The 57671-nt window shown below is 41.0% G+C and carries 61 protein-coding genes and 1 riboswitch (2 of these 62 cut by a window edge); of the genes, 46 read left to right on the top strand and 15 right to left on the bottom strand.

What is annotated here, in order from left to right:
• The 3 genes from AC3WLU_RS01870 to AC3WLU_RS01880 form a co-directional block, all read left to right on the top strand.
• Positions 1 to 114 carry the 3' portion of a hypothetical protein gene (locus AC3WLU_RS01870; RefSeq protein WP_153246165.1) on the top strand. It extends 27 nt beyond the left edge of the window, so 114 of the gene's 141 nt are visible here — the last part of the coding sequence; its start codon lies beyond the left edge, outside the window; the stop codon is at positions 112 to 114.
• On the top strand, positions 115 to 1716 hold the full coding sequence (locus tag AC3WLU_RS01875) for a sodium:solute symporter family protein (RefSeq protein ID WP_440438392.1): 1602 nt from the start codon (positions 115 to 117) through the stop codon (positions 1714 to 1716). It begins immediately after the preceding gene.
• 227 nt (positions 1717 to 1943) lie between these two features.
• Positions 1944 to 2144: a hypothetical protein gene (locus AC3WLU_RS01880; RefSeq protein WP_492596705.1), complete on the top strand. Its 201-nt coding sequence runs from the start codon at positions 1944 to 1946 to the stop codon at positions 2142 to 2144.
• A 49-nt stretch (positions 2145 to 2193) separates the two neighbouring features.
• On the opposite strand, the gene AC3WLU_RS01885 is transcribed toward AC3WLU_RS01880, so the two are convergent.
• Both AC3WLU_RS01885 and AC3WLU_RS01890 read right to left on the bottom strand, forming a co-directional pair.
• Positions 2194 to 2745, bottom strand: coding sequence for an SMI1/KNR4 family protein (locus tag AC3WLU_RS01885; RefSeq protein WP_369315511.1), 552 nt, complete (start codon positions 2743 to 2745; stop codon positions 2194 to 2196).
• Between the two features lie 519 nt (positions 2746 to 3264).
• Positions 3265 to 3759, bottom strand: a complete 495-nt coding sequence (locus AC3WLU_RS01890; protein ID WP_492596811.1) for a L,D-transpeptidase family protein — start codon at positions 3757 to 3759, stop codon at positions 3265 to 3267.
• Between the two features lie 205 nt (positions 3760 to 3964).
• On the opposite strand from AC3WLU_RS01890, the gene AC3WLU_RS01895 reads away from it, so the two are divergent.
• The 3 genes from AC3WLU_RS01895 to AC3WLU_RS01905 all read left to right on the top strand — a co-directional run bounded on the left by AC3WLU_RS01895 (position 3965) and on the right by AC3WLU_RS01905 (position 5725).
• Entirely contained in the window at positions 3965 to 4303 is a 339-nt protein-coding gene (locus tag AC3WLU_RS01895; protein WP_048687716.1) for a hypothetical protein, read from the top strand.
• A gap of 164 nt (positions 4304 to 4467) precedes the next feature.
• Complete coding sequence (locus AC3WLU_RS01900) at positions 4468 to 5193, top strand: ZIP family metal transporter (protein WP_187049978.1); 726 nt, start codon at positions 4468 to 4470, stop codon at positions 5191 to 5193.
• Positions 5194 to 5353: 160 nt separating this feature from the next.
• Entirely contained in the window at positions 5354 to 5725 is a 372-nt protein-coding gene (locus tag AC3WLU_RS01905; protein ID WP_063575287.1) for a hypothetical protein, read from the top strand.
• A 110-nt stretch (positions 5726 to 5835) separates the two neighbouring features.
• On the opposite strand, the gene AC3WLU_RS01910 is transcribed toward AC3WLU_RS01905, so the two are convergent.
• Both AC3WLU_RS01910 and AC3WLU_RS01915 read right to left on the bottom strand, forming a co-directional pair.
• The gene (locus tag AC3WLU_RS01910) at positions 5836 to 6705 is read right to left on the bottom strand and encodes a 5'-methylthioadenosine/S-adenosylhomocysteine nucleosidase (protein ID WP_492596706.1); all 870 of its coding nucleotides are present in this window, start codon (positions 6703 to 6705) and stop codon (positions 5836 to 5838) included.
• Between the two features lie 178 nt (positions 6706 to 6883).
• Positions 6884 to 6987, bottom strand: a riboswitch (purine riboswitch).
• A gap of 918 nt (positions 6988 to 7905) precedes the next feature.
• The gene (locus AC3WLU_RS01915) at positions 7906 to 8832 is read right to left on the bottom strand and encodes an NAD(P)-dependent alcohol dehydrogenase (protein WP_492596707.1); all 927 of its coding nucleotides are present in this window, start codon (positions 8830 to 8832) and stop codon (positions 7906 to 7908) included.
• A 207-nt stretch (positions 8833 to 9039) separates the two neighbouring features.
• Here AC3WLU_RS01915 and AC3WLU_RS01920 point away from each other — a divergent pair, with 207 nt between their 5' ends.
• From AC3WLU_RS01920 to AC3WLU_RS01935, 4 genes are all read left to right on the top strand, one after another.
• A complete protein-coding gene (locus AC3WLU_RS01920) occupies positions 9040 to 9609 on the top strand; it encodes a dihydrofolate reductase family protein (RefSeq protein ID WP_492596708.1) in 570 nt (189 codons plus the stop codon).
• A gap of 286 nt (positions 9610 to 9895) precedes the next feature.
• Positions 9896 to 10387, top strand: a complete 492-nt coding sequence (locus tag AC3WLU_RS01925) for a DUF6773 family protein (RefSeq protein ID WP_492596709.1) — start codon at positions 9896 to 9898, stop codon at positions 10385 to 10387.
• Positions 10388 to 10415: 28 nt separating this feature from the next.
• Positions 10416 to 10613, top strand: a complete 198-nt coding sequence (locus AC3WLU_RS01930; RefSeq protein ID WP_034309784.1) for a helix-turn-helix transcriptional regulator — start codon at positions 10416 to 10418, stop codon at positions 10611 to 10613.
• Positions 10614 to 10721: 108 nt separating this feature from the next.
• On the top strand, positions 10722 to 10976 hold the full coding sequence (locus AC3WLU_RS01935) for a sigma-G-dependent sporulation-specific acid-soluble spore protein CsgA (protein ID WP_492596710.1): 255 nt from the start codon (positions 10722 to 10724) through the stop codon (positions 10974 to 10976).
• 43 nt (positions 10977 to 11019) lie between these two features.
• Here AC3WLU_RS01935 and AC3WLU_RS01940 read toward each other — a convergent pair whose 3' ends face one another.
• Both AC3WLU_RS01940 and AC3WLU_RS01945 read right to left on the bottom strand, forming a co-directional pair.
• The gene (locus AC3WLU_RS01940) at positions 11020 to 11673 is read right to left on the bottom strand and encodes a hypothetical protein (RefSeq protein ID WP_492596711.1); all 654 of its coding nucleotides are present in this window, start codon (positions 11671 to 11673) and stop codon (positions 11020 to 11022) included.
• A 145-nt stretch (positions 11674 to 11818) separates the two neighbouring features.
• The gene (locus AC3WLU_RS01945) at positions 11819 to 12682 is read right to left on the bottom strand and encodes a LysR family transcriptional regulator (protein WP_492596712.1); all 864 of its coding nucleotides are present in this window, start codon (positions 12680 to 12682) and stop codon (positions 11819 to 11821) included.
• Between the two features lie 129 nt (positions 12683 to 12811).
• On the opposite strand from AC3WLU_RS01945, the gene AC3WLU_RS01950 reads away from it, so the two are divergent.
• The 9 genes from AC3WLU_RS01950 (at position 12812) to AC3WLU_RS01990 (ending at position 19271) form a co-directional block, all read left to right on the top strand.
• Positions 12812 to 13093: a DUF2798 domain-containing protein gene (locus AC3WLU_RS01950; RefSeq protein ID WP_063575294.1), complete on the top strand. Its 282-nt coding sequence runs from the start codon at positions 12812 to 12814 to the stop codon at positions 13091 to 13093.
• 145 nt (positions 13094 to 13238) lie between these two features.
• Complete coding sequence (locus AC3WLU_RS01955) at positions 13239 to 13457, top strand: DUF1659 domain-containing protein (protein WP_492596713.1); 219 nt, start codon at positions 13239 to 13241, stop codon at positions 13455 to 13457.
• Positions 13458 to 13500: 43 nt separating this feature from the next.
• A complete protein-coding gene (locus tag AC3WLU_RS01960) occupies positions 13501 to 13719 on the top strand; it encodes a DUF2922 domain-containing protein (RefSeq protein WP_053536155.1) in 219 nt (72 codons plus the stop codon).
• A gap of 41 nt (positions 13720 to 13760) precedes the next feature.
• On the top strand, positions 13761 to 13916 hold the full coding sequence (locus AC3WLU_RS01965; RefSeq protein WP_034309764.1) for a YvrJ family protein: 156 nt from the start codon (positions 13761 to 13763) through the stop codon (positions 13914 to 13916).
• A gap of 156 nt (positions 13917 to 14072) precedes the next feature.
• Complete coding sequence (locus AC3WLU_RS01970; protein WP_034309762.1) at positions 14073 to 14282, top strand: KGG domain-containing protein; 210 nt, start codon at positions 14073 to 14075, stop codon at positions 14280 to 14282.
• Between the two features lie 164 nt (positions 14283 to 14446).
• Positions 14447 to 14953 carry a KGG domain-containing protein gene (locus AC3WLU_RS01975; protein WP_377435469.1) on the top strand — a complete coding sequence of 169 codons (507 nt, stop codon included), beginning with the start codon at positions 14447 to 14449 and terminating at the stop codon, positions 14951 to 14953.
• A 135-nt stretch (positions 14954 to 15088) separates the two neighbouring features.
• A complete protein-coding gene (locus tag AC3WLU_RS01980) occupies positions 15089 to 16435 on the top strand; it encodes a DUF3238 domain-containing protein (RefSeq protein ID WP_492596714.1) in 1347 nt (448 codons plus the stop codon).
• Positions 16436 to 16895: 460 nt separating this feature from the next.
• Positions 16896 to 18743, top strand: a complete 1848-nt coding sequence (locus AC3WLU_RS01985) for a S8 family peptidase (RefSeq protein ID WP_440438379.1) — start codon at positions 16896 to 16898, stop codon at positions 18741 to 18743.
• A 69-nt stretch (positions 18744 to 18812) separates the two neighbouring features.
• Complete coding sequence (locus AC3WLU_RS01990) at positions 18813 to 19271, top strand: hypothetical protein (protein WP_063594613.1); 459 nt, start codon at positions 18813 to 18815, stop codon at positions 19269 to 19271.
• Between the two features lie 431 nt (positions 19272 to 19702).
• Here the strand turns inward: AC3WLU_RS01990 and AC3WLU_RS01995 are convergent, their stop codons facing one another.
• A complete protein-coding gene (locus tag AC3WLU_RS01995; RefSeq protein ID WP_106026156.1) occupies positions 19703 to 20095 on the bottom strand; it encodes a thiol-disulfide oxidoreductase DCC family protein in 393 nt (130 codons plus the stop codon).
• A gap of 349 nt (positions 20096 to 20444) precedes the next feature.
• Between AC3WLU_RS01995 and AC3WLU_RS02000 the strand changes: the two genes are divergently transcribed.
• The 3 genes from AC3WLU_RS02000 to AC3WLU_RS02010 all read left to right on the top strand — a co-directional run bounded on the left by AC3WLU_RS02000 (position 20445) and on the right by AC3WLU_RS02010 (position 23995).
• The gene (locus tag AC3WLU_RS02000; RefSeq protein WP_440970044.1) at positions 20445 to 21416 is read left to right on the top strand and encodes an acyltransferase family protein; all 972 of its coding nucleotides are present in this window, start codon (positions 20445 to 20447) and stop codon (positions 21414 to 21416) included.
• A gap of 761 nt (positions 21417 to 22177) precedes the next feature.
• Positions 22178 to 23287, top strand: coding sequence for a D-alanyl-D-alanine carboxypeptidase family protein (locus AC3WLU_RS02005; protein ID WP_063575301.1), 1110 nt, complete (start codon positions 22178 to 22180; stop codon positions 23285 to 23287).
• 195 nt (positions 23288 to 23482) lie between these two features.
• Positions 23483 to 23995, top strand: a complete 513-nt coding sequence (locus tag AC3WLU_RS02010; RefSeq protein ID WP_063575302.1) for a DUF3189 family protein — start codon at positions 23483 to 23485, stop codon at positions 23993 to 23995.
• A 205-nt stretch (positions 23996 to 24200) separates the two neighbouring features.
• Here the strand turns inward: AC3WLU_RS02010 and AC3WLU_RS02015 are convergent, their stop codons facing one another.
• The gene (locus AC3WLU_RS02015) at positions 24201 to 24380 is read right to left on the bottom strand and encodes a small acid-soluble spore protein H (protein ID WP_057276935.1); all 180 of its coding nucleotides are present in this window, start codon (positions 24378 to 24380) and stop codon (positions 24201 to 24203) included.
• A 221-nt stretch (positions 24381 to 24601) separates the two neighbouring features.
• On the opposite strand from AC3WLU_RS02015, the gene AC3WLU_RS02020 reads away from it, so the two are divergent.
• The 3 genes from AC3WLU_RS02020 (at position 24602) to AC3WLU_RS02030 (ending at position 26637) form a co-directional block, all read left to right on the top strand.
• Positions 24602 to 25054 carry a GNAT family N-acetyltransferase gene (locus AC3WLU_RS02020; RefSeq protein WP_492596715.1) on the top strand — a complete coding sequence of 151 codons (453 nt, stop codon included), beginning with the start codon at positions 24602 to 24604 and terminating at the stop codon, positions 25052 to 25054.
• 103 nt (positions 25055 to 25157) lie between these two features.
• Complete coding sequence (locus AC3WLU_RS02025) at positions 25158 to 26030, top strand: AraC family transcriptional regulator (protein WP_492596716.1); 873 nt, start codon at positions 25158 to 25160, stop codon at positions 26028 to 26030.
• Positions 26031 to 26184: 154 nt separating this feature from the next.
• On the top strand, positions 26185 to 26637 hold the full coding sequence (locus AC3WLU_RS02030; RefSeq protein ID WP_095679101.1) for an SRPBCC family protein: 453 nt from the start codon (positions 26185 to 26187) through the stop codon (positions 26635 to 26637).
• A 573-nt stretch (positions 26638 to 27210) separates the two neighbouring features.
• Here the strand turns inward: AC3WLU_RS02030 and AC3WLU_RS02035 are convergent.
• On the bottom strand, positions 27211 to 28005 hold the full coding sequence (locus AC3WLU_RS02035; protein ID WP_492596717.1) for a hypothetical protein: 795 nt from the start codon (positions 28003 to 28005) through the stop codon (positions 27211 to 27213).
• Positions 28006 to 28100: 95 nt separating this feature from the next.
• The gene (locus AC3WLU_RS02040) at positions 28101 to 28853 is read right to left on the bottom strand and encodes a hypothetical protein (protein WP_492596718.1); all 753 of its coding nucleotides are present in this window, start codon (positions 28851 to 28853) and stop codon (positions 28101 to 28103) included.
• Positions 28854 to 30115: 1262 nt separating this feature from the next.
• Between AC3WLU_RS02040 and AC3WLU_RS02045 the strand changes: the two genes are divergently transcribed.
• Positions 30116 to 30871 (top strand): exosporium glycoprotein BclB-related protein, encoded by a 756-nt coding sequence (locus tag AC3WLU_RS02045; protein WP_492596719.1) that lies wholly within the window; start codon positions 30116 to 30118, stop codon positions 30869 to 30871.
• A 507-nt stretch (positions 30872 to 31378) separates the two neighbouring features.
• Here AC3WLU_RS02045 and AC3WLU_RS02050 read toward each other — a convergent pair.
• A complete protein-coding gene (locus tag AC3WLU_RS02050) occupies positions 31379 to 31885 on the bottom strand; it encodes a hypothetical protein (RefSeq protein ID WP_492596720.1) in 507 nt (168 codons plus the stop codon).
• A gap of 282 nt (positions 31886 to 32167) precedes the next feature.
• On the opposite strand from AC3WLU_RS02050, the gene AC3WLU_RS02055 reads away from it, so the two are divergent.
• The gene (locus tag AC3WLU_RS02055) at positions 32168 to 32350 is read left to right on the top strand and encodes a YjcZ family sporulation protein (protein ID WP_283929153.1); all 183 of its coding nucleotides are present in this window, start codon (positions 32168 to 32170) and stop codon (positions 32348 to 32350) included.
• A gap of 60 nt (positions 32351 to 32410) precedes the next feature.
• Here AC3WLU_RS02055 and mleCBF read toward each other — a convergent pair whose 3' ends face one another.
• Complete coding sequence (gene mleCBF / locus AC3WLU_RS02060; RefSeq protein ID WP_492596721.1) at positions 32411 to 33253, bottom strand: CBF family alpha/beta fold macrolide esterase; 843 nt, start codon at positions 33251 to 33253, stop codon at positions 32411 to 32413.
• A 289-nt stretch (positions 33254 to 33542) separates the two neighbouring features.
• On the bottom strand, positions 33543 to 34319 hold the full coding sequence (locus AC3WLU_RS02065; protein WP_034309729.1) for a 3-hydroxybutyrate dehydrogenase: 777 nt from the start codon (positions 34317 to 34319) through the stop codon (positions 33543 to 33545).
• A gap of 256 nt (positions 34320 to 34575) precedes the next feature.
• Between AC3WLU_RS02065 and AC3WLU_RS02070 the strand changes: the two genes are divergently transcribed.
• The 7 genes from AC3WLU_RS02070 to AC3WLU_RS02100 all read left to right on the top strand — a co-directional run bounded on the left by AC3WLU_RS02070 (position 34576) and on the right by AC3WLU_RS02100 (position 43201).
• Entirely contained in the window at positions 34576 to 35523 is a 948-nt protein-coding gene (locus AC3WLU_RS02070) for a 3-hydroxyacyl-CoA dehydrogenase family protein (RefSeq protein WP_492596722.1), read from the top strand.
• Positions 35520 to 36695: an acetyl-CoA C-acetyltransferase gene (locus AC3WLU_RS02075; RefSeq protein ID WP_413004747.1), complete on the top strand. Its 1176-nt coding sequence runs from the start codon at positions 35520 to 35522 to the stop codon at positions 36693 to 36695. Before AC3WLU_RS02070 ends, AC3WLU_RS02075 begins: the two co-directional genes overlap by 4 nt.
• A gap of 64 nt (positions 36696 to 36759) precedes the next feature.
• Positions 36760 to 38427, top strand: a complete 1668-nt coding sequence (locus tag AC3WLU_RS02080) for a sigma-54 interaction domain-containing protein (RefSeq protein ID WP_492596723.1) — start codon at positions 36760 to 36762, stop codon at positions 38425 to 38427.
• A gap of 622 nt (positions 38428 to 39049) precedes the next feature.
• Positions 39050 to 40435 carry a GntP family permease gene (locus AC3WLU_RS02085; RefSeq protein ID WP_492596724.1) on the top strand — a complete coding sequence of 462 codons (1386 nt, stop codon included), beginning with the start codon at positions 39050 to 39052 and terminating at the stop codon, positions 40433 to 40435.
• Between the two features lie 32 nt (positions 40436 to 40467).
• Positions 40468 to 41163, top strand: a complete 696-nt coding sequence (locus AC3WLU_RS02090) for a CoA transferase subunit A (protein WP_034309718.1) — start codon at positions 40468 to 40470, stop codon at positions 41161 to 41163.
• A 16-nt stretch (positions 41164 to 41179) separates the two neighbouring features.
• Positions 41180 to 41827 carry a 3-oxoacid CoA-transferase subunit B gene (locus AC3WLU_RS02095; protein WP_057276918.1) on the top strand — a complete coding sequence of 216 codons (648 nt, stop codon included), beginning with the start codon at positions 41180 to 41182 and terminating at the stop codon, positions 41825 to 41827.
• A 477-nt stretch (positions 41828 to 42304) separates the two neighbouring features.
• A complete protein-coding gene (locus AC3WLU_RS02100; protein ID WP_492596725.1) occupies positions 42305 to 43201 on the top strand; it encodes a M15 family metallopeptidase in 897 nt (298 codons plus the stop codon).
• Between the two features lie 81 nt (positions 43202 to 43282).
• On the opposite strand, the gene AC3WLU_RS02105 is transcribed toward AC3WLU_RS02100, so the two are convergent.
• Positions 43283 to 44131 carry an HAD-IIB family hydrolase gene (locus AC3WLU_RS02105; RefSeq protein WP_492596726.1) on the bottom strand — a complete coding sequence of 283 codons (849 nt, stop codon included), beginning with the start codon at positions 44129 to 44131 and terminating at the stop codon, positions 43283 to 43285.
• Positions 44132 to 44269: 138 nt separating this feature from the next.
• On the opposite strand from AC3WLU_RS02105, the gene AC3WLU_RS02110 reads away from it, so the two are divergent.
• Positions 44270 to 45259: a LacI family DNA-binding transcriptional regulator gene (locus tag AC3WLU_RS02110; RefSeq protein WP_492596727.1), complete on the top strand. Its 990-nt coding sequence runs from the start codon at positions 44270 to 44272 to the stop codon at positions 45257 to 45259.
• Positions 45260 to 45477: 218 nt separating this feature from the next.
• Here AC3WLU_RS02110 and AC3WLU_RS02115 read toward each other — a convergent pair whose 3' ends face one another.
• A complete protein-coding gene (locus tag AC3WLU_RS02115; RefSeq protein ID WP_492596728.1) occupies positions 45478 to 45963 on the bottom strand; it encodes a GNAT family N-acetyltransferase in 486 nt (161 codons plus the stop codon).
• 186 nt (positions 45964 to 46149) lie between these two features.
• On the opposite strand from AC3WLU_RS02115, the gene AC3WLU_RS02120 reads away from it, so the two are divergent.
• From AC3WLU_RS02120 to AC3WLU_RS02170, 11 genes are all read left to right on the top strand, one after another.
• On the top strand, positions 46150 to 47631 hold the full coding sequence (locus tag AC3WLU_RS02120) for a sigma-54 interaction domain-containing protein (RefSeq protein WP_231892168.1): 1482 nt from the start codon (positions 46150 to 46152) through the stop codon (positions 47629 to 47631).
• 467 nt (positions 47632 to 48098) lie between these two features.
• Positions 48099 to 49529, top strand: coding sequence for a lysine 2,3-aminomutase (kamA, locus tag AC3WLU_RS02125; protein WP_063577638.1), 1431 nt, complete (start codon positions 48099 to 48101; stop codon positions 49527 to 49529).
• 2 nt (positions 49530 to 49531) lie between these two features.
• On the top strand, positions 49532 to 49798 hold the full coding sequence (locus tag AC3WLU_RS02130; RefSeq protein WP_048688594.1) for a YokU family protein: 267 nt from the start codon (positions 49532 to 49534) through the stop codon (positions 49796 to 49798).
• Between the two features lie 65 nt (positions 49799 to 49863).
• Positions 49864 to 50727 (top strand): putative beta-lysine N-acetyltransferase, encoded by an 864-nt coding sequence (gene ablB, locus AC3WLU_RS02135; protein WP_492596729.1) that lies wholly within the window; start codon positions 49864 to 49866, stop codon positions 50725 to 50727.
• A 12-nt stretch (positions 50728 to 50739) separates the two neighbouring features.
• The gene (locus AC3WLU_RS02140; RefSeq protein ID WP_098187431.1) at positions 50740 to 50979 is read left to right on the top strand and encodes a ferredoxin; all 240 of its coding nucleotides are present in this window, start codon (positions 50740 to 50742) and stop codon (positions 50977 to 50979) included.
• Positions 50980 to 51038: 59 nt separating this feature from the next.
• A complete protein-coding gene (locus tag AC3WLU_RS02145) occupies positions 51039 to 52406 on the top strand; it encodes an aspartate aminotransferase family protein (RefSeq protein WP_492596730.1) in 1368 nt (455 codons plus the stop codon).
• A gap of 10 nt (positions 52407 to 52416) precedes the next feature.
• Complete coding sequence (locus tag AC3WLU_RS02150) at positions 52417 to 53115, top strand: CoA transferase subunit A (RefSeq protein WP_413004761.1); 699 nt, start codon at positions 52417 to 52419, stop codon at positions 53113 to 53115.
• Complete coding sequence (locus tag AC3WLU_RS02155; RefSeq protein WP_492596731.1) at positions 53100 to 53762, top strand: 3-oxoacid CoA-transferase subunit B; 663 nt, start codon at positions 53100 to 53102, stop codon at positions 53760 to 53762. The genes AC3WLU_RS02150 and AC3WLU_RS02155 overlap by 16 nt, the downstream gene beginning before the upstream one ends.
• Before the next feature lie 19 nt (positions 53763 to 53781).
• Positions 53782 to 54963, top strand: a complete 1182-nt coding sequence (locus AC3WLU_RS02160) for a thiolase family protein (protein ID WP_492596732.1) — start codon at positions 53782 to 53784, stop codon at positions 54961 to 54963.
• Positions 54964 to 54974: 11 nt separating this feature from the next.
• A complete protein-coding gene (locus AC3WLU_RS02165) occupies positions 54975 to 56300 on the top strand; it encodes a peptidase (RefSeq protein ID WP_492596733.1) in 1326 nt (441 codons plus the stop codon).
• Positions 56301 to 56415: 115 nt separating this feature from the next.
• Positions 56416 to 57671, top strand: partial view of an amino acid permease gene (locus AC3WLU_RS02170; protein WP_492596734.1) — the 5' portion only. The gene runs 208 nt beyond the window's last position; 1256 of the gene's 1464 nt are visible here — the first part of the coding sequence; it begins with the start codon at positions 56416 to 56418; the stop codon falls past the right edge of the window.

Consider the following 57671-nt stretch of genomic DNA (forward strand, 5'->3'; position numbering starts at 1 on the left):
TATGGGGGTTCCTTAATTGTCATGGGGTGGATCACGAAGGTTTTCCTAGTAAGAATGAAAAGAAATCAAGAAGAAATAAAAGCAAAAGATCCGATTGAAAAGGTGGGGATGTAAGTGGCCTTTCTCCTTGGTATCATTATTTCCTTTTGTGTGTACGTCTCGATTGGCATCTTTTTATTCAGGAAAGTGAAAAGCTCAGAGGAGTACTATGTTTCTGGACGAAGCGGAAACACATTGATGATTACGGGTACGCTTGTTGCCTCTTTCCTAAGTACGGTATCTTTCATGGGAGAAGCGGGATTTTCCTATGAAGGGTATCCGATCCTGCTGCTTATCCTCGTTATTTTTAATGCAAGCGGCTATATATTCGGAGTGTTCCTGTTTGGCAGGTATTTAAGAAGAAGCAAATCATTGACCGTTCCTGAATTTTTTGGTAACCGCTTTCATTCTAAAAAGGTAAGGCTGGCGGCTGCGATCACGACGATTCTCGGAATCGCTGCATACTTGGTTGCCGTTACTCAAGGGGCAGCCGTTTTATTGGCCGAGGTTTCTGGTGTTTCCTATCCAATGGCTCTCGTGATCATGTGGGTCGTGTATTCATCCTTCACCATTCTCTCAGGAGCGAAGGGCGTCATGGTCAATGATACGGTGATGTTCTTTTTATTCTCGATCGCAACGTATCTTAGTTTTCCTTATATCATCAAATCCGCAGGCGGGTTTCCTGATGCCGTTACGAAAGCGGCAAACCTGGCTGAACGACCTGATTTATTAAGCTGGCATGGCATTACCGGACCTGCCGCAACGATGGGCACTCCTTGGGAAGCATTGGCCTGGGCCGTCATCATGGGCTTGGTCTGGGGCATTGTCATTGCCGTGAGTCCATGGCAAAGCAGCCGATATTTAATGGCCAGAAATGAACATGTAGCCATCCGGGCCGGCGTTTGGGCAACGATATCCATTTTGACCGTCTATTTATTTCTTCATATCAGCATATCGACAATCACCACCATTAAAGCGGATATCGCCCCGACGGAAAAGGTATTCATTTGGGCAGCGATGAATATTGTCCCGACATGGCTTGGAGTCATCATCGTCAGCGGCATCATGGCTGCCGCATTATCATCCTGTTCGAGCTTCCTGCAGATTATAGGAAGCAGCATTACACGGGATATCATGGAACAATCGCGTAAAAAGGAATACACAGATCATCATCTATTACGGGCCAGCCGCATTTCCATGGTTGTGATCAGCTTGATCATTCTATTGATTGGATTGTTCCAGCCGCCTGCCGTCATGTGGATTGGCTACTTTGCGGCTACACTATTTGCGGCATCATGGGGACCGATTGCCATATCAAGCGTATTCTCAAAGAAGGTAACGAAGGAAGGCGCATTTTGGAGCATCGTATTCGGCTTCTTTGGCGTGATTCTCGGAGAAAGCCTTGGCATGTTCGGAATAAGCCTTCCCGTTTACCTCAATTCTGTCATCATTGGTTTGATCTTAAGCATAGGCGCACTCATTATTGGCTCCAAGTATGGAACGATCACGATCGAAGAAAGGGAATTTCATGCAAATATCCTTCAAACCCCGATTGAAATAGACGAGCAAAAAGAAATGAACATCACCCGCAGATATCCAGCCTATTTAATGATTAGCGGCGTCATGATCATCATGGTTACACTGGTGTTTTATTATTGGCCGATCAATATGAATTGAATGAGATGGCAGGGGGAACCCCCTGTCATTTTTTTCTGAAACTATGACTATGACTATTTTCACTCGCCTCATGAAAACCAAATGATTTGTTTATGTCAGTCTTTCAACTAAATTAATATTGTGTTGAAAGAGTGGATTTCAATATTTATCTCCTTTTTATCAAACGAGACACAAAAGTAATATATTACCATGTTATACTTTGAGTAAACAAATAAGGAGCTGCATACATGATTAGAATATATGCTTTCATTTTAATTTTACTTGCTGGCTTAATGGTAATTGGTTGTTCTTCTCAATCGAATGTAAAGGCATCTAAAGGAAAGACATCTAAAGAAGAATCTGAACTAAAAGATCCCGCAGACGTTATTTATCAAACAAACAAAAACAACAATAAACAAACAGTGATACTTGAATTCGAATCGAAATAATATTAAAAAGAGCGACTGCATTTAATTAGCAATCGCTCTTTTTGTTTATTTACCTGGTCTCATAGTAGTTTTCAGCTGTGTAAATGGGCCAGTCCCAAAACACTACGCCTTGTGAAATAACATAGCGGTCTAAGAAAATTTCGAAATTAAGATTTGGAGATGCAAGTTCTGTAAACTCCAAAATATTAAGGTAATTTGGATCCCCAACCTTTAGTTTTTCTGTATCTAATATGAGATAACAATCACCCAATAAATGCCCAATAGGAATCCCAAGTCCCTCCATTAACTCAAGTTCTTGAGCTTCCTTTACTTCATCTAAACTAAATAAATGGAGGCCGCCCCCTATGTTAATATCGTCTTCATCATCGATCAATTCATATATTCTTGCCCCATTATGGAGTGTTAAGAATGCCTTATAGTCTTCAGGAAGCTTGATGTTATTTTCCCTTTCAAACATTTCAATTTCAGTTGTTTGTATTGGAGCATTAAAAGAACAAGAAACTATACCAACTTCACCTTCGTGTGTTATTGCCTTCATTCGATTTTTGTTATCCAACAACTTTTTAAGTCCAGATAGGGTGTTATGCACGAAATGACTCAATTCACTAATCCCCTCCATTATTAATTAATATGAAGCCCGCCAGAGTTACTGTTTGTTGATGGAGTCATCTTGGCAATGGAAATAAATTAGACATCGAATTTGTTCCGCCGCAGTTTAATGGCGATTCATGATGTATATCATTTCGATGTGGAACATGCTTTATTGAAACAGAAATCAAAAGTAAAATCATTCAATGGTTTCAGTAGTTGTTTTTCCTTCAGTTGGAGCGTATTTATAGAATGTCATTCCCGCTGACCCAAGAAGAATGATGACTACTAGAACACCAGTAACTATTTTTGACTCCTTATATATTATCTTTTCTTGCTCTTGCCTACTTAATTATTAATAATATCATGCAAAATTTAATTGTAAAATAATTACTTTTTAGGGAGCGGTTTTTTAAAATCAAAACAAAAAAGAACAGCCGACGTCAGGCTGCCCTCTTCAGTCTCCACATTATCTTCATGATACGTTCCTACCAACCTCTGATAAAAAACCTCCAGAGTTATTAATCATCCATTAAGGATGAATCGTAACCGGTGTCCCGATTGGAACAATCCTTGATAATTCCTCCACGTCCCGATTATGCATGCGAATACAGCCTTTTGAGTCGGCTTTACCAATTGAGCTGGGATCGTTCGTTCCATGAATGCCGTAGTGTTCTTTGGATAGACTCATCCACATTGTACCGAATGGACCTCCGGGATTGGGGGCTTTATTGATAATGATGAACTGTCCTACTGGTGTACCGAACAGCATTCTTCCAACGGCGATCGGGTATTGCTTTTGCAATACTCCATTTTTTAGCAGCCTTAGCTTACGATTGTTAACGGACACATCGATCTGAAATGGAATGGTATCAGCAGGAGGAAAACCAGGGATCATGATGGGTTGGCCAGGATTAATGACATTTGGATTTATGGTCGGGTTAGCAGCGATGATTTCAGATAGTGGTGTACGATAGTCCCTGGATATCTGTGTCAGTGTTTCACCTGGTTTAACTGTATGAATCAGTCTGAACACCTCCATAGGTCATATTTGTCATGTTCCATTCTATGTGATTTTTCAAAAGTGTTTCATAACCCGTTGTAAGCTGTTATCTGTTTTTAATAAAACTTATATGTTAAGTAACTAAGCCGAAAAGAAACCGAAATGTTCTTTTGATAAAATAAGTTTTTAGCGAGATGGATTTTTTGTTAGTTAAAGAGGGGGAATAAGGGTGGAGGAACATGTGAAAAAGGCTTTAGTAGAATGGAATGAAGAAATCAGTGATGTGTTAAATGGGATAGAAAAAGAGTATGAAGAAGTTAAGCGTGAACTTCAGGTTTATTCCTATAAATTCAATATTACTAAACAAGTTGTGCAATCCACTATAAATGATGAAATTATTCGAAACATCCGCGAGCTCTATCATAAACCTTTTGAACAAAAATTGAACGAATTGAAAGAGTCGATAAAAGAGCTGGAAGAAAAGAGAAAGGTTTTTCAAATGTTTGTCGATAAAATCGAAAAGGTTAGTGAAAGAGAAGAAGGAAAACCGCAAATATCAGTCATATAGGGTAGCGAAGGGCAGGATACTCATAAGTACTCTACTATTCTATACCCAAAAACTAGGCAGCGAATATACCTGCTTTTTTTTGCTGGAATTGCCAAATGCGTCCCTTGTTTACCCCAACATCAACCCGGGTACACTATCCTATAAAAAGGAAATGGGGGGATTCTATGTGGAATGCGGTCTTTTGGGGAGGGGTATCGGGTTCTGCCGTCCTGCTTGGCGCACTTGCCGCCATCCTCATTCCGATAAAGAAAAACATCATTGGCTATATTATGGCCTTTGGTACGGGTGTATTGATTGGTGCCGCGGCATATGAGCTGCTTGCTGATTCGGTGAGTGATGGAGGAATCTGGGCGACGGGGATCGGATTCATAGCAGGGGCAGCCGTGTTTACTGCCTTGGATTTTCTTATTTCCAAAAAAGGTGCGGATAAAAGGAAACGGTCCAATAATAGCTCTTCGAAGGAAGCGGGCCTAGCCATTTTCATCGGGACGGTGATGGATGCCATACCGGAGTCGATCATGATTGGCGCAAGCTTAATAAGCGGCGGCTCGGTAAGCTGGCTATTGGTCATTGCCATCTTCATCAGTAATATTCCGGAGGGGCTTTCAAGTACGACAGGTCTGCTCAAAAGTGATTACTCCAAGAAGAAAATCATGCTGCTGTGGTTTTCCGTCCTGATCATTTCGGCACTTTCCTCGATGTCGGGCTATGTATTCCTCGATCATGCCCCGGACTATGTCCTGGCAGCGATGGCAGCCTTTGCGGGAGGGGGAATCATCGCCATGATCGCCTCAACGATGATGCCTGAAGCATATGAAGACGGAGGGCCGATCACGGGCATATTCACCGCTGCGGGCCTGCTTATCTCTTTAATTCTGGATTCGATGTAAGATTGTCCCCTTGGAAGGAAGGGGGCAATTTTTTTTGTGAATTCTATCATAGAAGGAAATGTACAAGGAATCTATCTCGAAAAAGAATTGTTGGTGTTAAAATATCATTTCAAATCATACACTCTTCATATAGATTTTAGACATTGAGGAGCTGTTGGAAATGAACTTCGAGATGCAAATAGCGAATATGTTAGCTGATAATTTAAATGGTTTCATTACATTCGTCCGGGAAAATCATGAAAATGAAAATAATTGCTTTTGTTTAAATAAAGATAAATTGTATCAATTGAAGCTTCTTGTTGAGGAGTTTAAGTTTCAAGTATTGGCCGATGAACTTAAACGGATCAACCGGTTTACCTGGGATGAAAACTATACGCACTTATTAGTTGATAGATTCAGAAAAGGGATGGCAATCATTGAAGAGTACGTTGAAAATAACTACAGCGATTTATTCATTTTCACCGCTAGACTTTACACGTTGAATAGCCTCAGCTTAACCTTTTGCAAGGAGGAAGAATCAATAGTCAGCTAATTAGGGCACCCGCGAAAAAAAGAAGAGCACATATTATGTGCTCTTCTTTTTTTTCATTATAGGGATAGTTGACCAAAAAGATCCTAATTCTATATGCTCCGAGCCCGATCTTATTTGCTTGGCATCGAAGAAATATATTTTTTGACTACTTCATACACATATTCTTGATTGGCTGCTGCTGTATTAGGGTTATATTTACCGCCATTCACTTTATTATTGGATAGCACTCGTATACCTAGGAAGGGCACATCGTAAGCTTTGGCGATTTGTGCTGCCGAAGCTCCTTCCATTTCTTCAACAGATGTACCATATTTCGTATGGAACCACTTAATTCGATCCACTTCATTATTCCAAACGTCTGCAGAACCGATAGTACCATCGACAACCTTACCTTTTGTGTAAGTATCTTTAACTGCATGAGCAGCTGCAAGTAAATCCTTATCTCCTTCGTAGAAGCGTGGTTTTTCAGCATTAGGATCTTCTCCTGCACTTCCTTCAGAAGCCATTAGATCCATTGGTTTCCAAACGGTCGGATCGATTCCTTCGTTTTCAGTTTTATCGGCCGTTTTTAATGAACCTAGGTTTACCGTTCTTTTTCCTAAAACAATATCAAAAACGTTTAAGCTTGGATCATGTCCGCCTGATGTCCCTTGATTGATGATGGCAATAGGGTTATATCTTTCAATGGCCAATGCTGTAGCGGCAGCCGTATTTTCCATCCCTTTACCTGTTTTTGCAACGATTACAGGATAATTGTCTAAAGTTCCAATGTAAAATACAAAATCCCCTGATTTTTCTTCTTTAACATTTTCTAGCTTTTTAGCGAAATTTTCAGCTTCGATTGGCATTGGACCTTGAATCATGATCGGCCTTTGAGTCTTTTTTTCGACCGTTTCATTTTTGGAAGTGGAACTGCAAGCTGCAATCACCGACACGAAAAGTAAAGTAATGATTCCTAATAGAGTGTACTTTTTTAACATGTTTTTTCTCTCCTTAAAAACAAATTATCCAATTGTTTGAAACACTCGCAGTTGTGGTCAAAGAAAAAGGTCCAGAACGGCAGAATGAATGCTGCCTTCTAGACCTACGATAGTCAAAGTATAGATAATCAAGCAAAAGTGAAGCGATTGCTAAATCATTAGCTGCTCAAAAAGCGGGCGGCCGAATACTTTAACTCGTAGTCTAGTTCTTTAACTGGGAACCAGGTAGAAACGCTCAGACCATATTTCCGAGCATATACGAGTAATGATATGTATGATTATTACTTTGCTAATATAACAAACAAATGCTAGATAATCAAACGAAAAGGTGAACATTAAATAAAAAGTATTATTTAATGTTCGTGATTTAGGGGGAGTGGTCCGTAAAAACGTTGATTTCCACTCCAGGCACTCGCTTTCCGCGGGCGGTCGTGGAGCCTCCTCGGCTTGCGCCTGCGGGGTCTCCATTGGTCACGCTTTTCCCGCAGGAGTCTCGTACCTTACGTTCCAATCACTGAAACTTCTTTTTTAAGAAATATTGTAGGGTCTGGCGGTCCATCAACTTTCCGGTAAAAGGAGTTCCGAATTGCTCTCGCCCAGAGCCAAAATTTTAAAGGTAAACTAGATTACTCTTCATAGTTTTTTTCAGTATTCCTTAAAGGGTTGAAGAGATTTGCGACACACCTGCTGAATAACGGTTAGCCAAGACCCCACAGGCGCATGCTATGGTGAGCTCGGCAGACAGTCGGTGGAAAGGGAACGGGTTTCTGCAATAATCTGAAATGTTATCTTGGAAAAACTGTAGGCTAGTCTCATCCCGAATTATGTTTATGACTAGATTATCCTTTAAGTTTTTTTCTGTAATCCCTTAAAGGATGGAAGAGATTTGCGACACTCCTGCCGAATAACTGGCTAGCCAAGACCCCACAGGCGCATGCGCCGCGGAGGCTTGGCAGACAGTCGGCGGAAAGGGAGCGGATCTCTGAAATCAACTGGAATGTTTTCTTGGAAAAACTGTAGGCTAGTCTCAATTATGTTTAGACTAGTTTATCCTTCATGTTTTCTTCTTGTAATCCTCAATGGATGGAAGAAATTTGCGACACTCCTGCCGAAAAACTGGCTTGCCGAGACCCCACAGACACGCTTGCGTCGAGGAGGCTTGGCAGACAGTCGGCGGAAAGGGAGCAGATTTCTGATTTGTCAGGGGCTATCATGATCAACCAAAGTTATCACGACATTTCCTTTTTTATGTCCTAGCTCTACGTATTTGTGAGCTTCGGGAATCTGTTCCAGCGGGTATCGCTTATCAATGACCGCTTTTATTTTTTCAGTTTCGATTAGCTCCTTGAGGAGTAGTAAGTCTTCCGTAAGTACCTTTGCTATTCCCTGTCCTTCAACGGACACGTATCGCCCGTTCGGGGTTAGTGCTTTTTTGCATGTGGCTTTCGAACTTTTCCCGACTGCATCAAAGATGATATCATATTGCTCTTGTCTTTCCGAAAAATCCTCTTCCATATAATCAATTACTTTATCGGCTCCCAATGATTTCACCAATTCAAAATTAGCGGCACTGCATACTCCGGTAACCTCTGTTCCAAAGTATTTGGCCAGCTGTACCGCGGAAGTGCCCACCGAACCGGATGCGCCATAGATGAGGACTTTTTGTCCGTCCTGGATATTGGCTTTTCTGAAAAAATGCAGAGCTGTCGTTCCGCCAAAAGAAACGGCGGCAGCTTCTTCATAGGTCATATTGGCAGGCTTCATTGCGATTGGCCCGTCTTCAGGTAAGCATGTGTATTCGGCATGGGCCCCGAAATTCATTCCAGTCATGGCAAAAATCCGGTCGCCTTTTTTGAATTTTGTCACATTCCTCCCCGTGTCTTTTATCTCCCCGGACAACTCCACTCCGAGTATCGGTTTTCGCGGTTTTCTAAGACCCAGGAAGATTCGCATCGGCAGCCATAATAAGAAAGGGCTATTGAAACTCCGGACTCTTACGTCCCCAGAAGCCACTGTTGCCGCGTGAACCTTTACCAGTATTTCGTTGTCCTTTGGGGTTGGCTTTACTACCTCTTTGAGTTCCAGTACATCGGGTGAACCGTATTTCGTGCATACCATTGCTTTCATCGCAAGTCTCCTTAGTTTTAGATACAATCTTTTAATACTATGATAGAAGCTGTAAGATAAAACTAACGTAACTGAAGTAACTTCTGATGAAATGTTGAAAAGCAGTGATTATTCATGGGAATTCCCTGAGGTAATAAGAGTACGTTCATTCGGATAAAGCCGCGAAACCTTTGGCTTTGCTGAGAAACGGCAAAAGGAGATTAAAGTATGACCATTAACGAAAGACCAAGAAGAATAATTTTAGATTTAGCAGTTACATTAGATGGATTTATTGAAGGGCCGAAAGGAGAAATCGACTGGTGCATTATGGACTCTGAAATGGGGTTCATTGATTTCTTGAATCAAATTGATACTATTTTTTATGGAAGGAAAAGCTATGATTTATGGGGGCAATATACGCCAGAAGATGAGGTATCCGATACTGAAAAAGAAATGTGGAATATCGTTCATGGCAAACAAAAATTCATGTTTTCTAAAACGAAAAAAACCACTGATAATAACGTAACAATCATAAATGATGATATTGTTGAAGAAGTAAATAAAATAAAGAATAAACCTGGTAAAGACATCTGGCTTTATGGAGGGTCAAGTCTTATTACATCTTTTATAAGATTGGGGCTGGTTGATGAATTCAGGTTATCTGTTCACCCTGTTATTTTAGGGGAAGGAAAACCTTTGTTTATTGACATAAAGGAGAGATTGAACCTAACACTGGTTAATACAAAAAGCTTTTCCTCTGGCGTTGTCCAACTTTGCTATCATCTTAGTGAAGAGTAATTGTTAAGCATGATGAAATATACTTGTAAAATGATGAATTCACGAGTAAAACGTTGAAATTCACGAGTAAAACCCAAAAACTGACGAGTAAATGCTTAGAATTCACGAGTAAATCCCCAAAACTTACGAGTAAAGCCATAAATAGGTATCCATACTTGATGTGTGGGTCCCTTTTTTTATACATAATGCAATTTATAAATTATAAAATGTAATATATATGTTGCAAAAAGTAAAATGAATCATATAATAAGGGTAAGCGATGGAATTAAATGGAGGTCGATTAAAGATGAATCTATTTAAACGAACGAAAAAGATCACGGATGAGCGGATTGAGAATGTAAGAAATAAGATTTATAAAGAAATGTTCTATGTCATCTTGGTCATTTGCCTGGCAAGTGCACTTTTCAAATTATATAAATATGGTGCAGGCAGCGGGGAGTTATATCTGGAATTCGCGATCCTTGTTGGAGGGGGGCTGTATTACTTAGCTCGTTCCATTTTCTTAGGTGTATTCTGGGATGAGGTGGAGATGCATGACCGCAACAGCAAAACACCGATGAGCAGGAAGACGGTTCTTGGGGCGGTTGCTTTAGCACTTATCATCGCTATATTCATGGGCGTGAATAGTGCTGTATCCTATGCCGATGGCAGTTCCCAGGGCGTATGGTATTTTGTATTGGTATCGTTTGTATCCGTCATGATCTATTTGCCGATTTTACTTCTGTTTTTTGGCGGTATATACTTGCTGGCGAAGAAAATCGGAATGAAAAATAGCTAAGATAATAAGAAATAGTAGGTGCTGTCCCTTGAAAAATATAAAACTGAAGCTTGCGAGAGTAGAAAAGGACTTGTCACAAGAAGAACTGGCCAAGATTGTCGGCGTATCCAGGCAAACGATAGGATTGATTGAATCCGGAAAGTATAATCCCTCATTAAGTTTATGTGTAGGAATTTGTAAAGCATTATCCCGTACATTGGATGATTTGTTTTGGGAGGAAGACTAATTGGGTATCCATTGACTTGGATATCTTTTTTTTCAGGAATTTATCATCAAAAAATGGGGGAAGGTATAGCATGTAAGCAAAAATCTAACATTCGAGAGGGATGGTTTGATGGATCGTACGATTGGTTACTTACGTGAGATATTGTCTAACTATACGGACCAATATCCTGAAGCGCAGGAAATATATAATAAAATCAAAAGCGGACACTTTCATTCGGAAGAAGAACTCGTCAATAAGCTATCCGGTAAAGAGGCCAGTCTCCTTAACCATATTCTTCCTCAGGAAATCAAGCATGCAAAGGAAGCGAGAGATTCGGAACGGGTCACGCAATTATCAGAGGTATATGAACTGATCATTATATGATGAAACCTTGTCCATGATGATCATGGACAAGGTTTTGTTGGTTTTATTCCATTTCACTAAGTGAATCCATATGACTGGCTATCATGGCGATGATCGTGCTTGCTTCTTCCTTGCTGAAAATGAAATTCGTTTCATCCTTTATCAGGTCATCATCCGCTGTCCGAATCCGATTGATCCGTTTCAGCACACCATCACCCGTCTCCTGAACGATACCGAACTGGTAGGTGACCTCCACTTCATTATCCTGGATATAGGCAGTCACTTCAGGCGTTTCCCAATCTACATCGATTTCGTATATATCGGAATTTTCGCCGTCAGGATCATACAAATCATCATTATCATCATCCATATCCATTTCATATGCATAATCGTAATCATCATCATCTTCTTCCAAATAGTTATGGAAGCTCTCATGGACAGCATCGATGATATCCTCAATATCCGAAAGAATGACTTTGCTGATCTGCCCTAAATCCGGATCGAACGATTCCATATAAAATTCTTCATTATACGGATCAAAAAACAGCGAGGAAAAATAATCCCGCTCATCGTCTTCCAGCTCTGTATAAAACTCGATGCGTGGATGCTTAGACCCGCGCTCCACGATCATACTGCCATTGCGATCGTATTTCTCACAAATTGATTTAAGATGATCCTGCAATTCCCCGCTTACTCTGTCAAACCATTCTAATGACATCAACATCCACTTCCTTTCGAGATTATTATTTCCCAGAAAAGCCGAACATGACATGCCATTTAAAGGCAACTGCAATTTAACTACGCATCGGGAATGTCCGTAATAAAAAAAGAATGTAAAGGGAAAATAAGATAAAGGCAAAACGTTAGATTTCCCTATACCTCTCGATGATAAAGTCAATAAAATACCTGCTGGCTATTGGCAATACCCTTTTATCCTTATACGCCAAAGTAATGGTTCGGATAATAGAAGGAGAGATGCTTTTCGTTACAATATTATAGGGACATTTATGTAAGAGCAGTTTCGGTAAAATCGAAATGCCAAGCCCGTGTTCAATCATGGACATAATCGCATAAGGGTCATATACCCGGTATTGTGTATCAGGTTCAAAATCGAACTGTTTAAAAACCATTAATGGTTCATGGATCACTCCCTCATCCAACAGAATATAAGGATCTTTTAGCAATTCCTCCAAGGAGACTTCTGTGGATGATGTTAAAGGGTGATCTACTGGCATCACAGCCACCATCTCATCTTTTTGCAAGGGAATCGTAGTTAAATCCGAAACATTTGAATTCACAAACCCAAAGTCTACGCTGCCTTCTTTAATCCAGTTCGAGATTTCCGTATAATTTCCCTGATGTAATTGGAAATGTACAGTTGGATAAAGTTCCTTAAAATCCTTGATCAATCCTGGTATCCAATGACATGTAACACTGGAAAAGGTGCCAATACGAATAAGGCCGCTTTGCAGTCCTTCCATCTCTTTATGCTTTTCAGTCAGTTCCCTATGTGAGTTGCAAATCTTCCTGATATATGGCAAAAATTCCTCGCCATCTGGTGTCAGTGTAATACCCTTTCGAGAACGTAAGATAAGAGTGGTGGAAAGCTCTTCCTCTAATGAATGGACCATCTGGCTAATGGCGGACTGCGTATAGCCAAGTTCTTCAGCCGCTTTTGTAAAACTGCCTGTTTCTATGGTTTTGATAAAAGCATAATACGAATTCAACCGCACTGACCCCTTTGCATTAGTAATTCTAATAGAACTATTATAAAAATTGGTTTTACTAATGTAAATGGAAGAAATAAAATATAGTTGGAATCTAAAATTAAATCATGGAGTTGAAGCAGAAAAATAATGAAGATTAACGTTAAATACAGAAATATTATTTATGCATGTTTAATGGCTTTTTGTATGTCCTTTTTTATTTCATTCATATTAGTCTCAATAAATAGGGGGTATGATCATCAATTCTTATCTGCATGGTTAAAAACTTGGTCACAGGCTTTTATTTGTGCTTTCTTTGGAGCTTACTTCTTTCCGAGAGTCATACAACAAATAATGAGAAGAATTAATTTTGTAGAAAAACCGCTCATGATTGAGAAGGATTTATTAGTGAGAGAAGAAGACAATGGATAATGACAGTAGATAATTAAAAGGATTTCCCGATTTTAGTGCTGCCCAAATGATGGGGAGCCTTTTTTGCGTTTCCCTGCAAAATTTCAAGATCATGCTACTTTCATCCTGTAAAAGTTTATATAGAGTGTGAAAGGGGGTGAGTGGCATGGCAAAACAAATTCCAGTTTCAAGTACGTTGCGGATCGATTTTGAGACGGGGTTAAATGATAAAGGGGCTCTCGTTTTCAAGCGGAGGACCTTTTCGAACATCAAGGTCGAGGCGACGGCGGATCAATTGTTTTCGACGGCTGAAGCAATCACAAGTGTGCAGAATTATCCAATGGGTGAAGTGACCCGTGTGGATATGTATTCATTGATTGGCTGATCGTTATTTGGAAAGATGCCGGAAGCGGGGGAGGTGATTGGAAATGGCTAAAGTACTGGAATTGATTTTCGTTACAGAGGAAGGCAAGTCAGCGACGATTTCCGTTGATAATCCGAAGGAGCCGGTCGAAGTGAATACGGTTAAATTGGCAATGGAAAAAATCATTGCGGGGAACGTGTTCGTTACATCTTCAGGGGATTTCGTCGATTTGAAAGCGGCACGCCTTGTTGAGCGGAATGTCGAGGAAGTGGAACTCATCTAAGAACGGGTTTTGTTGGTCACCCAGGAAGAGAGGTGGAAAAAGTGGATCAAATCCTGCCGTTTGTCAGTGATATTGGGTTCCCGATCATTGTTACCCTTTATTTGCTTCATAGGATTGAAACGAAATTGGATACTTTGAATGAAACCCTTGTAGAGCTGCCAGAACGCCTGCGAGAAGGGATTCCGAAGTCAGGTTAAGGATAAGCGGGGAGCCTCATGGGTGATAGCATCCATGAGGCTTTTCCTTTTAAAATGGAAAAGTTTTAATAGATTCTAGTTTTATATCAAAACTATCGGGTATACATAAAACTGTAGCTAGTTCATCAAAAATCCAAATAATAAGGAGGAATTTTAATGGCTAACAACAATGAAAAAATGAGCAGGGAAGAAGCTGGCCGCAAAGGCGGGGAAGCTACAGCAAAAAATCATGATAAGGAATTTTTCCAAGAGATTGGTCAAAAAGGCGGAGAGGCCACTTCCGAAAATCATGATAAGGAATTCTATCAGGAAATCGGCAAAAAAGGCGGAGAGGCTAGAGCCGATCAACGTGATTCCGATGATTGAAAAATGAGCAGGAAAAAGCAGGACTTAATGGCGGGAAAAAAAAGCCGCCGCTAAAAAAAACGATCTGAAGTTTATAGCTAAATCTAGTTTTATGGCTGTTCAAGCGGGTACATGACATATGTAGCTAGTACATGGAAAATCCAAATAATAAGGAGGAATTTTTAATGGCTAACAACAATGAGAAAATGAGTCGTGAAGAAGCAGGACGTAAAGGTGGAGAAACAACAGCGAAGAATCATGATAAGGAATTCTATCAAGAGATTGGCCAAAAAGGCGGAGAGGCCACTTCCGAAAATCATGATAAGGAATTCTATCAAGAGATTGGCCAAAAAGGCGGAGAAGCAACCTCCGAAAATCATGATAAGGAATTCTACCAAGAGATTGGCCAAAAAGGCGGAGAAGCGACATCCGAAAATCATGATAAGGAATTCTATCAAGAGATTGGCCAAAAAGGCGGAGAAGCGACATCCGAAAATCATGATAAGGAATTCTATCAAGAGATTGGTAAAAAAGGCGGAGAAGCCACTTCCGAAAGTCATGGCAAGGAATTCTATCAGGAAATCGGCGAAAAAGGCGGAGAGGCACGGGGCAATCAACGTGATGATTCCGATGATGGAAAAATGAGCCGTGAAGAAGCAGGACGCAAAGGCGGGGAAAAAAGCCGCCGTTAAAATATGATCCAGTGAAACTTATACATGACCGAGGGAGTAAACATTCCCTCGGTTTTTTTATGCCAGCACAGCACATCGCAAAGTGTGCTCAGGGATTAAAGTGGGTAAAGAATAACACCTAGAAAAGAAGAGGTGATGAAGAAGTTGATTGCCCATTATTCATTTCCCCGTTTAAAAGTAGGCGGTGTTACATTCACTGCACGGCATTCATTGCTTGCTCTTGGTCTTGCGGGAATTGCTTATCTGGTTTCCAATAAGAGGAAGCATCAAGCGGTATTCAAAACGTCTTCATTGATGTGCAAAATTGAACGGAAAGAGGATTCCATCAAGCTTATTTGGCCTGATGAAGGTGGTTACTATCGGGTATTCAGGGGGCGAGAGCTGATTTACAGCGGCTCGGAGCCGAAGATTGCAGATCGGGGTCTTGCTCCAGGAACCATCTATACGTACACGATAGATAGCTTGAATGAAAAAGAACAGGCAGTGAACAGGATGAAAATACAGACATCAACGACCGCCGAAAATAAAAAAGAGGATAATATCCTTTTTGATTTGGTATTCACCACAATTGTCGTAAAAGGCCAAGCCAGCCTGGAATGGGAGCCCATCAAGGGAATAAAAGAATATACGATTTATCGAAACGGCGTGGATATTGGGAAAGTGAGCGGATGTTCCTTCAATGATCGGAGTATTAGTGAAGATCAGGAATACACATATACCATTAAAGCGAAGCGGCCCCTTCCGCGCTCGGAGCAGGAGTCCTTTGCCGTGAAATCCCTTGTAGCTAGTATTGTCGGAACCGTAAAAAAAGGTTCATCCCAAGCAAAGGCGGCGATCGAGGAAATAACGAATACTAAAAAAATAGGACCTGTAAAACAGCTTTTGCAGTCAGTTGAAAACGATGTGGATGGTAAAAGGAAAAGAAATTGGCAGCTGCGCTATTCCACTTTTTTACCGGAAGAGTGGCTGAAAAACCCCAATCTGGCCTCAAAGGTTCCCTATTTTAAAGGAGACAACCGCGGGTTTGATCCTGAATCATCCCGTTTCCGGACTAGGGTCGATGTGTTCATTCACGAAAAGGAAAGGGAAGCCGAGATTGAATTTTCCAAAGCGGTCGGGAAAAGTGAGGCTTACAACCATGATGGGGATTTCCTTGAGGAGGGAGTGGCCTCGGATGAAGGTGTTATAGTGAAGCGCGTAGTATCCAATCATGAGAAAACGACAATCCAGCTGACACACTCTGTAGGCAATCCGATCATCATTTCACCTGCCGTGGATTATAAAGTGATCGGGACCTTTTACCGAAATGGTGAAATCAATATCGCCGGCTATCATGATCAGGCCCCGCATCACGAAGTCTACCTAAAGGAGGCAGATGACCAAAACTGGAAACCGCTGCACCTAGCGGAAAACAAAGGGCTCGAAATGATGGCGCACCCTACGGCCAATCATTTATGGAGATACTCCACATTCACACAATGAAAAGGACGAAAAGCCAAGAGCGCTTATCGTCCTTTTTTTTGTTTATTAGCCTTTGTTATAGGAAAGCATTGATTTTTTTATAGTCCCGTTAAAATACCTGTTCCAAATCTATGAGAAGATGTGAAACAAGATTAAGTCATTATAAATGTGGTAATCCTTGTATGACTATCCGTATACCTTTTTGCTTGAAACCTGCTAGACCAGAGTAGCAGCTATTAAGTTATTTGCAATTATTAGTGAATTTTCGGTAATGATCGCTTTTGTTATATCTTCCAATTTTCCCTATTGGTTTTTGGCTAATTAGTTATTTAGGAAAATTTAATTTAACTAATTATTGATCAAAAATCAAACGAAAATAAAATACAATAGTCCTAATTTATATAAAATATGGTAAAATATATCTAGTGTTTATTTTGAGAGATAATATTTTAATAAAAAATTTGAACTGGAGATGTGTTAGTTGAAAAAAATCATTTCATGTATTGCGGTTTTTATCTTAATATTTTCATTTTTTTCACAGCCTCGTGTAAGTAAAGCAAAGAATCAAAGCGAAAAGAACTATTTAGTAGAGTTTAATAAAAAATTGGATACTAAATTAATTGAAAAAGAGGGAGGGGAAATCAAAGGGAAATACAAGCATTTTAAGACTGCAAAAGCATCATTAACAGCTGATGAATTATATAAAATAAAGAAAAATCCAACTGTAAAATTGATTGAAGAAGATGTAACAGTACAATCTACTCCTTTAAATGGAGAAACATACCTTGAAAATGAATATAGTTGGGGAACAAAACGAATTAATGCTAATAAAGCTCATGAAAATGGTATAACAGGAAAAGGCATTAAACTTGCAATTTTAGACACCGGGATTTCTAATCAATCTAGGATAGTAGTAGAAAAGCAAGCTTCATTTATAGATAGTGAAGAAGATATTATAGATTTAAACGGTCATGGAACAGCAGTATCTAGTATAATTGCAACTTCATATGAAAATTCTGGATTCCACGGAGTAGCTCCAGATGTTAAATTGTATGTTGGGAAAGTACTTGATCAAAATGGTACAGGACAATATAGTGATATAATTGAAGGAATTGAGTGGGCAATTGAAGAAGATATCAATATTATAAACATGAGCTTCGGTGGTAGTAAAGAGTCTGAAATATTGAAAAATGTAATTGATAAAGCTTATGATCAAGGAGTCTTAATGATTTCTTCAGTAGGAAATGAGGGGACTGAAAAAGTTACTTATCCGGCTGCCTATGATAATGTAATTGGTGTTGGAGCATCAGACTTCTATAATCAAATGAGTTCACTGTCTAATTATAGCGATCAATTAGAATTAGTTGCCCCGGGAGTAAATATCCAAACTTTAGATTTAAATGGCGATCATATAACAGCAAGTGGTACTTCTATAGCTGCCTCATATGTTTCTGGAGCTGCAGCTCTTCTTTGGTCACAAAATATAAACCTTGATAATAAAGAAATGCGCACAAAATTAAAAGACTACGCTACAACACTAGAAAATCAAAAAAAATATAATTTGGTAAATGTTGATCCTTCTTTCTCTCAATATGTTCCAGATAACATCCAAACAGATTCGAAACAAGATGAATTAACCGAAGAGGAATTGGCATTTCTAACTGAAGCTGGTTGGTCAGAAGAAGCTATTGATGGAACAACTAATGAAGAAATGAAAGAGTTTATATCTGAAGGAGCAATGAACCCTGACTATTCTGAAACTACGTATACATTTGTGCCGGAAGATGAAATTAGTGGGGATGTACAAGCTCAAAATTTAAAGAATGGTGGAAGTATTACTCTAAAGGTAAGTGCGTCTTATCTTGGAATTAAGAATAGTAATGAAAAACAGTTTAAAATAAATGGTAGTTATAATTGGAATAGCATGCCAAAAAATCGGTACGTGGATCTTTTTGCTCTTGCCTGGACTGATAACGCTTGGTATAAATCTACAAGTAAATTATCTCATACTTATTATGGTGCAATTCCTATTACTGAATCTGTTACTGTTTTTAAACCTTCTTTAAAAGCGGGTATGTCGTGGAAAGTAGACCTACGTGCTGGATCACATGATGATATAGGGAAATTCACTCAATATATTTATCTACCTAAATCTGCTTCAAGTAAAAACAATGGACCTTTACAAGCAATAGTAGAATATTCTCATGCTTTCACAACGATAACTCCATCTATTGGTGGTGGCTCAGGAGGTTTTTCATATGGAATTTCTACAGGAACGGGTAAAGACTACGCGGATAATCCTCCTATAAGCAGTGTAAAAAGTTACTAAATAAATAGTTAGAGTAACAAAAAAGAGAGAATAAAACATGTAATATTCAACATTTGGAAGGGGTATCTTGTGCGAAAGTTAATTATTGGTATTGTGATTATTTCATTAATAATATTTGCCTATTACTACTACATTGCTCAAATTGATAAAAAGAACAATAAACTCGATCTTAACGTCGAACAATCCCTTGAACATCAATTGACAACAAAAGACTATGAGAGTTTTACATATAAAATTACCAATAATACAAATAAGAACTTTAATTTGCTATTTGCTACAGGTAACGAAATAGACGTAGAATTCAAAACAATAACGAATAGTCCAATTAAAGAGGGTACTATCATTACTGTTGAATCTCAACCGACTAAAAAACATAAAAAAGATTTTAATAAAGGAGACACATGGGAGTATACTATAAAAATTAATTCGAAGTTGCTTTCAAAAGGAGACTATCAATTAACTGCTCAATTTATTCCAAGTAATGCTAGTACTCTTAATAAAGTTGAGCAAATAATAACTCACCCTTAACAAATACATAAACACACTTCATAAATATTGTTCTTTAATGTACTAACCACATTTGTTAAAGAGTCGTACCGGCAATTCTATAACGTAAAAAAAGGTAATTCAGCTGAATTACCTTTTTTACGTTATAGAAAGCCAATAAAGAGACTAATATAACGAAAGCAGAAAATTAAATACCTTTTCCATCTGTGTTTTCATTCCGAGCTTAATATGTCAGTTAGGGGCTTCGATTTACAATGTTTACTTCCCGGTAAAGAGCGATTAAAGTGTATCTAGATTAATTTCCGGTTTTTCACTGGCAACTGCTATTAATTTTATCTGCTCCTACCCCAAACTTCTGAAGATGTTTAGCCTATTCTCGATTTTCTTTCCCTAAGTTCGAACTTTTTCTCCACGGTCTTTAATTAAATTAACATTAATGTTTGCAAGTCTATTTATAAAAACCGCTTTCGAACACTTGGCGACGGCAGCATACAGCTTTCTTCTTTCTTTCCGAACCATTTGTAACGGTTCCTGGCAATGAAATCATAAACGAAGTTCCGGATGAAGCTTGGGACGATGATGAAACCGTAAAGCAATTTCCATGCCCCTTGTAAGCCGCGGCAAATCCTCAAGGCTGCAGACGATTTATAGTAGGCCTTATCCTTTTCAATCAGCACCATGCTATCTATATCTGCAGGAACATCATACTTCTTCAGCAACTCTTGTCCTGCCTCACTTTGAAGCGAAGCGTAATGAAAAAGCCCCTGCGGATCCCGCTTGATAATGAACTGGACACTCGAATCGCAAAAGTTGCATTCACCATCAAACAAAATGACCGGATTCATGAACATTCCTCCTATAGAGAGACGTTAACATACTCATGCTTATATAATACACTACCCGTTTTGAAAAGACGAAAACGTCTGGAACTGCCTGGAGTTTTGATGATGGAAGAGATTGTTCGTTCCGGCAAGTCACTAACGGGTACGTAAGCCAATTGGCGGGTGGATTTTGACTGTTATCAAACTGTTATTTTCCATTAACTAAACTGTAAACAAGCTGTGATATGGTAGATACTCCAATGAAGTTCCAAGCCGGCAATCCTATAGTAGAGGAACGCCGGCTTTTTCATTCAAACCATAAATGAGGGTTAGAAAATATAACTGGCAGTTTCTTTATAGGAGGTAAGATTTCATGAAACGTGATCCGTATTTTGACAATGCGAAAGCTGTCTTAATCGTACTAGTTGTTTTGGGGCACACATTAGCTAGAATGGTGGAAGAAAACCAATGGATTTTAACTATTTATCTGTTTGTTTTTTCATTCCATATGCCAGCTTTTATTTTAGTATCCGGTTATTTTTCCAGGAAGATAAAAAGCAAAAAGGACCTCTGGGGGCTCATTAAGAAAATATTAATTCCCTATGTAATATTCCAGGTGATATATACCTTCTATTATCGGAAGGTATTTGATGAACCAATAGACTTCACAATATTGACTCCAAGATGGGCTTTATGGTTCTTAATAAGCTTATTCTGCTGGAATATATTATTGTTTGTATTTTCCTCCAGGAAATATGGAATCGCCCTTTCAATCATTGTCTCTCTAATAATCGGTTACTTTGGTGAAGTGAATGAATGGTTAAGTTTGTCGAGAACCTTCTTTTTCTTTCCTTTCTTTTTAATTGGTCATTTTTTAGAAAAAAATCATTTTGAATGGGTTAAAAAGAAAAGTAATGCCCTGATCGGCTGGGCTGTACTAGGGTTGATCTTTATAGGTATTTATTTCTATGGGGAAATGACTTGGAGGGAATGGTTTTATGGCCGCTTAGGTTATCAGGAATTAATGGAAGGCTCCATTGCCCTCGGTTTTATATATAAGTTACTCGTATATTTAATTATGGGAGCAGCAACTTACTGTTTTTTATGTATAGTTCCTAAAAAACAAACGTTTTTTACTGAAATAGGATCCATTACATTAGGTATTTATCTTTTTCATATGTTTTTCCTGGAATATGTTTACAACTCATTTATTTATGATTGGATCAAAGAAAGTGGCCAATACTATGTTTTATTAGTCATACCTGTAACCATAATATTTATATTATCAAGAAAACCGATAGTAAAAGTGGAATGTGCGTTAATAGGAATGAAAATGAAAACATAACAGAAATCTACCTATAAAGTAAATATCCCTTCAGTTTAAAGGTGTGAGTTAGGTTTTATCTAAATTTCAAAACAGAGTTGATTGGAGCGGGTGTTCGAGACTCCTGCGGGAAAAGCGCGTCAAGGGGAGACCCCACAGGCGCAAAAGCGCCGAGGAGGCTCCCGGACCGCCCGCGGAAAGCGAGTGCCTGGAGTGGAAATCGACTTGGTGTTTTAAAAGTAAAACTGCAGGCAGGGCTCATCTAAACCATGTTTAAGACTAGTTTATCCTTCATGTTTTTTCCTGTAATCCTTAATGGATGGAAGAAATATGCGACACTCCTGCCGAAAAACTGGCTAGCCGAGACCCCGGAGACGCTTGCGTCGAGGAGGCTTGGAGGCAGTCGGCGGAAAGGGAGCGGATTTCTGAAATCAACTGGAACTTTTAATCGAAAAAACTGCAGTCAAACTCGCTTTTCTTAGAGTTTCACTACAGCCAGAGCCCTTCCGTTTGAAGGGTTTTTTCATGAAAAGAAATTTCCAGGTATTAAGTGAGCTGCTAAAAAATCCGTTTAATGGGGATTAAATGGAGGCTCCACTAAAAGGGTTACAACCCTTTTAAAGTTATTTCAGGAAAGAAAATGAAGGTGATTGCCCGAAATGTTTCCAAAATTATTAAGGGGTAATTACTTTTGTATTTCACTTTCAATAAAACAACTTTAAACATTCAGATTTATTTTATTATAACTATATAAGATTTAACTATCATCAAAGGAGCGGCATATGAAAAAGTTTTTCATCATCTTCATTTTGGCTTTAATCCCTTTCGCCTCTACGAAGGTAAGTGCAGAATCTGACTTACCTCTCAATAGTGAAGCCGGGATCATTATTGATGCGAAAAGTGGAAAAGTATTATACGGAAAAAACATGGATAAACGTATGTATCCAGCCAGTCTAACGAAAGTGGCCACGGCGATATATGCTATAGAACACGGGGATAAGAACGAACTGGTGACTGTTAGCAAAAAAGCGGCGAAGGCAGACGGGTCTTCGGTATTTATTGAACCTGGGGAGGAAATAGAGCTTTCCAAATTAATTGCAGGCATGCTAATCAACTCCGGAAATGATGCAGCCATCGCAATTGCCGAGCATATGTCTGGCAGTGAAAAATTGTTCATGGAAGATTTGAATGAGTTTTTAAGAAAAGAAGTAAACGTTACCGATACTCATTTTACGAACCCCCATGGATTGTTTGACAAAGACCATGTAACTACGGCCAGTGACCTTGCGAAAATTACCCAATATGCAATGAAAAATGAAACATTCCGTGAGTATTTTGGGAAGAAGGAGTTACCATGGGAAGTGGAAACATGGGACACAACTCTGATTACCCATCATAAAATGTTAAAAGGCGAACTCCCCTATAAGGGAATAACCGGCGGGAAAACCGGTTTCGTAAGTCAATCCGGCTACACCCTGATTTCTACTGCAACTAGAGGAGAACAGGAATTGATTGCTGTCACTCTAAAAGCTCCTTCAGACAAAGTTGCCTACTCTGATACCAAGCTTTTATTCAACTATGGCTTTGAAAACTTTAAATCAGGAAAAATTGATAAAAAAAGCAAACTTTATTCAGCGGATTACTCTAATTCCTACACGCTGAACGAAGACATATACTATACTCATTTAATCAGTGATCAACCTAGTCTAAAAACGAGTAATGATGGAGTGCTTTCAATCATGAACCAAGAAGGGGAAGCAATCGACTCCTTTGACCTTAAAACGGTCGCTGATGTTAGGAACACAGTATTGCCTGCCCCGATTAAACAAGAAACAATCAATGATAAGCTAATTAAATTTTCTGTCCCATCTTTAGGGTTGGGAGGATTTTAAAACTTGTTCCTATACATACCCCAGTTTATAAAAATAAAAGTGTGCCCTTATCATCCATGAATGATAGGTGTACTCTTTTATTTTTATTGATGATCCGAGGACAGGAATATACTAATCGGACAGCACAAAGGTACCTGAATTGGAAATGGAGTATATGACCATAATAGTATTAAAAAAACTATTAGGGATGATTTCATGATGTATATCTATAATGATTATGGGGGTACACATACCACGTCTTTGGCTGCCGCCTATCATTTAAAACAATTACCTCAATCGGAAAGAAAACTAACTTCTGAAGAAATATTAAATGTGAAATATTTTAATAAATTAACGAAAAAGGAATTTGGAAAGCTGATTTTTCGCGGGATCGATGAAGATGGTAACTCCGTTTATACAATGGGACATAAAAGAGAGAAACTCGTTGTACCGGCATTAAAAGAATTGACTTTACTACTGGAGGAGAAATTTCACTTTAACGAAAAAATAGTATTCTCCAATACATCCCCTACTGTCCCTATTGCCATGTCTATAGGGGGATTTTTATCAAGAGCATTAAAAATTGATTTCATAGGTGTGCCATTATTAATTATAGGCACCAAACAATGCTGTGATAATATTTTTCGCTTGGTTGAAAACACGAAACAAATAGGAAAAGCAGCTAATGGGGAAAAAGTGATTATAATAGAAAATGAAAAATATAAGTAATCCTGTTAAAAACTTACTTAGCCCATCAAAATTCGTTTTTGAAAGTGCAGGCTGTCAACTGTATAGGGATACAAGTCAACAATTGATGTTGGCTTTTTTTGTTACGCTTCTGGATGGATTCATGCTATACAAGAGGTGGTGCTTGCACTTAATCGAACAATAAACCACCACCCGGAAGTGGAGGTTTATTAATGAATCGAGGAAATTACTGTTCTTGCAGGCTGTTTACAGAAACACTTTGTTTTTTATTTGGATCATCAAGGGGATGGATTGTAGCTGTTCCATTTTGTTCATCCACGTGCTCAATGTAGATACTTTCCTCATTATAGGTTACAGTAACCATATTTGGTGAAGAAGCAATTTCTTCTGCTCGTTGTGCGTTCATTTTAGCCACCTCCTTTGAATTTGCAACATGTTTAATATTTGTTCCGATTTACTTAGATATACTAGTTGTAATTAAAATTCTTCCAAGAATCCCTTACTTAACGAACTGGTGGGTGAGTTATTTGTATGGCAGTTTTTAAATGTTTCGATAACGCAGGATAGTTCAAGATAAAATCAGTTGATATAATTACAGAAAATTAAAAAAGTATAGGGGGATGTAAAATGAATAATGAAGGATTTTCGATTTCTACTAATAAAAAGTATCTAGATGTAGATGTAATACATGATTTTTTGAATCATGAAGCTTACTGGTCAAAGGGGATAACTAAGGAAACAGTAATAAAGTCAATTGAAAATACGACCTTATGTTTTGGGGTTTATAAGGGTGAAATAGGAAATGAAGGTTGTGATCAAGTTGGATTTGCAAGGGTAATAACCGATTTAGCAACCCATGCATATCTTTGCGATGTGTTTATATTACCTGACTATCGTAAATTAGGATTATCAAAATGGTTAATGGACGTTATCACCAACCATTCCGAACTAAAAGAGGTTCGCAGGTTTATGTTAGCCACGAATGATGCACATTCATTATATAAAAAATACGGTTTTAATGAGATTGATAAACCAGAGCTATTTATGCAAAAAGTCGGTAAAACCCCATTTCAACAATAAGTACTTTTAACACAAAGGGATTAGACCCTGCATAATCGTGCACAGAAAGTCGGATGTTTCATTTCAACTCCTGCTATTCTATTGATATAAGGGAGGTCATTGAATGGATTCGCTCAAAAATATGAATGGTGCCATTAAATTCATTGAAGAAAATCTTACGAACGAAATTGATTTTAAAGAAGTTGCAAGGCTCGCTTATTGCTCGGAATATCATTTTAAAAGGATGTTTTCCTTCCTTGCCGGTATTTCACTATCCGAGTATATCCGCCGAAGACGGCTTACACTTGCAGCGTTTGAGCTTAAAAATAGCAACATAAAGGTCATTGATATTGCGATAAAGTACGGGTACAGTTCACCAGACTCGTTTACAAGGGCGTTTCAGCATTTGCATGGTATCACGCCATCAGAAGCGAGAAGTAATGGCCATTCACTTAAAGCCTATCCACCGATGTCCTTCCAATTATCCATTAAAGGAGGCAGTGAAATGAACTATCGAATTGAAGAAAAAGAGGCATTTCACATAATTGGAATTAAAAAAAGGGTTCCAATCATTTTTAACGGGGTCAATCCAGAGATTGCATCTATGTGGAAAAGTTTAGACGAGAAAACGATAAATGAACTTAAAAACTTATCGAATGTCGAGCCATTAGGGCTGCTTAGTGCATCCGCGAACTTTTCCGAAGGCAGGTTGGAGGAAAAAGGGGAGCTTGATCATTATATCGGTGCAGCTACAACGAGGGAATGTCCAGATAACTTAACACAGCTGAATGTTGATGCGTCTACATGGGCGGTATTCGAAGCAGTCGGCCCCTTTCCTGAAACACTGCAAAATGTTTGGGGACGCATTTATTCCGAATGGTTTCCATCCTCTAACTATGAACAAAGAGAAGGGCCGGAAATCCTTTGGAATGAAAATAAAGACATAACCTCACCAACATTTAGAAGTGAAATATGGATCCCCGTTATAAAAAAGTAAGTTTACCAGGCGAAGAATTTATCGAAAAAGCTGTCTTCCGGCAGCTTTTGCTTATGGAGCAAACAGGGAAGGATAAGGGAATAAGAGCTGGGTATAATTTGCTTTAACGAGCTATAATGGTGGATAGAAAGTGCTAATATAAGGAGATTGGAAAATGCCTGTTATTGAGTATCAACAATTTATTAAAGCCCCAGTTGAATTATGTTTTGACCTAGCGAGGAGTGTGGATATCCATACCAAAACGACAGCGAACACTAAGGAAATGGCTGTTGATGGTGTGACAGAAGGGTTATTAGAGGAGGGAGATGCTGTTACTTGGGAAGCCATTCACTTTGGTATTAAACAAAGGCTGGAAGCCAAAGTGATACTAATGGAAAAACCAAATAAGTTTGTAGATATTATGGTGAAGGGTGCCTTCCATTCCTTCGTACACACACATCAGTTTAAAGAAGAACCAGGCGGAACTATAATGATGGATACATTTCAATATAAGTCACCGTTCGGTCCAATTGGGGTATTAGCTGATAAGTTGTTTTTAGAGAAGTATATGAGGGCATTTATCGTTTCTCGTGCAAAGGCACTGAAAAAGATTGCCGAGAATAGGTAATATCCTTGTTTAAGACTATACTCTGCTATCATGGGTTGCTGCGGCAGCCTTTTTATGTTCCCCTAGTACCAGGAGGAACTAATTCACTGATTAAGAATGAAGGAGTTGATGAATAATGAAATGATTTCCTGATGATGAAGATGGACAAGTGTTATAAATGCTTTATAGAACTAATGGGTGCTTAGCTGAAGTTCGGAGCTGTCTTTATAACCGGCACCCTAAAGATTAGTGAATGGCTCGGCTCAGCGGTACAACCGTGTTAGGCCCGCGGATACAACCGACCGTTAATTATAATTACGGATCAAATCGTTTGCTGCGATTAGATCTTTTCTTTTGTTTTTATAAGAATAACATAAACAGAACAAATGTTCCAGAGTTAATGTGTAAAATTATTACTTTTTTTCAAAAATAAATCTTTTAAAAGGATATAGTCGATTCTCTTGAAGATGAACGGACAGGATAGTTAAGCAGCAAGCGAATCATAAATCATATTTTCCAAGGTGGCGCAAAATGAGACTGACGATGGGTATGTATTTGTTTCGGAAATGTGATAAAGGGCAACCGAATGAGTACTCAAAACATGTGAGGTTGACATGACTCATCTTTTGGGAACAAAAAAAGTACTTTGATAATTAAGGTATCAAAGTACTTTTCATTTAACAAACTACCAATTCCATGACATATGACACCCAAAGTCAACATGGCATTTATTCTGCTTACAACAATGATCGTAATGCTCATTATCGCAGCGTTTTTTCTTCTTACAATCGCAATGCTCATTATCGCAGCGTTTTTTCTTCTTACAATCATAATGCTCATTATCGTAGCGTTTTTTCTTCTTACAATCGCAATGCTCATTATCGCAGCGTTTTTTCTTCTTACAATCGCAATGCTCATTATCGCAGCGTTTTTTCTTCTTACAATCGCAATGCTCATCATCGCAGCGTTTTTTCTTCTTACAATCGCAATGCTCATTGTCGCAGCGTTTTTTCTTTTTACAATCGCAATGCTCATCATCGCAGCGTTTTTTCTTCTTACAATCGCAATGCTCATCATCACAGCGTTTTTTCTTCTTACAGCAATCGTGCTTCTCATTATTGCAGCATTTTTCCTGCTTCCAACAATGATCGTGATGCTCATTGTCACAGCATTTCTCCTGCTTCCAACAATGATCGTGATGCTCATTGTCGCAGCATTTTTCCTGCTTCCAACAATGATCGTGATGCTCATTGTCGCAGCATTTCTCCTTCCAACAATGATCATGATGCTCATTATCACAGCATTTTTTCTTCCAACAATGATCGTGATGCTCATTATCGTAGTGTTTCTGCTTACAACAATCCTCGTGATAATACATGGAAATGTCACTCCTTTCTATCTTTTAAAATATGAATAAAGGCAAAGCCTCCTCTATTTAGAGAGGGCTTTGCTAGTCAAGATTAAAAACTAATCAACACCGTCATTTACGGAGCAGGAAGAGTATTAGTTGTTGGAGTAGTTGTAGTTTCACAACGACGTTCATTTACGTCGCAAATACCACCGTGTTTATCTACAATAACTTGTCGAGTCACTGTAATTGTAGTGCGTAGTACAATCTTGACTAAAATAGCATTGGCAGTAATAAGTCCTGTAGGGCCGATGACTGGAACGCCTGGTTGAGCAAAGATCCCTTCTATTGTTAATGGGGGTTCTACTACCATATCCTCAGGGCAGGCACCTGGAAAATCTGTATGCTCCTGGAATGGTAAACTAGTTGCAAGTGTGGCTGTTAAAACAGGAGCGGTTGTTCCTGGTGCCGTAAACGTTACCGTAACAGTTACAGGAATAAGCCCGATGTTAACAACTTTGTCCCTAATAATTGTCGTGTTACGGGTAATACCGGCTAGATTCGGTACAACAGATACTGATCTAATTGTGGATCCAGCTGGTATAACAGGAGTAAACGCGGTAAAAGGAAGTGTTGTTTCTGCAACCTTTTGTACCGCTTTTGAGCCTACAACTGAATTAACTAGGACACAGTCGCTGTTTAATGGTGCAGCGAGTTGGCGAGCCGGAGCTTTAAAATTGCAATCGCAAGCAGAATCGCAAGACCCACAAGATTTACATGAGTTATGTTCAAGCCTTGATCTTGATTTTTGGCCAAAACAGTCGCTATCGTTAAAACAAACAGAACCCCAGTTACTGTTTAATGGATTTTTATTACCTAAATTTCCCACAAAATCACAATCCTTTCTTGTAACACTTTTTTTTTCGAAAATGAAATGGAGTGTAGTATTGAACCATACTAAAGCACTGCCAAAAGTATTTTCGGAGTAGTTACAAAATATACTATTAATAAATTAAGGAAGTTGCTTGGACATGTTGCTTATATTTCCAGACAAACTGTAAATAGTTTATAGGGTTATAATTTAGCCTTAGAGGAAGTATGGAACGCGGTAAAGAAATGGATGAATCCAAAAGGGAGGCAAAAAGTTAAACATTGGAAAGCAGTGCCTACGAAAATACTGATAAACGCAAAAAGGGCTTGTTTGCTCGAATTTTTGGAAAGTGAACAAAGAAGTCCTAGGCTCGTGTTAAGGCATCTTTCCATTACCAAAGTTTAGATCTATGAGGTTTATAGAGGGAACTTCAACCGTTAACTTTTTAATAATGTTAAAAAATAGGCGTGTCTCAATGTGTATTTTACCGTTTTTCTAATCCGGCTGGGGTTGGTAAAGGGTAAAGTATGCCTATTTGTCTTCCGGAAAGGAGAAAGATCCCATGTTGGAAGGGTTGAAAAATTTTAGACTACAGCCAGTTCTTCAAAAGAAACTCTCGTTTTTCGGATGCCCCAATTTAGAATAGAACCATTTGAGCTGAAGATTAGACAAGATCCGCTAGAAAAGTTAATGCATAAAATTAGATTTTTTCATTAATTTTTTTGTTTAATTACCATTTATAGGAGGAAATAGTCTCGCAATATTAAAAAACAAAAATATCTTATTCAGAAGGAGGAGAACTTTAAGTCATCAAATTTCATTTTAGCTGTTCTCGCTGCCAAAAAAGGATCTGTTGTTGTCCCCTTGTTCATCAAGGGACCAAATGAGAAAAAGGAGTTCCAGCAGGACCACCAGGAACTACAGGGCCACAAGGACCATCAGGATCAGTATTAGACTTTGCGGGTTGTAGTCGTTGCCATGCGGACTTGGAGTTTAATTGGTAGGTAAAGTATGCCTTTTTTTTCTTCTGGAAAGGAAGAAAATCGATGTATGCGGCTGGAAGACTTACAGCACTTCTTCAAATGTGATACCCTCGTTTTTCGGATGCCCCAATTTAGAATAGAACCATTGAACTGAAGATTAGACAAGATCCGCATAGAAAAGTTAATGTATAAAATTAGATTTCTTCATTAATTTTTTGTTTAATTACCATTTATAGGACAAACAGTGGCGCAATATTAAAAAACAAAAATATATTATTTACTAAGGAGCGTGATTTTATGTCAAATAATTTTAATTTTTGCTGTCCTCGCTGTCACAATAGAATCTGTTGTTGTCCCCCACTTCATCAAGGGTCAAAAGGAGAAAAAGGAGATAATGGAGTTCCAGGAGCTAGAGGTCCACAAGGACCAGCAGGACCAGCAGGACCAGCAGGACCAGCAGGACCAGCAGGACCAGCAGGACCAGCAGGACCAGCAGGACCTCCAGGAGCACCGGGAGCACCGGGAGCACCGGGAGCACCAGGAGCTGGTGCGATCATTCCATTCGCATCCGGTATTACTCCTGCAGCATTAACTATTGTTGCAGGTGGACTCGTTGGTACTTCAAGTGCTATTGGGTTTGGAACTGCTATTCCTGGTCTTACTATTCTTGGAGGCACAATAGACCTAACAGGCCTTCTTAATGAGGCATTTACGGTTCCGCGTGCTGGAACCATTACCTCGATAGCTGCAACCTTCAGCACTACAGTTGGATTAACTCTTCCTGTTGGTACAGCAACGATCACAGCACAATTATTTCGAGCACCGGCAGGAAGTAACATTTTCACTGCAATTCCAGGTGCTACTGTAGTATTAGCTCCACCTCTCACAGGTATAGTTTCTATTGGTACTATTAGTCAAGGGATTACTGCAGGATTGGCAATACCAGTAAGTCCGGGAGAGCGTCTAATGATGGTTTTCTCTGTAGCAGGCACTGGAATTACTCTTGCTACTGCCGTGGTTGGTGCTGCCAGTGCGGGGGTTGCAATCAGTTAATTTCGCTGCATTACCATTAGTCGAAACTCTCTAGCACAAAGAACGGTAGTTCACTAGGTAAGACTGAATTACCGTTCTAGTGCTGTAATTTGCGGTAAATGGCTTTAAAATGCTTAATTATCTGGACTTTACTAGTCTCGCAAGTTAATTCAAGTAAATAAAACTTAATGCGGACAAATAAAAAGGCCACTTCCTTATTAAGGTAGACGCCTTTAACGGAAATGACTGATTGAATTGCAACCGTTAACTTTGCAGAGAAGAAGGGGACACTTTAAATGGTGTTTCCTTTTTTTATTGGATTACGTAAGGAAAAAAGGCAGCCATTACAAAAAAAATCCTGCAATTAAACCCAATCGGTGCATATCAGTTGTGAATTTTAATAGTACTTACACAAATATATAAAGAAATAAAAGTGACCAATAGCATAGAACATTGAGCTGCTTGAAAAGGATAAAAGAGAGTAATTTCTTTTTATCCTTTTTTTCATTTTTTTGTTTTTTGGTTAGGTCAATAAGAAGCCGAATATTCATCTAGTGCAAAAAAGATTATGGAGCATATAACCGCAAAGATAAAGAAACCTCCCGGGTCAATTAAGTATGTAGCCAATCCGAAACCAATATGTATGAATCCAGATAACCAGAAACGTATATTGGAAAACTTCATTGAGATGAATTCAGAAATTAGTGATACTGGTAAACCATAAAAGAAATTCCCAATCAAACTATAAAAAAGCACAACCATAATGATCAGGAAATCTCCATCTAATTTAAAGGATGGTTCTTCAAAAAACGAGACTAGAAATAAACCAATTGTAAAGGTCACTGATGAGTAGAAGGCCACTTTAATTTTTCTGAATTTGTCTTTAAACAGAGATTTCCTAATGACAGGAAATACGAACGCAATCGTTATAAAAGCGATTAACGTTTTAATTATTATTGGAGTAGTTGAAACAAGTATGATTGTCAACAGAACAGCCATGGAAAAAACAAGAATATAAGAATTTCCTTTTATCATAAATACCTCGGACCTTTTTAGCTTCATTGTACAATAAGCTTGAATTAGTGAGAATTGGATGTCGCAAACAATCATTAATTTCAATGAGTAAATAAGGTGTCAGGCGGAGCTGCATGAAATCTCCAAACGGTAAAAATAGGCGCTGATAAACTGTTGATTTTAGGTCGTGCGGGTGGTTGAAAAAAGTTTCTGGTGATTTTTGTGTCATTATCCTATTTAGAACATAAGTTGAATTAACCCATTTAATTTCTTCCTCCTAAAACAAATAAGGAGATGTTTCTATTGTCAAATTGTGGTCATGATTCAAATTGCGGTTGCGGTAACGATGTTGGTGGATTTGGTGGCGGTTTCGCTTTTATAGTCGTATTGTTTATCCTCTTAATCATCGTTGGAGCTGCTTGTTTCGGCGGCGGCGATAGAGGAAACGATTGTTATCCCGTTCAAGGATATGGCGGTTTCTGCTAACAAATGCATAAAGAAAAGCCGACCTTTATTGGTCGGCTTCCTTTATGCAAACTATTTTAATTATCGCGAAGTAAGCTTTATGACTGATTTGATAATCATATCCCAGTCGTGACTATGAATTTCATGCCCTGATCCATCAAGAGTCACTAATTCAGCTTGAGGGATGGCTTTCGCAAGAGCAAGTCCGTGCTCGTATGGCAAGGCTGGATCTTCTGTGCCGTGGATGATGAGGACAGGTATGGAAATCTCACCCATTCGATCGAAATATTCGTCTCCTCCAGCAAGCATGGCATGATTGAATCTGCTCGGTAGCTGCTTGGCACGGTCTGCTTCTCTTTTTGCCAGTTTATGCATTCTTTCCTGCTCATAGGGTTTGGAACCGGCTAAAGTTTTCCATCCATCCGCAAGATAAGCGATGACCGTCTCCCGATTTGACCAATCAATGGAAGCGCTTTTTGCATGATGATCCAATATGCTCTGGTCCATTGGAGGCAGTTTTTCCATTACAGTCCCGAACACGCTTGAAGCAATTAGCGTAAGCGTATTTACGCGTTCCGGATATCTTAAGGCAAGAATCTGACCGATCATACCGCCTAGGGACATCCCAACGATAGAAGCACGTTCTATGGAATAAGCGTCCAGGACACCCGCGGCATCGTCAGCCAAATCCGTTATTGTATAGTTGGAGGTACCGGGTTCATAAACGGTAGACCGTCCCAAATCCCGATGGTCGTAGCGAATCACAAATCTCCCCGAATCGGCAAGGCGGAGACAGAAATCATCATCCCACCAATCTAATGAAGACATCGCTCCCATGATCAAAAGCACGGCAGGGTCCTTAGGGTTTCCAAAACTTTCAGTACATATATCGACTTTATTGATTTTCAGTATCTGTTCACTCATGTTTTTTACCTCCGTATTAAATATTATCCAATAGCCGTTACGATGGCGCAGATCAATATATTCTTTCCGGAGCATGATGATTGGCCTGCGCTTTTCATTATCGCAGTCTAACCCACTTAATAATCATGACGCGGCCTCCTTTTAATAGTTGTAAAATGGGAGGTATCCCTATATTACTTTAACATGGGGGATATCTTTTCGTCACCAAATTTCCCCATATTTCCATACAGAAAACCCCGAATACAGAGCACTATTTGGTGCCGTTTATTCGGGGTTTTTAACATGCATTTTATTGGGCGGTATATCCGCCATCTAATACGACTGCCTGGCCTGTGATGCCCCGGGCTTTGTCGCTTGCAAGGAAAATGGCGTAGTCGGCTATTTCACTTACATCGAGTAAGCGGTTTTGTGGGACAAGTGGATAGATGACCTCTTCCAAAACGCTTTCTAACGGTACCTGTCTTGTTTTTGCCAGGTCCTCCAATTGACCGCGGACGAGAGGCGTGTCTACGTATCCTGGGCAAAGGGCATTGACGGTTATGCCAAAAGAGGCGCTTTCCAGGGCAGCGACTTTCGTCAAGCCGATTACACCGTGTTTGGCACTATTGTATGCGGCTTTGTTGGCGAATCCAATCAGGCCGTTAATGGAAGAGATGTTGATGATTCTGCCGAAGCCTTGTTCTTTCATGATTGGCAAAACGTTCTTAATTGAAATGAATGGCGCGGTCAGCATGATTTTGATCATCAGTTCGAATTTTTCAGTTGGAAACTCTTCAATTGGTGCAACATGCTGAAGGCCGGCGTTATTGATGAAAATATCGATTCGTCCATATTTGTCTTTAGCTTGTTTGATTAGTTGGATAATATCCTCTTCACTTGTTACGTCAGCTTTTAAGCCGATAACCTCCAAGCCGTTGTTCCTTAGGTCCAGAGCAGCTTTTTCAACTGTGTTTTGATCAAGGTCGGACAAAACGACCTTTGCTCCATTTTCAGCAAATATCTTTCCGATCTCAAAGCCGATTCCTCTAGCAGATCCGGTAATTATCGCCACTTTATCTTTAACCATATTACATTCCTCCAATAAAAAATGTAATGGTCCAAGTCTGTCATTTTATGTCGTGAACAGGGAAGTATTCCGTAGAGTAAACTCTTGGAAATATAAAGGGAAGGTTATAAAAAATATGGTTTAGGTTAATGAGTAAGAGTCTATCATGATTTTCAAGATAAAAAAAGAATTTTATTTCCCCTTATCATTGGCATGGATATTGCATATATAAAAAGGTGAGTAAATAAAGGTAATTGAAACGGAAAGGGGAAGCTGGATGATTAAAAAAATAGCCATTATCGGTTCAGGTGTAATGGGTAGTGGGATCGCTCAGTCTTTTGCAGTTAGCGGGTATTTCGTCACCATTAACGATATAAAGGAAGAGCTGCTATACCATGCCCAAAATCGAATTTCTGAGAATCTATTATTGCTCATCGAGGAAGGGGCTTTGACTGATCGGGAAGAGCAAGGTGCATTAGCGAATATTACATACAGCGTGGACTTGGAAGGGGCAGTAAGGGATGCTGATTTTATCATTGAGGCGATTCCGGAAGTCATCGAGCTGAAATTAAATCTATATCAGCAACTGGAGGAAATAATCAAACCGGATGCCATTGTTGCTTCAAATACATCGACCTTTCCGATTTCCCAATTGATGGAGAAGGCCTCGTTTGCGGAGCGAATGGTCATCACGCATTTCTTTAATCCTGGCCATTTGGTTCCATTGGTTGAAATTGTTCAGCATGACGAAACGAAGCCGGAAATCGTCAAGACAACCATGGATTTAATGCGTAAAATCGGCAAGTCTCCGATTCTCTTGAAAAAAGAAATAGCAGGGTTCATTGCCAATCGTCTCCAGACTGCCTTGATGCGTGAAGCCTTTTATCTATTAAAAGAGGGCGTTGCCGATGCCGAGGATATCGATACGGCGATAACGGCTGGACCAGGTTTTCGCTGGGCATTTACCGGGCCGATCGAGATTGCCGATTTTGGCGGACTTGATACATGGCAGCGTGTTTTCGATAATGTTTCACCGGTATTGGACCAGAGTAAGGAAGCTCCTGATTTGATTCGTGATTTGGTGGCTGAGGGAAAGCTTGGGACGAAGTCGGGAGAAGGCATTTTTACGTATGAAGAATCTACCGTTTCTCAAAAAGTCAATGAGAGGGACCGTAATTTTATTAAACTGGGAAAATTAAAAATGGAGAAGGAGGAAGTATTATGAGAGAAGTGGTGATTGTAGGGGCAGCAAGAACACCGGTTGGTGCGTTTGGAGGCAGTCTTGCCAATGTTTCGGCGGTTGACTTGGGAGTCGTGGCAGCTAAGGAAGCGATTAAGCGGGCAAATATTTCGGCTGACATGATCGATGAGGTATTGGTTGGGAATATTCTATCTGCTGGATTAGGGCAAAATGTGGCACGTCAGGTTGCGATTCATGCAGGGATTCCGGAAACAACGCCGGCCATGGCCATTAATAAACTTTGCGGATCTGGCCTCCGTACGGTCATAATGGGAGCGCAATTCATTGCCCTTGGTGATGCTGATGTGATTCTTGCCGGGGGGATTGAAAGCATGAGCAATGCTCCATATTTACTTCCCAATTATCGTTTTGGACAGAAAATGGGTAATGCCGAAGCAGTCGATTCCATGACATATGACGCCTTAACGGATGTATTTAATCAATATCATATGGGCGTGACTGCGGAGAATATCGCCGAGCAGTGGGGGATCAGCCGTGAAAAGCAGGATGAATTTGCTTTAGAAAGCCAAATGAAGGCTGAAAAGGCACAGCTTGAGGGACGATTTGCAGATGAAATCGTACCTGTTGAATATAAACGCAGAGGAAAGACAATCTTGGTGGACCAAGATGAACACCCGCGTCATGGGCTGACGATCGACCAGCTAGCGAAGCTGCGTCCTGCTTTTAAGGAAAATGGAACGGTTACGGCAGGAAATGCCTCCGGAATCAATGATGGGGGTGCGATGTTAGTCCTGATGTCTAAAGAAAAAGCGGACGAGCTGGGACTGGAAGCATTAGCGACAATTAAGTCATATGCAAACGCTGCGCTTGATCCGAAAATCATGGGATACGGTCCTGTGCCTGCGACAAGGAAAGCTTTGGCAAAAGTGGGATTGACAATAGATGAAATTGATTTGATGGAAGTGAATGAAGCCTTTGCGGCACAGTCACTCGCCGTGCTTAAGGACCTTGAACTGAAGCCGGAGAAAGTGAATGTGAATGGCGGGGCGATTGCCCTGGGTCATCCGGTAGGCGCTTCCGGTGCCCGCATCTTAGTGACTTTATTGTATGAAATGAAGCGCCGGGATGCAAAAACAGGCCTTGCCACCTTATGTATCGGCGGCGGACAGGGAACTGCGCTGATTGTGGAACGGTAATGACTTGGCCTCATTTTCCTATGATATAATGGAGGAAACTTCAGACGGGTTAAGGAGAAGAGGAATGGCCAGCGATAATGAAACTATTCAATTGGGATTAGTGAAAGCGATATTGGAAGAATTGCCTTTTGGTGTTTTGGTAACGAAAAACGAAAAAGAAATCGTTCTATGCAATCGCGTATTATCCGAGGCTTTTGCTGGGAATCAATTTGATCGGCAAATACATTTGATTTTAGAAAAAAACCTTGTACCAGCTGTAAATACTCCGATCCGCTTGAATGATAATAATGGGATTGTCAGAAAAGCCATCATTCAAATGGGGGATGAGTATCAGATTTACCTCCTGTTATTTACAAATAATAAAAGTGATTTTCTTAATATCGATAATCATGAAGAAATTCTGTTTAAGGATATTATCGAGTTTGCCTATGACGGCTTGGTGATGGTCGATACGGAAGGGTATGTCCAAATGCTGAGCCATGCTTATGCGGATTTTCTTGGGGTCGATCAGGAAAGCTCCATAGGGAAACATGTAACGGAGGTCATTGAAAACACCCGTATGCATGTGGTCGCCAAAACTGGCAAGCAAGAGGTCGCTGAATTACAAAAAATTAAAGATAATTATATAATTGCGACCCGTTCCCCGATAAGGAAACAAGGCAAGTTAATAGGGGCGGTCGGGAAGATTCTTTTTAAGAATGTCGGGCAATTCACCGCTCTTTCCAAGCGGATAAATTCTCTTGAAGTAGAGCTGAAAAAGTACAAAGGCGATTTTCGCGAGAGAAATAAGGCCTCATATACGTTTGATCATTTGATGGGAAGAAGCCCAGCTTTCATGGAAGTGAAAGGTCAGGCCAAAATTGCCGCTAAAAGCGACTCGAATGTATTGATTTTGGGTGAAAGCGGAACAGGTAAGGAGCTGTTTGCCCATTCCATTCATAATGACAGCAGACGGGCCATGGGTGTGTTTGTCAAAGTGAACTGTGCTGCCATCCCGGCAGAGCTGCTGGAGTCAGAGCTATTTGGCTATGAAGAGGGATCCTTCACTGGTGCAAAAAAAGGCGGAAAAGCAGGTAAATTCGAAGCGGCTGAAGGCGGTACGATTTTTCTGGATGAAATCGGTGAGCTGCCACTGCATATGCAGGTGAAGCTGCTCCGTGTTTTACAAGAGAAAGAGATTGAGAGGGTCGGTTCGACGGGAAGTATTCCGATTGATGTACGGGTAATCGCTGCAACGAACCGTAATCTGGAGGAAATGGTCTCGAAAGGGGAGTTTCGGCTGGATATGTATTACCGATTGAAGGTCCTGCAAATCCATGTTCCTTCCTTAAGGGAGCGACCGGAGGACATTGAAATACTGGTAAATCATTTTGTTGAAAAGTACCAGAACCTCATGAAAAAACGCGTAACGGGGATGAGCGATCAAGCATTGCGCCTGCTTCGTCTTTATAAATGGCCGGGGAATATTCGCGAGTTGGAGAATATCATTGAACGCGCAATGAATATAGTTGAAGAAGGGGAAATGATACGTTCCAAGCATCTCCCTAAAGAAATAACGGGTCATAAAGAAGCCGTCTCGATCCGCACCTTGGCTGAAGTAATGGATGAAACCGAACGGGCGGCGATCGTTTCCTGTTTGGAAATGACTTCTGGCAATAAATCAGAAACGGCAAAGAGACTCGGAGTGAGCCGAACAACACTGTATGAAAAAATGAATAAATATGGTTTATGATTGAAGAAAGGGCCCTTTTGCCAAAGGGTTCAGACTGCAGGCAAATTCGAAGGAAATCGAGTTTGCCTGCAGTTTTTTTATTTTTAAAACGTGCAAGAGATGCTTTCAGAAGTCCGCTCCCTTTCCGCCGAATGTAAGCGAATGCCTGAATCCCCCTCCCCAAGCTTTTACTAGCAAATATTTGCGTGTGTTAGGAAATCCGTACATAAAACGAAAGGGAATTTAAAAGTTGTAAGAAAAGTCTTACACTTTTTTGGAGTTTATCTTTGTATGTACTGAAACCTTTACAGTTTTAAGGGATTTTAGGGAAGGAAATGTTTGAAAAAGCTTTAAAAGATGAGATTTTTCCTTGTATTTAAGTTGGCACAATAATTGCATAATTACTTTAGTGAATGGCCTATCTGTCATTTTATATTGTGTTTCCACGTAAAATGAAAAGGGATTATTGAAAGCGTTCTCAATGTTTAGGGGATATTTAGGGGGATCATTCAGCTTGACTTGGGGAAGGCGGGCTTGAATGGTAAAAGCGGAAAAATTAAAAATATGGAATTTAGGAGATTGCTAGTCCTATTTAACGGCTTCCGAATTATTTTGGGGCAAGGGGAGAAAAGGGGGAATTGAATTGGTGATTCAAATTTTAGCCATCGTTGTGGCGCTGGGACTTTTAATCTTTTTAGCCTACCGGGGCTATCCGGTCATTATCATAGCGCCGCTTGTTACGTTATTGGCGGTCATTTTATCTGGTGGTCATTTGCTGCCGAGTTATACAGAGACATATATGACGTTTGCTGCTAACTATATAAAAGCGTTTTTTCCGATATTTTTACTAGGGGCGGTATTTGGAAAAGTCATGGAAATGAGCGGTGCAGCAGCATCCATTGCCAAGACCATCGTAAAATCACTAGGCTCAAAGCAGGCCATTCTTGCTGTAGTGCTGGCCTGTTCGGCGCTTACATATGGCGGGGTTTCGCTGTTTGTAGTGGCATTCGCCGTTTATCCATTTGCAGCGGCAATTTTTAAAGAAGCAGACATTCCAAAGAGATTATTGCCAGGAACGATAGCATTAGGCGCTTTCACTTATACGATGGATGCTCTTCCTGGAACACCTCAGATTCAGAATATCATTCCAACGAATTATTTCGGAACAGATACCTATGCTGCTCCATTAATGGGGATTATTGGCGCGATCATGGTATTCACTGGAGGAATGCTCTGGTTAGAACGCCGCCGCAGGCAAGCGGTGGCAAATGGTGAAGGCTACGGGGAAGGACATATTAATGAACCAGAAAGTGCAGAACAGCAAAACCTGCCTAACTTTTGGCTGTCCATCGTACCGCTCATCCTTGTCGTCGCGTTTAATTTTGCTTTCAGCCGCAGTGCCATTTCGGTTAAGCACTGGTATGATGCATCGATGCTGAAGGAAACTTTCAACATTGCCGATGTAAGCACAGTCACTTCATCCTGGTCTTTGATTGTTGCATTGACAATCGGTATTATTGCAGCGATGCTTCTGAATGTTGGACGTATCAAGGTCAAATTGGCAAGTGGATTAACAGCTGCGGCAATGGGGTCATTGCTTGCCATATTCAATACTGCATCTGAAGTTGGTTTTGGGAATGTGGTGAAAACGCTTCCTGGATTCTCGGTCATTCAAAACTGGGTGTTCGATGCAAGCGGTAATCCGCTCGTATCCGAAGCAATTGCCGTCAATGTGCTGGCAGGGATTACCGGATCTGCATCCGGCGGACTTTCGATTGCGTTAGAAGTAATGGGAAGTCACTATTTGCAGGTGGCCCAAAGTGTCGGAATCACCCCGGAAATGCTTCATCGAATAGCATCCATGGCATCTGGCGGAATGGATACGCTGCCGCATAATGGTGCCGTCATTACCTTGCTTGCCATTACTGGACTGACACATCGTCAATCTTACAAGGATATTTTTGCGATTACGATTTTGAAAACAGTGACCGTGTTCATCATAGCTTTTGCAACATCACTGTTTATTTAATAGAATAGTATTAAGAATGGAGATGATGGAAAATGAGTAAATTATTAACATCTTTTGATAGCGCTATTCAACAAATCGAGGATGGAGCGACCATTATCGTAGGCGGGTTCGGATTAAGCGGAATACCAGAGAAACTAATCATTGCTTTGCGTAACAAAGGTGTAAAGGATTTGACGATTGTCAGCAACAATTGCGGTGTCGATGACTGGGGTCTGGGTCTATTGCTTGAAAATAAACAAATCAAAAAAATGATCGCTTCTTATGTTGGGGAAAATAAATTATTTGAACAGCAATTTTTAAGTGGCGAGCTGGAGGTCGAACTAGTTCCCCAAGGAACGCTGGCCGAGCGTTTAAGAGCGGGCGGAGCGGGAATTCCTGCCTTTTATACAGCTACAGGAGTAGGGACGGAAGTCGCAAAAGGTAAAGAACATAAAGAGTTTGATGGCCGCACATACATTATGGAAAAAGGAATAGTCGGGGATTTTGCCTTTGTAAAAGCCTGGAAAGCAGATCATTTTGGTAATCTTGTATATCGGAAAACGGCAAGGAATTTTAACCCTGTCGTTGCCACCGCAGGGAAAGTCACGCTTGTCGAAGTGGAGGAGCTTGTGGGCACAGGGGAGCTCGATCCAGATGAAATTCATACTTCAGGGGTTTATGTACAAAAAGTGCTTGTAGGAAATGACTATGAAAAACGAATTGAAAGACTTACAACTGCTAACGCATAAAAAGGAGGAGTATCGAATGACTAGACAACTAATTTTAGAACGGGCCGTTAAAGAAATCAAAGATGGGATGTGTGTGAATTTAGGGATCGGAATGCCGACCTTGATTGCCAACATGATTCCAAATGACTTTAATGTCATGCTTCAATCGGAAAATGGCTTACTCGGAATCGGGCCTTATCCCCAAAAGGATGAAGTTGATCCGGATTTGATTAATGCAGGAAAAGAAACGGTAACGGCAAAAGCGGGGGCATCATTTTTTGATAGCGCTGAATCATTCGCTATGATTCGCGGCGGCCATATCGATCTAGCCATTTTAGGCGGGATGGAAGTTTCCGAGAATGGGGACTTGGCAAACTGGATGATTCCAGGGAAGATGGTAAAAGGAATGGGAGGAGCGATGGACCTCGTCCAAGGCGCAAAACGAATTGTCGTCATCATGGACCATGTGAACAAGCATGGGGAATCCAAAGTGAAAAAAAGCTGTACATTGCCATTGACGGGAGAAAAAGTCGTCCATTGCCTGATTACCGAACTGGCCGTTTTTCAATTTACAGACGCTGGCATGGAATTGATTGAATTGCAAAATGGGGTAACACTTGATGAAGTGAAAAGTAAAACAGAGGCTGACTTTACAATAAGCCCCTCTATTGAAATCAAAGCGTAAGGTTAAGAGATTAATAAAATAATACATGATTAGACGGCTTTCATTCGCAAACGGGCGAACGGAAGCCGTCTTTTTTGGGGGGAATTCCCTATCTATTTGAAGAACGAAAGGCCTTTTCACCACAGTTATCAATACTTGGCAGACAGTCGGCGGGAAGGGAGCGGATTTCTGAAATCAGCTGGAACGTTTAAGAAAAAACTGTAGGCTACTCTGAACTGCCCCGTAAATGTTAGACACAAAACTAACATTTACGGGGTTTTTTTATGGCTAATTTTTCTGCCGAATAACTGGCTAGCCGGAGACCCCACAGACGCTTGCATCGAGGAGGCTTGGCAAACAGTCGGCGGAAAAAGGAGCGGATAAATAACTTTTCTCTTCTATTCTCTATTAAATGAGAACAAACTTTTCCAACCCTGCTACTTTTCCGTTAAAAAGTCTTATATAAACTTTGATGGGAACTTAAAAGGAGGGATGAAAGTGAAAGTAGCATTACGGACATTATTGGAGCGGTCAGTGAAAAAGATGGGCAAAGGGATGAATCCTATTGTGAAGGCAGCAGCATTGGAAATGATTGAACGTGCTTATAATGAAGGGATTTATGTACAGATTAGTGCGGGTTATCGTTCTTTGGAAGAACAAGCTTCGCTTTACGGTCAAGGACGGGTTTATATTTACAATGGAAAAAACTATAGTAATCTAGCTAAGCCTAATGTGACAAACGCTAAGCCTGGGCAATCTTATCATAATTTTGGACTGGCTATTGATTTCTTCATTGTGAGTGATGATGGCAAGAAAGCGATATGGACAGTGAACTCAAAATGGCAGCGTGTGGCTGCCATAGGTAAAGAGTTAGGATTTATCTGGGGCGGGGATTGGACTTCATTCAAGGATTATCCTCATTTGGAGATGACGGGCGGGTTATCCTATAAACAGTTACAAGCAGGAAAAAACCCTCATATTACTTCTCCAAAGACCAGCAAAGGAGATGGGCATATAATTTCCATACAAAAAACGATAAATAGCCGATATAAAACGTCTATTGCCGTAGATGGCGTTTATGGTCCCAAAACCCGATCGGCCCTTATAAAAGGTTTACAAGCGGAACTGAATAAGCAATTCAATAAAAAACTAGTTGTCGATGGAAAATGGGGACCTAAAACCAAGACTGCGGTCATCAATATAAAAAAAGGAGCTAGCTACAATATCACATGGATCTTGCAGGCAGCACTTTATATGGAAGGGTTTGACCCCGGTCCCCTTGATGCAATATTCGGGGAAAATACCGAGATGGCATTATATAAATACCAGAAAGCAAGCAGGATTTCCGCTGATAAGCTTGCAGGCAAAGTAACATGGAATGAATTGTTTGCTTGATGGAAAATCCATGCCGTTAGCAGAAAGTAAAGCTGTGCAAGAGCGCATCAACTACCTTTTCCTCATTACTTATACTTCCACTCAAATAGTAATGATGGATTGCAAAGTTCTTAATATTCCTTTGGAGTACGTACCTGTCGCTATTTTAGTATGAGCTTCCTTTGCTTCTTGAGTTGCATTCCCAACAAGGTAACCATGTTTAACACTTTTTAACATGAGCAAATCATTGCCGCTATCCCCGAAAGCAAAGGCATGCTCCCGATTCAGCCCGAATTTGTCTAGCATAAAACGGACAATCTCATTTTTTCCAGTGCCTAATGGAATGAAGTCTATATCATAACTATCTTCAGGATCGCCGGCAAGGGGATTGCAACGATTGATATTTATCCCTATCCCATACTCTTTGGCCACCCTCTGGATGGTAGCTAAATTCTTCTTGTCGACGGATTCCTGTTGTATTTGATAATAATAATTTCTTTTGTAGCGTGAACTACCCATTTGAGTTTGAGGAATCAATGGGATATTGCCGTTAAGTAGAATATTATAAATTTCATCGACTTTCCCCTTATTAAATTCTTCGATATTAATCTGCGAATGCCAATCTGGATCACTTTCCAAAAAGTTATTTTCCGAGAAATAGGTGATTTCGGTACCTAAGTCGCTGGCAATAAAATGTGGGAAAAACCTGAATCCACCTTGTTCCATTTTATGTAATATTGATTCGATACTACTCCCGGTGACCCAGCCAAAGACAAGTTCTTCATCCATGCTTTTTGCTTCTAAGTAATTTTCAAGCTCAAATAAATCTTCCTGTCTCTCGTGACTCATGTAATGAGGATAATAGGTCTCATCGAAATCACAGAATACAATGTATTTTGGGTCTTCAACCTTTGGCAATAACTGAAACCCGCCCTTTTTATTCAAAAACATAACAATCCCTCCATTCGCTAAAAATATAACTTTTTAAAAATACAACTCAGATAAATTTTGTTAATATATTAGGAACGGTTTAATCATAACTTCTGAAATCGATAACATGTCAACCACATATTACAAGGATGGGATTAAATGACGAGAATTAGCGAGATAGCCAAGATATGTAATGTCTCTAAAACAACGGTATCCAGAGTCTTAAATAATCATCCATATGTATCGAAAGAAAAGAGGGAACAAATCTTAAAGGTCATGGAAGAGCTTGATTATGCACCAAGTTCACTAGCCCGGAATTTTAGGACAAATAAAACCCAAACCATTGCAATATCAGTCCCAAGTTTCGATCATCCATTCTTTGCCCAATTGGTTAAAGGAGTATCTCTAGCAGCATTGGAAAATGATTATAAAGTTCTCATTTTTCAAACCATTTATGATGCGAAAAATGAATTGGATGTTATGGGGAAATTAAAGAATAGAGAAGTAGATGGGGTTATTTTAGGAGCGTTAGAAAATGAATGGAATGTAATCAAGCCTTATTTGAAATACGGCCCGATTTTACTGTGTAATGAATACCATCATTCCGCTTCTATACCGATTATTGGATATGATGAATTCGAAGCGACATACAAAGCGGTTAATCATTTAATAGAAAAAGGCCATAGGAAAATAGGTTTTTGTTACGATACTTCTTATAGTCAGGCTCAGGGTCAAAGAAAAGAAGGATTTATAAAAGCGTTAGCGGATAATAATTTACTACATAATGACGATTGGATATTTGGACATGGATTTACTATTGAAGATGGATTCCGTATTTGTGATGAAATAGTAAAATTAAAAGAAAAACCTACTGCCTTATTTACTGGAAATGACCAGGTAGCAGCAGGAATTATTAAAAAGGCAACTGTGTTGGGCTACAAAATACCGGAATACCTAGCCATAGTTGGTTATGATAATCAATCTATTTGCCAAGTCACAACCCCGACCATAACCACAATCGATATACCGATTATGGAACTGGGACAACGCACTGTAATAGAATTGATAAAATATTTAAATGAAGATTTGAAATTAAAGCGCGACATTATTAAATTGCCTACAGAACTTAAAATCAGAGAATCAACCTAACCTTCATAAAGATATAAAAGCTCCTTATTCAGTTCATTATCCTTTCAGACAAATACTCAAGAATTCTAAGGGATGTAATCGGCCCTGCCTCGGGAATAATCTCACCAACCCCAGAATAATTCGACTTTCCCGGGAAATAATTCCCCTAAACCTAACATAATTCGACTTACCACGGAATGATCCTTCCTATACACAAATCCGCTATTCATCTATGGAATTCAATCAAGTTCCAAGCACCAATCATTGCATTTCATAAAGCTCCCTGGCGGGTATTCGAATTCACATTCGGAGATGAGATTGAAGCCGAGCTTGCGGCAAATTGCGTTAGATGCAGGATTAGTGATCGAAGGGAAAGCGTGAATGTATTTGTAATTTCGTTCGGCTTTGATTTTCTCCATCAGTGCCATCACGGCATGAGATGCGATTCCTTTTCCTTGAAAGGAAGGGAGGACGCTCCAACCGATTTCGTACACGAATTCATCGTTCCACACTTTTTGCCAGTAGCCAACGGAACCGGCTGCCTTTGCCTCTGGAAACGGGATGATGCTAAACATGCATCCCTTATCACCAATCTGTAGATACCGCTGATGACGCTTCAGGATTTGTTCATTACTTTCTGGTCCGCCAAGATGTTCCATCATTTCTGGGGCATTTAGTTGAAATAGTAATGGAAGGTCTTTATCTTCCCACGGTTTAATTTCCAATCTAGTTTCCGAAATCCGACTCACTCCTAAATATTATATTTTCTTTTATAATCTTCTTGGCTTAATGCGAGATTCCTTTATTTGACCTTATTATTCTATTGCCTTTGTGCTGAAGTTTGATTTTAATAAGAATAAAGAGATGAATGTTTCCCATTAAATGCTATAATTTACAGGTGATTCTATCAAATGGCAGAGAACGGAGATGAAGAAATGAAATCTTCAGTAAATCAGTTTTCCACTCAATTTGAATGGATATTGAATGTGATCAATGTGGGTGTCCATATTGTGAATAAAGATGGGGATACGGTCTTTTACAATGAAATGATGGCGCATATCGACGGGCTGGATCGGGAGCAGGTGCTGGGGGAGAATATTTTTCAGCTTTATCCTTCATTAACAGATGAATCCAGTACGCTGCATGTGGCCTTGGAAAAAGGCAATGAAACGATTGAGTCCATTCAAACATATGTCAATTTAAAGGAGAAAAAAATAACGTCGATCAATAGTACGTATCCTTTGTATGAGGATGGTGAAATTATTGGGGCAGTGGAAATCGCAAAGGACATTACGAAGGTCATGAATATGTATGACCAAATTGTCGATTTGCGTTCCCAGCTGGCCGAGACGCATAGGAAAAATAAGTTTTCTGAAGGGACGGCGACCTATCATTTTAGTGATTTGATTGGCAATAGTCCTGCTTTTAAGCAAGCGATTTCCTTGGCGAAAAAAGCGGCCCGTACACATTCCCCAGTCATGATTTATGGACCAACAGGGACAGGGAAGGAACTGGTCGCGCAAAGTATACATAATGTAAGTGCTCAGCGAAATCAGCCTTTCATCGCGCAAAACTGTGCGGCCGTTCCAAAGGAATTGATGGAGGGGCTGCTGTTCGGCACGACGAAAGGGGCTTTTACCGGAGCGATGGATCGCATGGGCATTTTTGAGCAGGCAAATGGCGGTACTCTTTTCCTTGATGAGCTGAATAGCCTCGACCTCGGTCTGCAGGCAAAATTGCTGCGGGTGCTTCAGGAAGGTGAAGTGCGCCGTGTTGGAGGTTCGAAGGAGCAAAAGATTAATGTGAAAATCATAGCTGCGATGAACATTTCTCCGGAAGAGGCGTTGGAGCGGGGAATCATTCGTTCGGATTTGTTTTTTCGCCTCAATGTCGTAACGGTCCAGATGCCCTCTCTTTCCGAGCGTAAAACGGATATTCCGGAAATCGTCAATCACTTTATTCAAAAATTCAACAAATCATTTTTTACGGAAGTGCGCGGGATCAGTCAAAAGGCGATGCAGCGGCTTCTTCAATATCCATGGCCCGGGAACATTCGTGAACTGGGACATGCCATCGAGTTAACCTTTAACGTCATGGACGCTGGGGAAGATATGATTGATGAACATCATCTTCCTGCTTATCTTTTCCCTTCAGGAAATTATGCTGCAGCAAATGCGCAGAGTCAGCCTTCCCCTTTGAAAAACAGGATTGATTTACCTGTCGTTCTTGAAGAAATGGAAAGGGAAATGATCATCAATATGTTCGAGAAATATAACGGGAATATCAGCAAAACGGCAGAAGCCCTCAATATTAAAAGGCAGGGACTGCAATATAAGCTAAACAAGTACGGCATTGAAAAAGTTTATACGGCAGGGTCGAAGGAAACCAAGTGAATTCAGTTTTTTGGAAACGCTGTCACCTTCTTGAACATGGTGTAACGTGAAGAGACTTTCAGAATGTAGACAAGCTCGATGAAAATCGAGTTCGTCTACATTTTTTTGCTTTTAGGTCACTCGCCTTCCGCGGGCGGTCCGCCCTCGGCTGGGCTCTCCCTTGGACTCGATATTCCCTCAGGATTCTCGCACACCTGCTCCAATCAACTATGTTTAAAAATTTGGATAGAACTTCTTTTGTCTACAAACTGGAGGGCTCTTGTGTAAAGAGAGCCTTCTTTTTTATTGCTTGGCGCAAAGAATCTGGCTGCAAAAAATTATGCATAATGAAAAATATCTTGCGATTTTAAGCTTGTTTTACCCCCATTTGCTTATGATTTCCTTGTTATCAATGTTGGCATCATTCTTGCGAGAGTATATTGATAAGTTCTTATAATAAGGGGGCATTATTAATGAATTTGATGGGAATGGATGTAAAACATAAAGAATACCTAGGTGGACGCAGGCATTATAATGATATCGAATTGTGGAAGGATGTAACGGAAGAGCAGTGGAATGATTGGATCTGGCAATTGACCAATACAATTAAAACACTGGATGATCTGAAAAAGGTCGTCAACTTGACACCGGATGAAGAGGAAGGAGTCCGGATTTCGACTCAAACGATTCCGTTGAACATTACGCCTTATTATGCTTCATTGATGAATCCCGATGACCCTCGCTGTCCGATTCGTTTACAGTCGGTACCGCTTTCGGCAGAAATGAACAAGACTAGATATGATTTGGAGGATCCGCTGCATGAGGATGAGGATTCCCCTGTTCCAGGATTGACGCATCGTTATCCGGATCGCGTTCTATTCCTTGTAACGAACCAATGCTCCATGTACTGCAGATATTGTACACGACGCCGTTTTTCAGGTCAGGTTGGCATGGGTGTTCCCAAGAAACAGCTTGACGGGGCGATTGAATATATCCGGAACACTCCGGAAGTGAGGGACGTCCTGATCTCTGGCGGAGACGGCCTGTTGATCAATGATAAGATCCTTGAATACGTATTGAGTAACCTGCGCGCCATCCCGCATGTGGAAATCATCCGGATCGGCACACGTGCACCGGTCGTTTTCCCGCAGAGAATTACAGAAAATTTATGTAATATTCTGAAAAAGTACCATCCGGTTTGGTTGAATACGCATTTCAATCATTCACTTGAACTGACGGATGAAGCGAAAAAAGCATGTGATATGCTCTCGATGGCAGGTGTGCCGCTTGGTAATCAGGCAGTTATCCTCGCTGGTATCAACGATAGTGTCCATATCATGAAAAAGCTTATGCATGACTGTGTTAAAGCAAGGGTAAGACCTTATTACATTTATCAATGTGATCTATCTGAAGGGATTGGCCATTTCCGGGCGCCGGTTTCAAAAGGACTGGAAATCATTGAAGCGCTGCGCGGCCATACATCAGGATATGCAGTGCCAACCTTTGTGGTGGATGCTCCTGGCGGCGGCGGAAAGATTGCCTTGACCCCGAATTACCTTCTTTCGCAAAGTCCGGATAAAGTCGTTTTACGGAACTTTGAAGGAGTTATCACTAGCTATCCGGAGCCGAAGAACTATGTTGCCGGCAGTGCGGATGCTTACTTTGATGAAGTGTATGGTACTGCGGATAGGAAAGAAGCCGTCGGGATTTCCGCGCTCATGACGGATGAGAAATTCAACTTGGTGCCAGAGGGCCTTCGTCGTCTTGACAAGAGAAAAGCGTATGAAAGCACTGATGAACATGCTTCCTTGAAGGATCGCCGTGATAAACGGGATGAAATGAAGGAAAAATTAAGGTTGGCCCAAGAAAAAAAGTTGGCCGCTAGCGGCTCGGTGAAATCTGATGGCAAGGAGGAATGAAGATGGACTGCTTATGGTGCAATACCCCAAACGTAGAAGAAAGTGAAAAGAAGGATTGTTACTGGATCATGCCTGACGGGAAACGCTCAATAAAAGTCCTTCAAGTTCCGGCCATAAACTGTCCTGAATGCGGAATCTATGTGTCTGATTCAATGAATCAAAAGGTGGATGAAGCCTTATCCATATATGATGTGAGTGAATATCCTGATGAGTTTACGTATGAACAGCTTCTTCAGGCACCTGTCAAAAAATTATTCAATTGGAAATAGAATGCCGGGAGAAGCGGATGTTAGGCATCTCTTCTCCCGAATTCTTTAAATAAGGGGGATACATGATGCCTGTTCAAAAGCCGCCTTTTTTCACCCAAATGGAGACCGGGGATTGTTATACGATGGAGCTCTATCATGATCATGCCAATCAGCGCTTACGCATGGATGATTATCGGGGAAATATCAAAAAAGCGATCGATCGGGCCCTTGCCATCGCAAAGGAGCAGGGCTTTACAAAAGTGATACTTAAAGCAAGGAATGAAGATTTATCAGCGGCGTTGGGTCAGGGATTCATGCTGGAAGGAATATTGAGAAAGTATTTCAAAGGGAATGATGCCTATTGCATGGCCTTTTATTTAACGGATGAAAGGCGGACTAGCGACTTTTGGGTCAAGGAAGATATGGTCATCCAAGATGTAACCAAGGTTTCTAGACCGATTGAATCCCTGCAAATACCTGACGGTTATATTCTCCGGTTTGCTGCGGAGAAAGATGCACAAGAGCTGGCAAAGCTATATGGTGCCATTTTTGAAACCTACCCTACACCGATGAATGATGAACGGTATATCAAGAAAGTGATGGAGGAAGGGACGATCTTTAGTGTTATCGAATATGAAGGAACCATCGTGAGTGCTGCATCCGCTGAAGTGAATGAAATGTATCATAATGCTGAAATAACGGACTGTGCAACAATTCCCCAGCATCGAAAGCATGGTTTCATGAAGGTGCTCATCTCCGCATTGGAGCAAGAATTATTCAAGAAAAACATTTATTGCTCATATTCATTGGCCCGATCATTGTCAATGGGCATGAACGCCGTCTTTCATCAGCTGGGTTATGAATATGGAGGCAGATTAACGAAGAATTGCAATATTTGGGATAAGTATGAGGACATGAATATTTGGGGTAAAGATTTATCCCTCAAGTAGGAGGATTTTTCTATGGCTAAATACACATGGGTTGATAAAGAAACGTGCATTGCGTGCGGGGCGTGCGGTTCAACAGGTCCTGAGATTTATGACTATGACGATCAAGGGATCGCTTTCGTCATCTTGGACGATAATCAAGGGATTGCCGAGGTTCCTGAAACCTTGCATGATGACATGCAAGATGCTATGGAAGGCTGCCCTACAGAATCCATCCTGATTCAGGATGAGCCTTTTAGGGTCGGTTCCTTTTAAGAACTTAATTGATTAATAGATATTGCACAGTGGGTACGAACGTTAAAAGGAGAGATGACATGACACGCAATTATTTGATTAAGCCTACTTTAGATCATGACTATCCCACTATCTCTCATGGGAATGGAATTTATCTTTATGATATAGATGGAAATCAGTATATAGATGGATCATCAGGAGCGGTCACAGCAAGTATTGGCCATGGTGTATTGGATATTGTCGAGGCCATGACGGAGCAGGCCCGCAAAGTTTCTTTTGCATATAGGTCTCATTTTACGAGTGAAGCCGCAGAGGCATTGGCCAAAAAGCTAAGTGAGTTGGCTCCAGGGGATTTGAATTGGTCATTTTTCGTGAATAGTGGATCGGAAGCGACCGAAACGGCGATGAAGATCGCGATTCAACATTGGCAAGAAAAAGGGTTTGAGCGAAAAAACCGCATCGTCTCCAGGTGGACGAGTTATCACGGGATCACGATGGGCGCTTTATCGATGTCAGGCCATGTCCCAAGAAGAAAGCGTTTTGTGCCGCTATTGGAGGATTTCCCTAGCATTTCGGCTCCATACTGTTATCGCTGTCCTTATAATAATGAAACTTCAGGATGCAAGCTTCAGTGTGCAAATGAACTGGAGACAGCCATCCAAAGGGTCGGATCCGAGAATATCGCCGCCTTCATCGCAGAACCGATAATCGGGGCATCCGCTGGTGCTGTAACACCGCCGGATGGCTACTATCAAAGGATTAAGGAAATCTGCGAAAACTATGACATTCTTTTTATTGCCGATGAGGTAATGACGGGAATCGGACGGACAGGAAAAATGTTCGCGATGGAACACTGGGGAGTCACTCCGGATATCATCGCATTGGGTAAAGGAATGAGCGCCGGGTATACTCCAATGGCAGCCACAATGGTTACTGACCGTGTCATGGAGCCCATTTTAAAAGGCTCGAAATCAATCATGGCTGGACACACATATAGTGCAAACCCTCTATCTGCTGCCGTTTCATTGGAAGTGCTTTCCTACATTGAGGGAAATGACCTGGTTCAGGCAGCGGAAAAGAAAGGTCAATATCTGTTTAAGAAGCTGCAAGGATTGGCTGAGAAATTCGACATCATTGGTGATGTAAGAGGGAAAGGGCTGCTCCTTGGGCTTGAGTTTGTCTCCGATCGGATTTCAAAAACTCCATTCGACTTGCAAATCGGCCTGACTACAAGGCTTGTCAATAAGGCTTTTGCGAAGGGGTTAATAATCTATCCTGCTTCAGGTGCGATTGAAGGAATCGCTGGCGATGCGGTTATTTTATCTCCGCCATTAATCATTACGAATGAAGAAATCGACCGCCTCGTCATGATACTGGAAGCTTCCCTCGATGAGTTGCAGCAAGAATTGTACGCGGAAGGTTTGATTGAGGACATGCAGGCTATTTAGGAGGAACGATATGAAGCAGGTCATTACGAAGAAAAACAAAATTGTGACCTTGGAAGAAGCGCTGGAGCATATTTCCGATGGATGCACACTCATGTATGGCGGATTTGGAGGGGTGGGAACTCCTCCTACGCTCGTACAGGGTATCCTTGCCAAGGATGTTAAGGAATTGACCTTGATTGGCAATGATACTGGATTTCCTGACATTGGCATAGGCCGGCTTGTGACTGCTGAAAGGGCAAAGAAAGTGATCGCCTCGCATATCGGATCCAATCCTAATGCCGGCAGGCTCATGACTGAAGGAAAGCTGCAAGTCGAATTTTCACCGCAAGGGACATTGGCCGAACGGATTCGTGCCGGCGGTGTAGGCTTAGGCGGGATTTTTGTCGATGTCGGGATTGGTACGATAGCCGAAGAAGGCAAGGACAAGATTGTGATAGAAGGAAAAGAATATTTGGTGGAAACCGCTTTGACGGCTGAAGTCAGCATCGTCCATGCCAAAAAGGCCGATTCACTTGGGAATTTAGTGTACGACAAGACTGCATGTAATTTCAATCCGCTCGTAGCGATGGCAGGGGCCTTCACGATTGCGGAAGTGGAGGAAATCGTTCCTGCAGGCGAATTGGATCCGGAATGTATTGCCACACCAGGCATTTATGTAGATATGGTGATTCCGACAAAAGGGGTGAATTGGAAATGGGCATGGCAGTAGATGTACGAAATCGCATCGCGAAACGCGCCGCCAAGGAAATCCATGACGGATTGATCGTCAATTTAGGCATCGGCATCCCTACCTTGGTGGCAGATCATATTCCTCAAGATATCCATGTGCTGTTCCATGCGGAAAATGGGGTTCTCGGTACAGGTCCAAGTCCTGATCCCGGAAAAGAAGATCCTGCCCTCTGTAATGCGGGAGGTTTCCCAATCACCACTGTAATGGGAGCTTCTTACTTTGACAGTGCAACGGCATTTGGGATGATCAGGAAAGGATACATCGACATCACCATCCTTGGGGCCCTGGAAGTCAGTGAAAGAGGGGATTTGGCGAATTGGATCGTCCCAGGAAAGCGGGTGCCGGGTATGGGCGGGGCAATGGAGCTTGCCCAGAAAGCCAAAAAGGTGATCGTCCTGATGAATCACGTGAATAAGCAGGGTGAATCTAAGATCTTGAAGACATGTACGCTGCCATTGACGGCTAGAAAGAGTGTGGATTTAATCATTACGGATATGGCTGTCATGGAAGTTACAGAAGAGGGAATGGTGCTAAAGGAAGTCATGGCGCCATATACCGTGGATGATGTGATAAGGAATACAGAGGCAACGTTGAAAATCCATGCTGCCGTCAACACCATTGAATAGGTAAGAGGAGGAAAAAAGCTTGAATGAGGTTGTCATCGTTGCTGGGGCACGAACTGCAGTTGGATCCTTTGGAAAATCACTCAGGAATGTTAAAGCTACCGAATTGGGCCGTCAAGTATTGGAAGGTTTAATGGAGAATTCCGGTTTGGGTAAAGAAAAAGTCAATGAAGTGATTTTCGGACATGGCTATGTCCATGGAGGCGGACTTAACTCGGCACGAATTTCGTCGCAGCAGGCATGTTTCCCGCACAGTGTTCCAGGACACGTTGTAATCAAAGCATGTGGATCAGGTCTAAAGGCCATTACCAACGCCGCTTTAACTATCGCTGCTGGTCAAGAAGACGTCATTATTGCCGGCGGAGTGGAGAGCATGAGCAATGTGCCTTATATCGTGAAAAATAGATGGGGCGGTAAATTTGGAAACGTAACGATGGAGGATGCTCTGCTGGCAGATGGATTAATATGTTCCTTGGAAAATGATCATATGGGAATCACTGCCGAGCGCTTGGCTGAAAAATATGGTATCCGTCGTGAAGAACAGGATCAATTTGCTTATCAAAGCCACAAGAAGGCTTGGAAAGCTATAGAAGAGGGTCGCTTTAATAGAGAAATTATTTCACTTAAAATCAAGGATCGAAAAGGCCTTCAAATCTTCAACCATGACGAAGGGGTACGCGAAGACATTCATCTGGATCAACTAGCCAATCTTCAGGCAGTATTCAAAAATGAAGGAACCATTACGGCAGGAAATGCCTGTCCTATGAATGATGGGGCTGCAGCTGTACTTTTAATGTCCAAGCAACAAGCAGAAGAAAAGGGATTAAAACCGCTCTTGAAAATAAAGGCTTTTGCCAGTGCAGGAGTGGAACCTGGATTTATGGGGATTGGACCAGTACCCGCTACTCGAAAGGCATTGGAAAAAGCAGGTCTATCTTTACGGGATATCGGACTGATTGAACTTAATGAAGCCTTTGCTGCCCAAGCACTTGCAGTGATCAAGGAGTTAGATTTGAATCCGGATATTGTCAATGTCAATGGGGGGGCAATTGCACTTGGTCACCCTGTAGGAGCAACAGGTGCAAAATTGACAGTCACACTGATGCATGAAATGTTGCGTTCACAAGTTAAGTACGGAATGGTAACGTTGTGTATGGCAGGCGGAATGGGACTTTCAGTAATCTATGAGAATATGTGTAATTAAGGAGGATAAACGTGCCGGATATACAAAAACGGATAAACCAATGGATCAAGGATCATCGGGAAGAAGGAACGAACCTATTGCAAAAAATGGTACAAGCTCCGAGTACGCAAGGAAATGAAGCAGGGGCACAGGCCATCGTCGCCCAAAAGCTGCAGGAAATGGGTTTGCAGATCGATAGTTGGGAACCTGACGGCGGAGAGCTGAAAAAGCATTCTTATTTCTATTCTCCACGCAGTGAATTTTCCAACAGCCCCAATGTGGTAGGTATCATGAAAGGGACTGGAGGCGGACGTTCCATCATTTTGAACGGACACATCGATGTCGTTCCGGACGGAGACCGCGATCAGTGGGACGACGACCCATATAGCGGAGCGATTAAGAATGGAAGGATGTTTGGACGCGGCGTAACCGATATGAAGGGTGGAAATGTTTCGCTAATCCTGGCGATGCAGGCTTTGAAGGAAAATGGCATCCAATTAAAAGGAGATGTCATTTTTCAAAGTGTGATTGAAGAAGAAAGCGGCGGTGCCGGAACATTAGCGGCTGTCCTGAGAGGATATAAAGCCGATGCCGCCCTGATCCCTGAACCGACGAATATGAGGATCTTCCCGAAACAGCAGGGTTCGATGTGGTTCCGAATCCATGTTAAAGGTCGGTCAGCCCATGGCGGAACGAGGTATGAAGGCGTTAGTGCGATTGAAAAAAGCATGACCGTCATCAATCATATTCGTGCATTGGAAGAAAAGCGAAATGCACGTATCAGTGATCCGCTTTATCAGAACACGCCCATTCCGATTCCAATCAATCTAGGCGTCATTGAAGGCGGTAATTGGCCGTCATCCGTTCCCGACCTTGTGAAAGTCGAAGGAAGGATGGGTGTTGCGCCGGAGGAAACGATGGAGCAGGCGAAAGACGAAATGGCGGCCTGGTTATTGCAGCTCGGGGAAGCGGACCAATGGTTCAAGGAAAACCCGCCCGTATTGGAATGGTTCGGGGCACGCTGGGTTCCGGGGTCAATTGATGTAGAGCATGAACTGATGAATGCACTTGTTCATCAATATCGGCAGGTTGCCGGACAGGACCCGGTCATTGAAGCCTCCCCTTGGGGAACGGACGGGGGATTGCTGACACATGTCGGTGAAACGCCAGCAATCGTTTTCGGACCGGGAGTAACCGAGGTTGCCCACTATCCTAATGAATACATCCTGCTCGACAACGTGTTCTCCACAGCCGAAATCATTGCGCTCACTCTAATTCAATGGTGTGGAATGGAGACTGAGCGGGATGGGGTCACCCAATCAGGGAAGAGAGAGACTATACCGGGAAATGGCAATTGAACTGGATGGCATCCCAGCAAGTGAAGCGAACGATTAAGTCTTTCACAAAGCGGTTGTTAAAAAACTCTTTTATTCTTGAACTTTTAACTTTAAAAGAAAATGAGGTAGGAACCTTATGGACATGAATCTCATTGATAATGAAGAACCGACAGTTAAAAGGCAACTGAAAGCAAGACATATGACCATGATTGCCATTGGCGGTTCAATAGGAACCGGATTATTTCTGGCGAGCGGGGCAACCATCCAGAGCGCAGGGCCCGGCGGTGCCCTCGCTGCCTATGCCTGCATTGGGATCATGGTTTATTTCCTGATGACGAGCTTAGGGGAAATGGCGACATATATGCCTGTGTCGGGATCCTTTTCCACCTATGCCACACGCTTTGTTGATCCCGCATTCGGCTTTGCACTTGGCTGGAATTACTGGTTTAACTGGGCAGTCACCCTTGCCGTGGAAATAGCTGCTGCAGCCATCATCATGAAATTCTGGCTCCCTGATGTACCCAGCCTGATTTGGAGTGCCTTATTTCTTGGAATCGTCTTCACCCTCAACGCCCTATCCATTAAAAGCTATGGTGAATCTGAATATTGGTTTGCACTAATAAAAGTCATTGCCATCATTTGCTTCATCATTATTGGTTTATTGACCATATTGGGGATTTTTGGCGGAAAGGTGATCGGATTTGAAAACTTCACCATGGATGAGGCACCATTCAAGGGAGGATTCTTATCGATCATCTCAATCTTTCTAATCGCGGGATTTTCTTTTCAAGGCACAGAACTGGTTGGTATTGCAGCCGGGGAAAGTGAAGAACCCGAAAAAAATGTTCCGAATGCAATCCGCCAAGTATTTTGGCGCATCCTATTATTTTACATCGGGGCCATCCTGATACTCGGCCTCTTAATACCGTATACGAGTCCAAGCTTGTTGAACGGAAATGTCGAAAACATTTCTGTAAGCCCTTTCACACTTGTCTTTGAACGGGCAGGACTGGCATTCGCGGCATCCGTCATGAATGCGGTCGTGTTAACTTCCTTACTGTCCGCCGGAAACTCGGGGCTATATGCATCAACGCGGATGTTATGGTCGATGGCAAAAGATCATCAAGCTCCCAAATTCCTGGCCAAAGTCAACCGCAGGGGGATCCCGATGAATGCCTTGATCATGACATCTATAATTGGGGGATTCGCCTTCTTGACCTCCATTTTCGGGGACCATGTATTTACATGGCTATTGAATGCATCCGGGCTGACTGGCTTCATAGCCTGGATTGGAATCGCCATAAGCCATTATCGCTTTAGACGAGCCTATGTTGCACAGGGTGGTGACCTGAACGAACTCAAATATAAAGCAAAATGGTTTCCATTCGGTCC

The organism is Peribacillus sp. FW305-BF15 (genome assembly GCF_058783805.1).

Excerpts from the sequence above, each read along its gene's own strand:
- AC3WLU_RS01880 (WP_492596705.1), top strand. The coding sequence starts at position 1,944 with ATGATTAGAATATATGCTTTCATTTTAATTTTACTTGCTGGCTTAATG.
- AC3WLU_RS01900 (WP_187049978.1), top strand. The coding sequence starts at position 4,468 with ATGTGGAATGCGGTCTTTTGGGGAGGGGTATCGGGTTCTGCCGTCCTG.
- AC3WLU_RS01905 (WP_063575287.1), top strand. The coding sequence starts at position 5,354 with ATGAACTTCGAGATGCAAATAGCGAATATGTTAGCTGATAATTTAAAT.
- AC3WLU_RS01910 (WP_492596706.1), bottom strand. The coding sequence starts at position 6,705 with ATGTTAAAAAAGTACACTCTATTAGGAATCATTACTTTACTTTTCGTG.
- AC3WLU_RS01915 (WP_492596707.1), bottom strand. The coding sequence starts at position 8,832 with ATGAAAGCAATGGTATGCACGAAATACGGTTCACCCGATGTACTGGAA.
- AC3WLU_RS01920 (WP_492596708.1), top strand. The coding sequence starts at position 9,040 with ATGACCATTAACGAAAGACCAAGAAGAATAATTTTAGATTTAGCAGTT.
- AC3WLU_RS01925 (WP_492596709.1), top strand. The coding sequence starts at position 9,896 with ATGAATCTATTTAAACGAACGAAAAAGATCACGGATGAGCGGATTGAG.
- AC3WLU_RS01935 (WP_492596710.1), top strand. The coding sequence starts at position 10,722 with ATGGATCGTACGATTGGTTACTTACGTGAGATATTGTCTAACTATACG.
- AC3WLU_RS01940 (WP_492596711.1), bottom strand. The coding sequence starts at position 11,673 with ATGTCATTAGAATGGTTTGACAGAGTAAGCGGGGAATTGCAGGATCAT.
- AC3WLU_RS01950 (WP_063575294.1), top strand. The coding sequence starts at position 12,812 with ATGAAGATTAACGTTAAATACAGAAATATTATTTATGCATGTTTAATG.
- AC3WLU_RS01955 (WP_492596713.1), top strand. The coding sequence starts at position 13,239 with ATGGCAAAACAAATTCCAGTTTCAAGTACGTTGCGGATCGATTTTGAG.
- AC3WLU_RS01960 (WP_053536155.1), top strand. The coding sequence starts at position 13,501 with ATGGCTAAAGTACTGGAATTGATTTTCGTTACAGAGGAAGGCAAGTCA.
- AC3WLU_RS01970 (WP_034309762.1), top strand. The coding sequence starts at position 14,073 with ATGGCTAACAACAATGAAAAAATGAGCAGGGAAGAAGCTGGCCGCAAA.
- AC3WLU_RS01975 (WP_377435469.1), top strand. The coding sequence starts at position 14,447 with ATGGCTAACAACAATGAGAAAATGAGTCGTGAAGAAGCAGGACGTAAA.
- AC3WLU_RS01980 (WP_492596714.1), top strand. The coding sequence starts at position 15,089 with ATGAAGAAGTTGATTGCCCATTATTCATTTCCCCGTTTAAAAGTAGGC.
- AC3WLU_RS01995 (WP_106026156.1), bottom strand. The coding sequence starts at position 20,095 with ATGAATCCGGTCATTTTGTTTGATGGTGAATGCAACTTTTGCGATTCG.
- AC3WLU_RS02000 (WP_440970044.1), top strand. The coding sequence starts at position 20,445 with ATGAAACGTGATCCGTATTTTGACAATGCGAAAGCTGTCTTAATCGTA.
- AC3WLU_RS02005 (WP_063575301.1), top strand. The coding sequence starts at position 22,178 with ATGAAAAAGTTTTTCATCATCTTCATTTTGGCTTTAATCCCTTTCGCC.
- AC3WLU_RS02010 (WP_063575302.1), top strand. The coding sequence starts at position 23,483 with ATGATGTATATCTATAATGATTATGGGGGTACACATACCACGTCTTTG.
- AC3WLU_RS02015 (WP_057276935.1), bottom strand. The coding sequence starts at position 24,380 with ATGAACGCACAACGAGCAGAAGAAATTGCTTCTTCACCAAATATGGTT.
- AC3WLU_RS02020 (WP_492596715.1), top strand. The coding sequence starts at position 24,602 with ATGAATAATGAAGGATTTTCGATTTCTACTAATAAAAAGTATCTAGAT.
- AC3WLU_RS02025 (WP_492596716.1), top strand. The coding sequence starts at position 25,158 with ATGGATTCGCTCAAAAATATGAATGGTGCCATTAAATTCATTGAAGAA.
- AC3WLU_RS02030 (WP_095679101.1), top strand. The coding sequence starts at position 26,185 with ATGCCTGTTATTGAGTATCAACAATTTATTAAAGCCCCAGTTGAATTA.
- AC3WLU_RS02045 (WP_492596719.1), top strand. The coding sequence starts at position 30,116 with ATGTCAAATAATTTTAATTTTTGCTGTCCTCGCTGTCACAATAGAATC.
- AC3WLU_RS02050 (WP_492596720.1), bottom strand. The coding sequence starts at position 31,885 with ATGATAAAAGGAAATTCTTATATTCTTGTTTTTTCCATGGCTGTTCTG.
- mleCBF (WP_492596721.1), bottom strand. The coding sequence starts at position 33,253 with ATGAGTGAACAGATACTGAAAATCAATAAAGTCGATATATGTACTGAA.
- AC3WLU_RS02065 (WP_034309729.1), bottom strand. The coding sequence starts at position 34,319 with ATGGTTAAAGATAAAGTGGCGATAATTACCGGATCTGCTAGAGGAATC.
- AC3WLU_RS02070 (WP_492596722.1), top strand. The coding sequence starts at position 34,576 with ATGATTAAAAAAATAGCCATTATCGGTTCAGGTGTAATGGGTAGTGGG.
- AC3WLU_RS02075 (WP_413004747.1), top strand. The coding sequence starts at position 35,520 with ATGAGAGAAGTGGTGATTGTAGGGGCAGCAAGAACACCGGTTGGTGCG.
- AC3WLU_RS02080 (WP_492596723.1), top strand. The coding sequence starts at position 36,760 with ATGGCCAGCGATAATGAAACTATTCAATTGGGATTAGTGAAAGCGATA.
- AC3WLU_RS02090 (WP_034309718.1), top strand. The coding sequence starts at position 40,468 with ATGAGTAAATTATTAACATCTTTTGATAGCGCTATTCAACAAATCGAG.
- AC3WLU_RS02095 (WP_057276918.1), top strand. The coding sequence starts at position 41,180 with ATGACTAGACAACTAATTTTAGAACGGGCCGTTAAAGAAATCAAAGAT.
- AC3WLU_RS02105 (WP_492596726.1), bottom strand. The coding sequence starts at position 44,131 with ATGTTTTTGAATAAAAAGGGCGGGTTTCAGTTATTGCCAAAGGTTGAA.
- AC3WLU_RS02110 (WP_492596727.1), top strand. The coding sequence starts at position 44,270 with ATGACGAGAATTAGCGAGATAGCCAAGATATGTAATGTCTCTAAAACA.
- AC3WLU_RS02120 (WP_231892168.1), top strand. The coding sequence starts at position 46,150 with ATGGCAGAGAACGGAGATGAAGAAATGAAATCTTCAGTAAATCAGTTT.
- kamA (WP_063577638.1), top strand. The coding sequence starts at position 48,099 with ATGGATGTAAAACATAAAGAATACCTAGGTGGACGCAGGCATTATAAT.
- AC3WLU_RS02130 (WP_048688594.1), top strand. The coding sequence starts at position 49,532 with ATGGACTGCTTATGGTGCAATACCCCAAACGTAGAAGAAAGTGAAAAG.
- ablB (WP_492596729.1), top strand. The coding sequence starts at position 49,864 with ATGCCTGTTCAAAAGCCGCCTTTTTTCACCCAAATGGAGACCGGGGAT.
- AC3WLU_RS02140 (WP_098187431.1), top strand. The coding sequence starts at position 50,740 with ATGGCTAAATACACATGGGTTGATAAAGAAACGTGCATTGCGTGCGGG.
- AC3WLU_RS02145 (WP_492596730.1), top strand. The coding sequence starts at position 51,039 with ATGACACGCAATTATTTGATTAAGCCTACTTTAGATCATGACTATCCC.
- AC3WLU_RS02150 (WP_413004761.1), top strand. The coding sequence starts at position 52,417 with ATGAAGCAGGTCATTACGAAGAAAAACAAAATTGTGACCTTGGAAGAA.
- AC3WLU_RS02155 (WP_492596731.1), top strand. The coding sequence starts at position 53,100 with ATGGGCATGGCAGTAGATGTACGAAATCGCATCGCGAAACGCGCCGCC.